Below are 57,671 nucleotides of genomic sequence, written 5' to 3'. Positions count from 1 at the left end.
ACGTCATAAAAAACTAACAAGCTTCGGAATTGATATTGCGCATATAGAAGAGTCTAAAATTTCATCAGAAATTAAAATGTTGAATTTCTCTGGGGAAAAATCATCAAAATTAATCAACGGATTAAAGATTGGTGTAGGAGCTATCGCAGGATATTTATTGATGATGTTTGTAATGATTTATGGAACATCGGTAATGCGTAGTGTTATTGAAGAAAAAACAAGTAGAATTATTGAGGTAATCGTTTCTTCTGTAAAACCTTTTCAATTAATGTTAGGAAAGATTATTGGAAATGCATCAGCTGGATTGTTACAGTTCTTTATTTGGGGAATTTTGTTTTTAGTGTTTAGCCTAGTAGCATCTTCTTTCTTTGGAGTTGATATGATGGAAATGCAGTCAGCAAAAGTATCACCAGAACAAATGGAAGCTATTCAACAAACAGCAGCCAATAAAGGAGAAATGATTGTGCAAGAAATTTTCAGATTGCCTTTAGTAAAAATGTTCTTCTTATTCATTTTCTACTTCTTAGGAGGGTATATGTTATATAGCTCGTTGTTTGCAGCAGTAGGTGCAGCGGTAGATAATGAAACGGATACACAACAATTTATGATGCCTATTATGCTACCGTTAATTTTGGCAGTTTATGTAGGTTTTGCAACGGTTATTAACGATCCTCATGGTCCGGTTTCAGTAATATTTTCTTATATACCTTTTACATCTCCAATAGTGATGTTAATGAGAATCCCGTTTGGAGTTGCTTGGTGGGAAATAGCCATTTCTATGTTGCTATTAATTCTTACTTTTATGGTAATTGTATGGATTGCCGCTAAAATTTATCGTGTAGGTATTTTAATGTACGGTAAAAAACCAACCTACAAAGATTTGTGGAAATGGATTCGTTATAATGGGTAATTAACACTTTTATGAAATTACTTAATATTGTTTAAAAGTGTTGATTATAAATTGTGTGTAACGATTATAACATAAACTAGGATGAAAGAAATAATAAAAGAAATAACGGATTTTCTAAACTATAGAATACCAATAGGAGGAAAAGATATCGAGTTTACAGTAAAAACAATTTTGTTTTTAATAGTAGGTTTACTTTTAGTGAAGCTTTTGTTGAAATATTTAAAAGTACTAGCAAAAAGTAAACTAGAACAGGAAGACAAAAATAAATTTGATACTATTTTCTCATTTACTAGTTGGTTAGTATATGTAATTGTTTTTTCAATAGGTTTAAGTTCAGCAGGAGTCGATTTAAGTGCGATTTTAGTAGCGTCTTCTGCTTTGTTAATAGGTATTGGTTTGGCGTTACAAACCTTTTTTCAAGATATAATCTCTGGAGTTTTTATTATTCTTGATAAAAGTGTTCATGTGGGAGATATTATTGAACTAGATGGAAAAGTTGGTAGGGTGGAAGAGATAAAACTGAGAACCACTAGAGCCGTAACAATCGATAATAAAGTATTGGTTATTCCTAATCACAAGTATTTATCTAACAGCCTATATAACTGGACGCAAAATGGTACTACAACTAGAGAAAGTGTAACAGTGGGTGTGGCCTATGGTAGTGATGTAGCTTTAGTGAAAAAATTATTGTTGCAAGCGGCCAGTGAACATCCAAAAGTATACCAGCATCCAGCTCCTTTAGTACTTTTTGAAAATTTCGGAGATAGTTCGTTAAATTTTAAATTAATTTTTACGTTAAATGATAGTTTTCAGGCAGCGATACCAAAAAGTGATATACGGTTTAAAATAGACGAGCTGTTTAGAGAGCATAATATAAGTATTCCGTTCCCTCAAAGAGATATACATATTGTAGATGCCAAAGGGTTGCATTTTGAACCTCCAAAAAAAGAGGTACTCCAAAACAATCAGAAAGAAATTGAAGGTAAAGAGGAAGGAAACTCTAAAGAAGAACTAAATAATTAAGCTGAAAAATGTTTGGCTTGCTTTTTGAGTTGTAACCACCAATGGTTCTTTCTTGTTGTAAAGAATGTGTTAATAAAGTAACGTTAATAGGTTCAGAAAACGAAGTAGGTGAGCTCCAAAAAATGATTTCTGATTTCAAGAATTTATTAAACTAGCCTTTTTAATATCTAAAAGACTAAAAAAAATATGAGTAAAATATTAATAATAGAAGATGAAGCTGCAATTCGCAGAGTATTAAAAAAAATTATTTCTGAAGAAAACGATTCCTATGAAGTAGAAGAAGCTGAAGACGGTTTGCAAGGAATTGAAATGATAAAGAAAACAGATTACGATTTGGTTTTGTGTGATATTAAAATGCCAAAAATGGATGGTGTTGAGGTGTTGGAAAAAGCTAGAAAGTTAAAACCTGAAATACCAATGGTAATGATTTCTGGTCATGGTGATTTAGATACTGCAGTAAACACCATGCGCTTAGGAGCCTTTGATTATATTTCTAAACCGCCAGATTTAAATCGATTATTGAATACTGTAAGAAATGCTCTAGATAAAAAGGAGTTGGTAGTAGAAAATAAGCGTTTAAAGAAGAAGGTGAGTAAGAATTATGAAATGATTGGAGAGAGCGATGCTATTACTCATATTAAAGATATTATTGAAAAAGTGTCTGCAACAGAGGCAAGAGTTTTAATTACCGGACCTAATGGAACAGGAAAAGAGTTAGTAGCGCATTGGTTACACGAAAAATCTGACCGTTCTAAAGGTTCTATGATTGAAGTAAACTGTGCAGCTATACCTTCTGAGTTAATAGAAAGTGAATTGTTTGGGCATGTAAAAGGGAGTTTTACAGGAGCTAACAAAGATAGAGCAGGAAAGTTTGAAGCAGCTAATGGAGGAACCATTTTCTTAGATGAAATTGGAGATATGAGTTTGTCGGCACAAGCGAAAGTATTACGAGCATTACAAGAAAATCGTATTCAACGAGTAGGTTCGGATAAAGATATAAAAGTAAATGTGCGTGTAGTTGCTGCAACAAATAAAGATTTAAAGAAGGAAATAGAAGAAGGACGTTTCCGCGAAGATTTATATCATCGTTTAGCAGTGATTTTAATTAAAGTTCCTGCATTAAACGATAGAAGAGAAGATATACCGTTATTAGTAGATTTCTTTGCAAAGAAAATTTCTGAAGAACAAGGGATGCCTAAGAAAGGTTTCTCGGAAGATGCTATTAAATTGTTACAAGAGTATGATTGGACAGGAAATATTAGAGAATTACGAAATGTAGTTGAACGTTTACTTATTTTAGGAGAAAAAGAAGTTTCTAAAAATGATGTAAAATTATTTGCTAGTAAATAATTAATAACGTTTTAAATTTTTGAGTTAATAATCACAGCAATAGAGTTAATTTATATAGATGCTTGTTTTTATTTTTATACAAAACAATAAAAATTATGAACATACAAGCATACTTAGCATTCAGAGGAGAATGTCAAAACGCATTAAATTTTTATGCAGACTTATTTAATGCAAAAATTGTAAACAAACAAACGTACAAAGACTCAAAGAGAGATATTCCAGAGGATTACAGGCATAAAATACAACATGCAGAATTGAAAGGGAAGGGGATTCACATTATGGCGTATGATGTTTCTCCAGATACTCCGCTAAATAGTGGTAATAATATTCAAATGAGTGTTGATTTAGATGATGAGGAAAAAGCTACTGTTGTATTTAATGAGTTGTCTAACGGAGGTATAGTTCATACTGAACTATTGGAAACGGAATGGAACGCACTGTATGGGGCTTGTACCGATAAATTTAATATACGTTGGATGGTAAACTGTAAGTTATAGTAAGTAGTTTACATAATTGTTATATAAATAAAGGTGGAATTGTATTAGAAAGAAGCTAATACAATTTCATCTTTGTTGTTTTGTAAAAGTTCATAAAAGCTAACAGAATTAAGGGGGTATGAAGCTTTTAAAAAAGCACAAAAAAAGAAAATAAATATGATAACAATATTGAGTACATAATGAGTAAAGCTTATAATTAAAAAACCATCTGAAGAAGATGGTTTTTTAATTATAAGAGGAAAGAAGTTATATGTCTTACACCTAGATTAAAGCTTTGTAGCTATTCAAGATTGAGTTGAAAAAAGGTTATTTTAAAAATTTCCTAGCTAAAGTATATACTCCAAACTTACCAACTGCTTCAAATATAGTTTGAAACCAATTCCCGACAGATAAATCTTCTTTAAATTGTTCTTTTACAAGTTTAATTTCTTCTAAAGAAATATCTCTTTTAAGCTTCAGTAATTTTAGTTCTTTAGTTATTTCTTTACTATTATTATAGGTTTTCTTCATCGTCAAAATACTTTTTAGATAAATTTTTAATTACAAAATTCTCTACATTTGTTCTCATACTATATGCTATTAAAGCGAAAATTATAAAAAGTAAAGCTACTAACAAGTATCCTAAAACAACATTGTTTAAATAATTACCTATGGTTGCCGATATTGTTACAGCCAAAAAAACAAAAGCAATAAGTAGGAATATACCTATAATAGCAAAATTGAAAATCATGCTTAAAGAAGAGGTTAGTATATAAAATATTTTTAATTTAAAGTATTCTTCAGAGTTCTTTATAAAGCTTTCGCCTTTTTCAATTGCTTTTTCAGAGTTGGTATGTATTGATTTGAATATCGACATTATTTAGTTTGTAATTTTTTGTTTTTAGCCTTTAATACTTTTAGTTTTTGTTCTAATTGGGTTATAACATCTTCAGCTTTATAGCTAGCATCAGTTACAATAGTTTCTAATTTTTCTTCTAATGAGTTTGTTTTGCTGCTAAGAGATTCAGCCACATTATTTTTTAAGCTTTCAGCTTTATGCTTAACTTCTTCTTTAAGGTGTGTTGCTTCTGAAGTAATGGTATCTCTTGCAGAGGCTGCTCCGTCTGCTATTTTTTTTCGTGTATTACTCCCTTTGTCAGGGGCGAATAATATACCTAATCCTGCTCCTACAGCTACTCCTGCTAATAAGCCTAAAATACTTTTATCGTTGCTCATAATATATTTGTTTTTTAATTATTAAATGATTTCTGTAACAAAAATACTTTGATAGCTGATGTTTCTTTAGCTCAATAAATTTAAATGTTAACTCAATTGCTATTAATGACTTATGAGGAAGAAAGAGGGAGTGGTGATTAGAGTGTAAAAAAATAAGCTAGATTCTTTAATTAAAAAAAATCTAGCTTAAAATATTATTATTTAGTTGTGATTTATACTACATCAAACCTGTCTGCATTCATTACTTTAGTCCAGGCAGTTACAAAATCTTTCACAAACTTTTTCTTGTTGTCGTCTTGTGCGTATACTTCTGCATACGAACGAAGAATAGAGTTAGAACCAAATATCAAATCCACTCGTGTAGCTGTCCACTTAGTGTTTCCTGTCTTACGATCAACAATATTGTATAAGTTTTCCCCTGAAGGCTTCCATGAGTATTTCATGTCGGTAAGATTAACAAAGAAGTCGTTACTTAATACACCTTCATTTTCTGTAAATACACCATGTTTAGTTCCTCCGTAGTTAGTTCCTAGCACACGCATTCCCCCAACTAGAACAGTCATTTCAGGAGCGGTTAACCCCATAAGTTGTGTTCTGTCTAATAACAATTCTTCAGGTTTTACTACATAATCTTTCTTTTGCCAATTTCTGTATCCGTCATGTAGAGGCTCTAAAACATCAAAAGATTCAGTATCTGTCATTTCAGCAGTTGCATCACCTCTTCCAGGGGTAAAAGGAACTTTAATGTCAACACCACCATCTTTAGCAGCTTTTTCAATAGCAGCACTACCTCCTAAAACAATCAAATCAGCAATACTAACTTTTTTACTTAAACTAGCTTGAATTTCAGCAAGCTTATCTAATACTCTTTTTAGTCTTGTAGGTTCATTTCCTTCCCAGTCTTTCTGAGGAGCTAAACGAATGCGTGCTCCATTAGCACCACCTCTAAAGTCTGATCCTCTATAAGTTCTAGCACTATCCCAAGCAGTATTGATAAGTTCAGTACGAGTAAGTCCACTGTTTAATAGTTTTTCTTTTAGTTCTTCAACTTCAGTATCGTTTAAAGTATAGTCTACAGTAGGAACAGGATCTTGCCATATAAGTGTTTCTGTTGGAGCATCAACCCCTAAATAACGTGTATTAGGGCCCAAATCACGATGTGTTAGTTTAAACCAAGCACGTGCAAAGGTGTCAGCAAAATAGGCTGGATCTTTATAGAATTTTTCAGATATTTTTCTGTATTCAGGGTCCATTTTCATTGCCATATCCGCATCAGTCATTATTGGGTTTCTTTTAATGTTCGGATTGTGAGCATCTACAGGTTTATCTGCCTCATCAATATTAACAGGTTCCCATTGCCAAGCACCAGCAGGACTCTTTGTTAATTCCCAATCATGATTTAACAACAAATGAAAGTACGTATGGTTCCATCTATCGGGGGTAGTTGTCCAAGCTCCTTCCAAACCACTAGTAACAGTATCTGCAGCATTTCCATTCCCTTTAGGGTTCATCCAGCCAAAGCCTTGATCTTGAACTTCTGCACCTTCAGGGCTTTCACCTAAGGCTCCAGCGTCACCATTACCGTGTGCTTTTCCTACAGTGTGTCCACCAGCAGTTAAAGCAACGGTTTCTTCATCATTCATTGCCATGCGCTTAAAGGTTTCTCTTACGTCTTTTGCGGTTTTTAAAGGATCGGGTTTTCCGTCAACCCCTTCAGGGTTTACATAAATTAATCCCATCATTACAGCAGCTAATGGGTTTTCTAAGTCTCTGTCTCCAGAATATCGAGAACCTTTACTCCCTGTTGGCGCTAACCATTCTTTTTCAGATCCCCAATAAATATCTTTTTCAGGATGCCAAATATCTTCACGTCCGCCGGCAAAACCAAAAGTTTTGAAGCCCATTGATTCATAAGCCATATTACCAGCTAAAATTATAAGATCTGCCCAAGATAGTTTGTTTCCGTATTTTTTCTTGATAGGCCATAACAATCGTCTTGCTTTATCTAAATTACCATTATCAGGCCAACTATTTAATGGAGCGAAGCGTTGATTGCCTGTATTACTACCACCTCTACCATCAGCAACTCTATAGGTACCAGCAGCATGCCACGCCATACGAATCATTAAACCACCATAATGTCCCCAGTCGGCAGGCCACCAATCTTGACTATCGGTCATTAAGTCTTTAAGGTCATTTTTAACTGCTTCTAAATCTAATTTTTTAAATTCTTCAGCATAATTAAAATTACTGTCTAAAGGATTGGTTTTGGTATCGTGTTGATGTAGTATATCTAAGTTTAATGATTTTGGCCACCACTCCATGATGTTATCATGTATTTCTGTGTTTGCACCTTGTGAAAAAGGGCATTTACCTTTCGAAGAATGTGAGTTTGTGTTTTTCATTTTATTATAATTTAATAGGTTAGAATAGGGCAAAGCTACTATAAAACAATGAATAATTTTTATCTATATTTTTTATTTTAAAATAATAAATAACTATAGTTTTTGTTTTTGTGTTTTATAATGTGTTGGAATATAAAGGTATATTTTTTTTAGTGATTTAAAAATATGTTAACTATTGGTTATAGTTATAGTGAAATAAAAAAATATTTTTAGATTCACACTTTAAATGAGAAGAAACAAAATACATTTGTGCCTGTAAAAAAATATTAATCAATAAAAAACTATAAAATGGCTACAGCAGTAGGAAAAAAATTTCCAAGTTTAAACGTAGATGCAATGAACGAAATGGGTGACACGTTTAAGTTAAATGTATTAGAAGAAGCAGTTAAAAACAAGAAAAAAGTGTTGTTGTTTTGGTATCCGAAAGACTTTACTTTCGTTTGTCCAACTGAGTTACATGCTTTTCAAGCTGCATTACCAGAATTTGAAAAAAGAAATACCATTGTAATTGGAGCTTCTTGTGATACTCCTGAAGTACACTTTGCTTGGTTAAACCAATCTAAGGATAATGGAGGTATTGAAGGTGTTACTTACCCATTATTAGCTGATAGTAATCGTAATTTATCATCTATTTTAGGTATCTTAGACATCTCTAACGAGGTTTATGATGAAGCTACAGGAACTGTACAGGTTGAAGGAGATAATGTAACTTATAGAGCTACATATTTAATAGATGAAGAAGGAACTGTTTTTCATGAAGGAATAAACCATATGCCAGTTGGTCGTAATGTAAATGAATATTTACGTTTAGTAGATGCTTATACTCACGTACAAGAAAAAGGTGAGGTATGTCCTGCAAACTGGGAAGAAGGTAAAGAAGCGATGCAAGCTAATGCAAAAGCAACAGCAGAATATTTAGCAGCAAACTAATTAGACATAATTAAAGAAAGGAAACAAGTTCGTGTGAGATAAGTGAAGGGGTCGAGCACGAGCTCCTTTCGAAATGGATAATAATTAAAGAAATGGTACAAGAATTAAGTCAAGACAATTTATCTGAAGTTGTTGCAGGTAATAAAAAAGTTGTAGTTCAGTTTTCAGCTTCATGGTGTGGTAACTGCCGTATTATGAAACCTAAATTTAAAAAGTTGTCTTCTGAGAATGAAGATATGGTTTTTGTAATAGCTGATGCCGAAAAATTTCCAGAGAGTAGAAAACTTGCTGATGTGAGTAACTTGCCTACTTTTGCTACTTATATTGATGGAAAATTAGTAAATCAAACTCAAACCAATAAGTTTGATGTATTGAAGGATTTAGTAAATGAAGTAGCTTAGTTATGAAATTACCAGTAATTAAACATTTAACTTCATTTATTGAAGAAAATGACCAAGATTATGTACTAGAAACTATTGAGACGCTTGAAGCTTTAACAGAGGTTCCATCGTTAAAAGATGAAGAGCTAGACGTTATAGGAGAGTTAATCTCTAATATGTACGGAGCAATTGAAGTTAATAAAATGATTAAAGATGGAACACCTAAAAAAGAAGCGTTAAATAATTTTATGAAACGTGTTTTAGGTTCGATTGATAAATAGTTACTTGTACGTATACAAATAAACAAAAACCTGAACATTTTCTAATGTTCAGGTTTTTGTTTTATACAAACTTTCGGTTGTAGTTTTTGCCTAATTTTACAGAATATTCAATAACACTTTTAATTACTTTTCTATGGTCGTTCTTGCGCCAATTGATATATAATTCTGTGCTTTCGGGTAGTGTAATAAACCGTATGTTCGTATTTAAAGAAAACTGATATGAGTAAGGTAAAATAGATATTCCTAAACCTCTACCAATTAAGTTTAATATCATACTCCCAAAATCAGATTCAATATGAGTTTGAGGTTCAAAACCATAAGTGTTAAAAATATTGCGTAGTAATGAGGAAAAATAAGTAGTATGATGTAAACCAGAAAGGATAAATTTTTCGTCTTTTACGTCTCTTAAATCAACAAAAGAATCTTCTGTTATCCAATGATCTTTTGGAACCACAAGGCAAACGGGTTCAGCATACAATCTTTCAGATAAAATAGAAGCATTTAGAACTTCATTTCTGCTAAAAGCAAAATCTATTTGATAACTAGAAAGTAATTTTTCAAGTGTAATATCAGTAGGCTCCATAAGTTCTACTTTTAAATCTGGTTTCTCTTCTGAAAATATTTTGAGTAATTCAGGTAAATAGTTGTAAGAGATAGAGCCAGGGTAGGCAATACTAACAAGTCCAGAAGAACCTTCATCAATTTTTTTAGCATGTTGATGTGTACGATCGAACTCGTCTAATAGAACATCCCATTTTTTTTTAAGGAATACACCAGCTTCAGTAAGTTTTACATTTCTTTTATCTCGCTCAAATAAAGTAATACCTAATTCTTCTTCTAAAGATTGAATTTGCCTACTTAATGACGATTGAGAGGTGTAAACTTTTTCTGCTGTTTTCCAAAAATGTAATTCTTCTGCTAGAATTAAAAAATATCGAATCTGTTGAATAGTCATTTTAATGCGTTTTTTGCATTAATCAGTCAAAAATAAGTATTTTTTAATAAAGAGAACTGCTGTTGCTTTGCATAAAAAACTTTGTAATCATTTTTAAAGAAGTAACGAAATGGGAATTGAGAATTTTATAGCATTTTTAGTAGCAACTATTCTTTTTGTTTTGACACCAGGAATAGAAACCGTCTTTTTAATTAATAAGTCAATTAGCCAAGGAAGAAGATCTGGTGTATATACTAGTTTTGGTTTAAACACTGGGGCTCTATTACATACTTTGTTTGGAGCATTAGGTTTGTCGATTATGGTAGCTAAATCAGCAATATTCTTTGCATTGATTAAATATTTAGGAGCAGCTTATTTAATTTATTTAGGTGTAACAAAAGTGATGTCAAAAAAAGGGCTGATTGCTAATACAAACGAAGAACAAAAGAAAAATTCAGCAAAAAGCAGTTTTACATCAGGGTTTGTAACAAATATATTAAATCCGAAAGTTGCATTATTCTTTATAGCGTTCTTTCCGCAGTTTATAAGCCCAACAGAGATAGAAAATCCAGTTCCTTTTATAATAATGGGAGTAATTTATGCGGTAATGACTACCATTTGGTACTTGGTTTTAACATCGTTTGCTGGGATATTTTCAACTAAGATTAAAGAGAATGAAAAAATAGGGGTAAGGTTAAATAAAATTTCAGGTGTAATATTTGTATTGATGGGCTTACAGATAGCGTTTATGTAAAATTATAAACCGATAGCGATTAGTGTTTCGCTATCGGTTAAAAAACTATACGGCTAAATCGTCAGATTTTATTTTTTCTAATTCGTTTTGTTTCTGTTGTAATAAAGCAAAACCAAAAGTTAAAACACCAACTCTTCCTATGAACATTAGAATAATTATGAGGAATTTGCCTAGGTTTGATAAGTCCCCAGTAATTCCAGTACTTAATCCAACGGTGCCAAGAGCAGAAGCAACTTCAAACAATATTTTGTCAAAAGAGAAGCTTTCACTATATGAAAGTAAAAAAGAGAATAAAAAAATTAAACTGGTATATAACATAAAAGTAGAGGTTGCTATGTAAATTCTATCAAAAGGTATAATCCTGTTTAAAAACGTAATCTTTTTTTGTCCTAATAATCTACTTTTTAATATAGAAATCATTGCTGTTAAAGTTGTGATTTTCATTCCTCCAGCTGTTCCAGATGGTGATGCACCTATGTACATTAAAAAAGTAAGTAGTAATAATATTGGTAAAGAAAAACCACCAATAGGTACAGTATTAAAACCAACTGTTGTCATTGCAGACATTGTTTGAAAAAAAGAAGTCATTAACGAATGGTTGGAGTTTAGGTTTAAAGAAGGTTCTGATAGGTACGTAAGTAATGTTCCTGAAAGTAATAAGAATATAAATCCGTAGACAATAATTTTTGTTGTGAAGGATATTTCTTTAGTCTTTCCAGAAAGACGATACCATAAATCGGTAACAACAATAAAACCTAAAGAACCTGCTATAGCTAAAATAGAGATTGTTGTATTTATAAAAACGTTATCGTGGTATTCTTCAAAGCCATTGTTGAATAAACCAAAACCCGCAGTGCAAAAAGATGAAACGCTATGGAAAATAGCAAACCAAATGGCTTTTAAGTTTTGCATACCAGAATTGGTAAAAGCAATATAAAACAGTATAACTCCAATAGTTTCCATAATTAAAGTAAAGACAATAACACTTTTAATAAAATCTTTTATTTTAATACTATTAGGTAACGTAAATTCTGTTCCTAATAATTTACTATGCCAATGCGTTATTTTTTTTGTGATAAATAACAAGTAGTAGGTTGTTAGTGTCATGTAGCCAATTCCACCAATTTGTATGAGCATCATTATAATAAACTGTCCGAAGAAATTATAGGAATCAAAAATACTGATAGTAACTAGCCCTGTAGTTGATATTGCTGATGTTGAGATAAATAGATTGTCTAAAAAAGATACATCTGCTTTATGAAACAGAGGAATTGATAGTAAAATAAAACCGATAAAGGTATATAAGAAGAATCCCCAAACTAAATTCATTTGAGGTGTTTTGCTAATTTGGAATTTTTTATACCAAATAGATAGCTTTTTGTATGTATTATTTTTCATTTTTTTTAAGTAAAATAACGGCTAAGTATTTCGTTACTTTTATAATTGAAGTTTTTTTAGTATCTGTAGATAGGTAATACTAAGTAACAAATTTAATCAATTAATAGATGAAAAGGAAATGTAAAAGAATCTTACTTCTTATACACTATATAGTAGATTTGTATATAGGTAGTGAGGAAGAATTATTTAAAAATGTGTTAGTTTAGTTATGATTTCTTTATGTTGTGGGAATAGTTGTATTAACTCTTCTCTTTTAGGTAAAACAAAATCGTTGAAGTCAAATCCAGGAGCAACAGTGCAACCAGTAAAAGCATATGAGTTTTCTTTACTAACTTCAGCAGCAAACCAGTAACCAGCCGGAACTACAAATTGTGGTTGCTCATCATTTTCTATATTATTTCCAATCAATACAAAAGAATAGTTTCCTTTGGGAGAAATCATATGTAGTTTTAAGGTACTTCCTTTATAAAAATGCCAAATTTCATCTTGATTGATTTTATGAAAGGCAGAAAATTTTTCAGAAGTTAATAAAAAATAAATACAAGTACTGTAATTTCTATCACCTACAAAGTTAGAATTTAAGTGTTTGTTTTTAATAATTCCGTTGCTTCTGTATGTTTCTTTATAAAAACCACCTTCAGGATGTTCCGTTAAGTCAAACTTTTTAATTATTTGTTGAGCTGTCATTTTCTTTTTGTTCGTTAACTTTTTTAATAATGGCTTTTAAACGTTCTTTGGTACGTTGTTTTTCCAAACGAAGTTTGTTTTCTTTCTGCTTCATTAAGCGTGTATGTTTCGCTTTGTTTACAGTATTTTTAGCTTTTCCTTTTTTAGGCATTATGCTTGCTTTTTAATCTAGAGATAATAATACTGAGCCAAGTAAAACCTAAAATTAGGAATAATATAGCTCTCCAGTCTTCAAATCCATTCAATATAGCTCTTAGAAAACCAAGAAGAGACATAATTATAGGCAGAATTGCTGATTTACTTTGTTTATTATTACTTATCAAAAGTAATCCTAAAAAAGTTAAGAATCCGTTTAATATCAATACAAAAAAACCAAAATCAAACCCAAACTTTTCCTTGCTGTAAAAGCTAATAATATAAGTTATAATAGGAGCCATTAAACAAATGATAGGAACTAACTTGTCTTTTATGTTTAATTTAGTAAACAGTCCGAAAGCATATAAACCTAGTAACGGCCCGTAAGTATAACCAGCAAATTGGAATATTTTAGCAATTACACTCTCATCAGCAATAAAATATTTAAAAATTAAGATAGTAGCCACTAAAATAAATGAAAACAGCACATGAATTTTCTTTCGTGTTTTTTCTCTTTCTTGCTCATTATCTTTTTTGTCAATTTCAAGAATATCAATACTAAAAGAAGTAGTTAATGAAGTTAAAGCACTATCAGCACTTGAGTATGCTGCTGCTATTAAACCGAGAAGGAAGAATAGGGAAGTAGCTATACCTAAATCACCACTCATAGCTATGGTAGGAAATAAGTTGTCTTTATGAGCGTTTAGTTCATTTACTGTAGCGTAATCAGTTAACAGGATTCCTAAAGCTAAGAAAAAGAAGTTAACAATAACGAGTACTATAGTAAACCAAAACATGTTTTTTTGAGCATCTTTTAAATTGCGGCAAGTCAAGTTTTTTTGCATCATGTCTTGATCTAAACCTGTCATCACAATTGAAATAAAAGCTCCTGAAAAGAATTGTTTCCAAAAATAGTTACCAGCCTTTACATCGTCAAAAAAGAAAGTTTTAGATAAGCTATTGTCTGTTACATACGAAAACAAATTATCAATTTGCATTTCATCTTTTATCATTACAATACAAACTCCAACAGCAATTAGCATAAACAACGTTTGTAAAGTGTCTGTCCATACAATAGTTTTTATGCCTCCTTTAAAAGTATATAGCCATATAAGTAAAATGGTAATTGTTACTGTTACCCAAAACGGAATTCCATAAGCATCAAACAAAATTAACTGTAATACATTTGCCACCAAAAACAAGCGAAAGGCAGCACCAATAGTTCTTGAAAGTAAGAAAAAAGAAGCCCCAGTTTTGTACGAATATCTACCAAAACGTCCTTCTAAATAGGTGTAAATTGAAGTTAAATTTAATCGGTAATAGAGTGGAAGTAGTACCAATCCAATAACGGCATAACCTAATACGTACCCTAGTACCATTTGCATATAACTCATTTTGTCACCTTCAACCCAACCAGGAACCGAAATAAAAGTAACTCCAGATAATGATGCTCCAATCATACCAAAGGCAACTAAATACCAAGGAGATGAGTTGTTTGCTTTAAAAAATGTTTGATTGTTTGCCGATTTACCTGTGATGTATGAGATAAGAATTAATACACCAAAATAGGCTAAAATAAGGAGTAGTATATGTAACGGTTGCATATAGTTAAATTATGAATTACGAATGTACTAAAATTATCAATCGTAATTCATAATTAGTGTTGTCTAAGAAAGCTCAATAACGACATTTTCTGTTTTTCTACGAACTTTTTTTAAGTCTTTCATGTAGTCATCTTCTGCTCTAAAACCAACAGGTAATACTAAAACTGATTGTAAGTTGTATTTATCTAATTCTAAAATTTCATCATATTTTTCAGGAACAAAACCTTCCATAGGGCAGCTGTCAATTTTTTCATTTGCAGCAACAGTCATTAAGTTTCCTAAAGCAATATATGCTTGGTTTTTCATCCAATGGAACAATACTTCAGGAGATTTATTCTCTATATCGTTAGTTAAAAACTCTTTGAAAGGATTTAAAATTTCATCGGGTGTGTTTCTTATGTCTTTTACTAATTTAAAATAGCTCTCAACATCTTTAGTAGTAAGTTCTTTTGGGGTACACAATACCAATAAATGAGAAGCCTGTGCAACTTGGTGTTGATTCCAAGAATGTGCCACCAATTGTTGTTGTAAATCTTTGTTTTTAACCACAACCATTTTTACAGGTTGTAATCCATAAGAAGTAGCAGTTAAATTAAATGCTTCTTTTAAAAGATTAATTTGTTCTTCGGAAAGAAATTTATGCTCGTCAAATTTTTTAACAGCGTAACGCCATTGTAAATTTTCTATACTATTCATGTGGTTTAATTTTTACTCGATAATTGAGAGTTAAAATACTTCAAGGTTTATCTCTAAATTAAAAACGTGCCCTTACATTGTTATCCTGTAAGTTTACCTATAGTAATTTATTTTGACAAAAATAGAAGAATAAAAAGTAGTCTAAAAATACTTCGAATAATTAATATTGATAGTATCATAAAAATATTTTGTACATTGAAAATAAAAAAATGTATGAAAGAAGAGTTCTTGCACTTTATTTGGCAGTATAAACTATTTAGCAAAGCAAATTTAATATCAGTAAAAGGAGAAATCGTTGAAGTATTAAACACAGGGAGTCATAATACGAATTCAGGACCTGATTTTTTGAATACAAAATTGAAGATTGATGGGCAGCTATGGGTTGGAAATGTTGAAATTCATATAAAGTCATCAGATTGGTATGCGCATCATCATGAAAAAGATGTGAATTATGATGCGGTTATTTTACATGTTGTGTGGGAACATGATTCTGATGTGTTTATGAAAAATAATCATCCATTACCAACGGTTGAATTACAAAAAATTGTTCAAGAAGATGTATTGGTAAATTATAGAAAATTGTTTTCAAAAGAACGACGATGGATTCCTTGTGAAAAGCAGATAGGAGAAATCAATTCTTTTTTATTAAATAACTGGTTAGAACGTTTGTATTTTGAACGATTAGAGAATAAATCGGTGGTAATAAAAGAGCTGCTACAAAAATCAAATAATGATTATGAAGCGGTGTTGTTTCAGTTATTAGCTAAGAATTTCGGATTGAAAGTTAATGGAACAGCTTTCCTAGAACTAGCACAATCGTTTGATTTTTCTGTGTTACGTAAAGTTCGATTTAACGAAGAGCAGCTATCTGCTTTATTGTTTGGACAGGCAGGTTTTTTAGCTGATGAAATAGAAGAGAGTTATTATAAGCAACTTAAAAATGAGTATGTTTATATAAAGCACAAATACAGGCTACAATCATTAATAAAACACCGTTTTCAATTTTTTAGAATGCGCCCCAATAACTTTCCTACGATTAGAATAGCGCAATTAGTGGCTTTATATAATAAATATGAAAGCTTATTTTCAAGGTTAATGGATGTAAATAAAATAGAGGTTTTTTATAATTTATTTACAGTTGAAGTAAATGAGTTTTGGAAAACTCATTATACGTTTGGTTCTGAGTCAAAAAAATCAGTTAAAATACTTACAAAATCATTTATTGACTTGTTGATTATTAATACAATTATTCCTTTAAAGTTTGTTTATGAACAAGCTAGAGGAGAGGTTAATGAAGAAAGTTTGTTAAAATTGATACAACAAATACACCCAGAAAAAAATTCAATTATAAATAAGTTTGATGAGTTAAAAATTAAAGCAAAAAATGCTTTTGAATCTCAGGCTTTATTAGAGTTGAAAAATAATTATTGCCAAAAAAAAAAATGTTTAAGCTGTAATGTTGGGAATTTTATTTTAAACAAATAATGTAAATAAAGCATGTTAAATTATTTAATTAATAAATGATATATTTGCGTAAAAAATTTATAATAATGAAAAAAATATTAATTGCTATTGCATTAGTGTCTACTATTTGTGTAAGTTGTAAAGACGACAAAAACTCAGAAAACAAAGAAGGTACTTCAACAACTGAAAAATCTATTAATGAAAAAGAAGAAAAGTCTACTTCAGCAATTTGTTTATTAGATAAATTATCTATTAGAGAAAGTGCTTCTACAAAAGGTAAATGGATAACTTCTATTAGTTTAGGAGAAAAAGTAACCTTAACAGGAGAAGAAACTATAGATTCTGTTTCTAAGAAAGAGTATTACAAAGTAAAGTTGATTGACGGAAAAGAAGGATGGACTAGATCTACCTTTTTAGCTGTTAATGGTAAAGTGGGAGCTATGTTAGAAGAGGCAGTAGTTTACAAAAGGCCAGATTTACTTACTAAAACAGAAAAAAAGTACAGCGTTATGGATATTATTGCTGTGACTGAAACTCAAGGCGATTGGATTAAAGTTAAAGGAAAAAGATCTGAAGGGAAGTATATAGAAGAAGGTTGGGTAAAAACTTCTAATATTACAAATGATCAAGTTGATATAGCAACAGCTAAATTTGCAGGAATAGCAAATACTCAACCAACAATGACAGAAAGAATAAAGGCATTGAAAGATGTTATAAATAATTCAGATCTATCTTCTTCTAAGTTTATCCCAGTTATAGAGAATAAAATAGAAGATTACGAGTCAAAAAATCAGCCTTTAGATACGCAGGAAGCAGAAGCAGCTACTGAGGCGGTAGCAGAAAAAGTAGCTGAATAATTATATAAAAAAGCGAATAAAAAAACGATTTTAGAATATTCTAAAATCGTTTTTTTTATTTTAATTATTTTAAAATTAATTATTAATACAAACTCTTGAATTTAGAAGGGTTTGCTTCGTTCATAATTTCGTATACTTTTTCAAAAATATCTTCTGCAGATGGTTTAGAGAAGTAATCTCCGTCGGTACCATAAGCAGGTCTATGTGCTTTTGCTGTTAATGTTTGTGGTTTACTATCTAAATGTCTATAACCATTTTGATTTTCAACAATTTCTTGTAATAAATAAGCTGAAGCTCCTCCAGGAACATCTTCGTCAACAACTAATAAACGATTTGTTTTAGCCACTGATTTAACTGTATCGTGATTAATATCAAAAGGTAATAAACTTTGAGCATCTACAATTTCTACATCTATACCTACTTGTGCTAAATCTTTAGCAGCTTCTTCAACAATTCGTAGGGTAGAACCATAAGAAACAATGGTGATATCGTTTCCTTCTTTGATAGTTTCAACAACACCAATTGGAGTTTTAAAATCTCCTAAGTTTGTTGGTAATTCTTCTTTTAAACGGTATCCGTTTAAACATTCTACGACTAAGGCAGGATCATCTCCTTCCAATAAAGTGTTATAGAACCCAGCGGCTTTAGTCATGTTACGAGGAACTAATACATGAATTCCTCTTACATTGTTTATTATTCCACCCATTGGTGAACCTGAATGCCAAATTCCTTCTAAACGATGTCCACGGGTACGGATAATTAACGGAGCTTTTTGCTTTCCAAAAGTACGGTAACGCAACGTAGCTAAATCGTCGCTCATAATTTGTAAAGCATACAGTAAATAATCTAAATATTGAATCTCAGCAATTGGGCGCAAACCACGCATTGCCATACCAATACCTTGACCTAAAATAGTCGCTTCACGAATACCTGTATCAGAAACACGTAACTCACCAAACTTTTCTTGTAAACCTTCTAACCCTTGATTAACATCACCTATATACCCAGCATCTTCCCCAAAAATTAACACTTCAGGGTGTTTTGCTAAAATAGCATCAAAGTTATCACGCATAATAATACGTGCATCTACCATATTTTTTTCAGAAGCATAGGTTGGAGCTTCGGCAGAAATTTTTTCAGTAGCTAATTCAGTTTCACTTAATAAATGAGCTGAATATTTTACAGCAGCTTTATCAATTGAAGTTTTAATAAAGTTTTGAAGTGCAGTTTTTTCAGTGAAATCTTCATCTCTTAAGTAACGTAACGTTTTACGTGCTGCTACTAAAATATCTTTTCTGATAGGTTCAGCAATTGCCGCTAAATCGTTTTTGTATTTTGAAATGAAAGAACCGTTGTTACTTTTTTGTGCAATGGTATCTAACAAAGCAATAGCTTCGGCTACTTCTGCTTTTATTTCGTTTGTATATGCGCTCCAAGCATCACGTTTAGCTTTACTAACTTCTTTTTTCGCTTCTTTTTCAATATTGATTAAATCTTCTTCAGAATCAATAAATTTTAAAGTCTCTCCATCTTCATTTTCTAGTTCAAATTCTAAAATCCACTTACGCATTTGAGCAATACAATCAAACTCTTGTTCCCATTGTAAACGTTCTTTCGATTTGTAACGTTCGTGAGAACCTGAAGTAGAGTGTCCTTGAGGTTGTGTTAATTCTTTTACATGAATTAATACAGGTATATGTTGCTCTCTAGCAATTTTAGAAGCTTTGTTGTAAGTGTCAATTAACTGAACATAATCCCAACCATTCACTACGAAAATTTCATACCCATTACTTTCATTTTCACGCTGGAATCCTTTTAATATTTCTGAAATACTTTCTTTAGTAGTTTGATGACGTGCATGAACTGAAATTCCGTACTCATCATCCCAAACATTCATTATCATTGGAACTTGTAAAACACCAGCAGCATTGATAGTTTCAAAAAACAATCCCTCACTTGTACTAGCATTACCAATAGTACCCCAAGCAACTTCGTTACCGTTGATTGAAAAGTTAGTATGCTTTTCTAAACCTTTAACATTTCTATAGATTTTAGATGCTTGTGCTAATCCTAATAAACGAGGCATTTGTCCTGCAGTAGGAGAGATATCTGATGATGAATTTTTTTGAGCGGTTAAATTTTTCCAGTTACCGTTTTCATCTAAAGAATGTGTTGCAAAATGTCCTCCCATTTGACGACCGGCAGACATAGGCTCAATATCAATATCAGTATGTGCGTATAATCCTGCAAAAAATTGTTGTGGAGTTAATTCTCCAATAGCCATCATAAAGGTTTGGTCACGATAATAACCTGATCTGAAATCTCCATTTTGAAAAGCTTTAGCCATAGCTAACTGTGGTACTTCTTTACCATCTCCAAAAATTCCAAATTTAGCTTTACCTGTTAAAACTTCTCTTCTTCCTAATAAACTACATTCTCGACTAATACGAGCAATTCTATAGTCCTTTAAAACTTCATTTTTAAAATCTTGAAAAGAAAGCTGTTGAGTATTAGCTATTTCGGTATTTTGCGTCATAATCATCTAATTTAGGTATGGTTACAAAGATAGGTTTTTTAGTTGATATTTAAAAATTTCTATTTTCGTTGAATATTCTTCAAAAAAACAACTAAAATAAAGTAATTATTGAGATATTTATAATACACCTCTTCTAATAAAATTATAAATTCTATCAATATCTGTTGTAATGATGAATCTAATTTTTGAAGGATAGGCTCTTTTATTGATTTCAAAACCTTCATTGGTGTAAATAGGAAGATAAAATTCAAATATTTCAGGAAGGAAGTTTAATCGAATACCGTTTTCATAAAAAAACTTTGGAGAGGTATTTTTGTTTTTTAACATGGCAACGTCATTATAAATTTCTGCCCACTTCCATACGCTTACACTGGTATTAATAGATGTTATAAGCTGATTAGCAAAGTATGGTTCTTTAAATTTAGATTTAAAACCTCCTTGACCAACGACAAACTGCTGACTAAAGATACCTTCACTTTCTGAGCGACCAAATAAATTTTGCTCAAACAAGTAATCATTTCCGCGATTTAATCCAAAGCTAAAGTAATTTCCTTCTGTTTTGTTTGATAAGAAGAGTCCGCCAAAAAATCGAACTTCAAAACTTTCATTAGCAGTAAAGAATTTTCTATAACGAAAATCGGTTGAAATTTTACTGAAATTAGAGTTTATTTCAAGGTTAGCAGCATACTGTATTCTGCGTATAGCATCAAATTTGTTGTTGATATAGCGAAGGTTAAAAATATTATACTTGTCTTGATCACTCTGAGTATTGTTAGGTGCAACTTCTTTATTAATACTAACCATTCGAGCTATTAAGAATTTTGAACCTATATCGCGGAGTGTATTTCTTCTAAATTGAAAATTAATAAATGGACTTAAAGTATTATACCCTAATTCAGGTGCGTAATGAAAGTTACTTCCTGAAATTCCATATCGTATTTTATAAATCTTAGAGTCTCTTAAAAAATGATTATATGCTACAGAAAAAGATCCTGTAAAGTTTCTACTTTTTAGACTATAGTTTGGGGTTAAACTAAATTGAAAATTATGATTAACCAGTGATTTATTATTTATATTTACTCCAAGTATTAAACCATCATACAAATTATACTTAATATCAGGATAATAAAATAACTGATTATAATAGGGGTTTTCAAAATCTTTAAAAAAACGAAATTGGAGAGGCTTGCTTATAAAGCTATTATTTACATTTCTAAAATTGTTAAGAGAGTTAAATTCAGGATAGTTGTTTTCATAGTTTAAAGCTAGTTTATTGAAGTCGCCTCTTTTAATTTTAACTGTTTTGGTAGAGTCTATATTAGTAATCCAAGTTTTAAATTTTATATCTTTATTTTGGATGCCATATAGTGCAACAGGAGCTTTAAACGTTCTTTTATTTTTAATTGTAACAATTAGAGAGTCTTTATTTTTGGTATAAGCTACCTTTTTTATTTTGTAATCAATTTTTTTATCGGTAGTAAGATAATCTCCAAAGAACCATTGCAAATCTTTTGAAGTGTTTTTTTGAAGTATATGAGCAAAGTATTTACTACTTGAGGGCTTTAATTGATTTTGAATATAAAATTCTTTTACTGATTTTTTTAAAATACTATCGCCTACAAAATCGTGTAAATACTTAATACCTAAACCTGCTTTGTATTTACTAACAACTTTTCTGTTAAAATTAGAAAGAGAATCACTAGAGGTTATTAAAGATTGATCGTAAAATTTTCGAGAGCTAAACTGATATACTAGAGGGTATTTGTCATTCTGCTTTAATTGAGCAATGTTATATGTTTTTATTGGCCAATACTTAGAGTATTTTCCTAGAAAAGTAATTTCAGGATAGTATTTTTTTACATACTCCATCATTAAAAAAGTTTGCAAGCCATCAGTAAGCCAATAATCTTTTCTTGGGTTTTGAATAATAATATCGTCGAAATATTTCTGAGTAAGAGCTTTAAAGAACCCAGTTTCCCATCTAAAGTTTTTAGGAAAAGGTTTCAACCAGCTTGGAAGCCCATAAATTTCATGTAATGAATTTTTATTAATAGTTCGAGAATCTACAAAAATTTCAGGGTGAGGGTGTTTACCTATAAAGTTTTCTATAAATTGTATTTGTTTATTTATAATTTTGGTAGTCTCTTCATTCGTGATTTTTTTAAGGTAGGCATCAGTTTTAATTTCTTTATCCTTTAGCTTAAAAGATTTAAAAGTTTTAACAGTGTCAATATGGAGTATAATATCCTTTTTTTGGGCGCCAACTAAATAATAGTTTGTATAGTTATTGTGTTCAGTTTTATATTGATACAAATTACTTTCAATATGATAATTCTTAGGAATATCTATAGAAATAGAGTAATTAGAGAGCTCCTCGTATAGATCGTCTAAATTTAAGTTACTCATCAGTTGCCATTTTTTATCATATACGGCAGGAGTTAGATACCAAAAACGTAAATGGTATCCAGTTTTTGTTTTTCCATATCCTGTATATTTTGCATTTGGAATTTTTACAGAATATGAGGTACGTATTATTAAGCTGTCTTTTGGTTTTAAAGGTTTGTTGAGTAGTACTTTAATAATATCTTGTTGATTTTTATTCTCTTTGAATGAAACTTGTTTAAAGTTAACAGTTAAGTTTTTTATTTTACTGTAACCTCTATCTTTTTCTTTTGAAAAGTAAAAGTTTTTTTTGTAATCTTCAATAAACCGTTTTGCTAAGGGAGTATCATCGTTTTTATAACCATTTGCCCAGTTATGTAAAAAAATATAATCTAGATTAGAAGAAGAGTGATTGTAAAAAGTTGTTTTTTGTAGAATATGAATAACATCGTTGCCTATATCTAATTTAGCTTTTATTTCAACAGAGTTTTCTTGTGCTACTATTTTAAAGCAATACAAGATGGAAGTACATACTAAAAGGAGTATTTTCTGTTTCAATATTATATAATGCGAGTTTAAAAGTTTTACAGAAAACATTAAGTTTCATAAACTTTGTGAAAATAAAAAAGCTCGTTGTAAATACAACGAGCTTTAAAGATAAAAATTTTTAGAAATTTGGTTTTAGCTGATATTTAGCATAAAACTTATTAAAGTGTTCAACTGCTTCATCAGCAGTGTCAACAACTCTAAATAAATTCAAATCTTTTTCACTAATATTTCCTTCCTCTAATAATGTGTTCTTAATCCAATCAAGTAGGCCTCCCCAAAACTTTTTACCCATAAGTACAATAGGGAAACGTCCAATTTTGTTAGTTTGTATTAGTGTTATAGCTTCAAAAAGTTCATCCATAGTACCAAATCCACCAGGCATAACAACAAAACCTTGTGAGTATTTAACAAACATAACTTTACGAACAAAAAAGTAATCGAAGTTTAAGTTTTTGTCATGGTCAATCCATGGATTGTCATGTTGTTCAAAAGGAAGTTCAATATTTAAACCAACAGAGGTTCCTTTTCCTCGGTGCGCTCCTTTATTACCAGCTTCCATAATACCAGGACCTCCTCCTGTAATAACACCAAATCCGCTTTGAGTTAGTTTAAAAGCAACTTCTTCAGCTAATTTATAATAAGGATCGTCTGTTTTTGTACGGGCAGAACCAAAAATAGATACACAAGGACCAATTTTACTTAGTTTTTCATATCCATCAACAAACTCAGACATAATTTTAAATATAGCCCAAGAATCGTTGGTTTTTATTTCATTCCAAGTTTTTTGTTGTAGTTTTTCTCTAATTTTTCTGTCATCATTCGGACTCATAATTCTTCTACTTTTATATTAAATAACAAATTAAATAGCTAAAATTTAATTTTTAGCAAGCTTGCTAATTTAGTGGTTTTTTATGGATAGATACAAGATAAAAATAAAAAACTACCTTGAAATCAAGGTAGCTTTTTATACGTAAAACTTTAATCAAGTTTGAGCTTTATAAGATTCATTAGCATAAACACGAGGTTTTAGAAGTAATAAAAAGAAAATTTCTCACATAAAAACAGTTAGTTACACAACTGAACCAAGAAAATTACTGTTTTATTTACCTCGACTTTTTCGCTTTCTCTAATCCTATAATTGATTTTTTATGATAATAAGTTAAAATTGATTAGTTGTTAAATTCTTTAAAGACACTCAAGGTTTTGTGTTTATTCTTTGTAAAAGAAATTTTACTAGTATTATGCTTTTTAACAAGACTATATTTTTTTAATAAGCAAACAGCTAGAAGTTATGATTCTAGCTGTTTGTAATTAATATAGCTTTAATTAAAAAGCTTATAAACAGTTTGGCTGCCATTTGTAGCAGTGGCGTTGAATTGGATCCCAGTCTAAACAGCATCTAGGAACTCTTCCTCCAAAGGTATTCTTTTGAGTAGTTTTATTTAAAACTTTTCCTAAGTTTAAGATTGATTTTTTCATAACTTAAAAGTTTTAAATTTAATACCAAATACATCCAAATCTGTCACATCTACCAGCATCACATATAGTATGTCCTCCTGGACTAGTTTGACAACATTTTCTACCATCTTGATAACAACTATTGGCAGCACCTCCATTAATTTGTTTTTGATTGGCTTTTTCTAAAGCTTTACCTAATTTTAAGATTGATTTTTTCATGATTAAAAAATTTAAATATTTAATAATCCTTGAATTATTTAAAGACACTCAAGGTTTTGTGTCTATTCTTCGCGAGTAAATATTATTAATAATGAGTTGTTCTATTAGGGTAAATTTATAATCTATATTGGCTTGATAGTCTACTTGTGTATAATCTAAATTTATCCTAGGTTTAAACCTACTTTATTCTTAATTGGTTTAAACCTAGGAATGATTCAATTAAAATAATAGTAAATGAACTCTCTTATTGAGGAACATCTTCTCCTAAACAAGCATGTGTTTCATACGATCCTAAGCAACATCCGTTAGGTAAAGAGAAACCACCACAAGCAAAGCACTCTGCTGGTGTATAAATTACACAACCAGTACCTCCGTTAACTTGTTTTTGATCAGCTTTAGTTAAAGCTTTTCCTAGATTTAAAATTGATTTTTTCATAATAGAAAAATTTCGAGGGTTAATAAATTCCTTGAACATTTATAGACACTCAAGGTTTATGTCTGTTTTTTATTATTTGATAATATTTTTTAATTGATAAAAGAAACGTTCTATTAAACGTAAATCTTCCGTTACTATATCCGCAGCACCTTTCATTTCTTGTCTAAAAGGAATAGTTTTATTGTATGTTGTTATTAATTTTTGTGGTAACTCTACATTAATTAAGTAATTACCTTCCTCATCAGGAGTTAAAGAAATTGATTTAACTCTTCCATTTAATTCGCCAAATTCATCAGATGGATAATTTAAAAGTTTAATCTGAACTTTTTGACCTTTCTTTATTTTACCAGAATTAGCAGCAGGAGCTTCAATTTTACCGATAAATGAATTCCCTTTATTAGGAATAATGGTGAATATTAAATCACCCGTATTAACCGTTTGATTTTTATTCCAAAAAGATAAGAAGGATACTTTACCATTTATTGAAGAAGTTAGAGCATATTGTTTTTCCCAGTCTTTAATAGCCTTTTTTAAGTATAAAAAAGATTGAATAGCTTTCTTTTTTAAACGAGTATCTTGTTGTGTTTTTTTTATAGAAGTGCCTTCTAGGTTTTTAGCAGAGTTATTGATTAATTCTCTTATTTGAGAAATTGATGATTCAAGGGTTTTATATGAGCGTTTTGCTTGTAAGTATTCAATTTCTTTTTGATCTTTTTCTTTAGCAGATATAACCCCTTGGTTAAACATTTTTCTACTACGATCAAGATCTTTCTCTTTAAATTCTAGTTCTTTAAGATTTAAATCTTTTTGAGAAAGTAAAATTTGTAGTCTGCCTCTAGCTTCTATAACAGACATTTGGTTAGCGAAATTTTCCGATTTAAACGGAGTTAGTTTTTCGTTTAAGGTATATTCAGAATAATCATTTTCAAATTGAGAGTAGCTAGAGGTTATATCTCCTAAAATTAGTGGAGGAACTTTATCAATAGGGAAAAAGAATTTTTGTTGGTTTATTTCAATTGTATCAATTATACTTTTTAATAGTAAAACATCTTTAAAAGAAGCACTATTTTCAATAACTGCTAAAACATCACCTTCAGAAACTTTTTTGCCTTCAGTAGTTAAGAAAGTTTCAAATTGTCCTGTTGATTTTGCATAAATTTTCTCAGGTGGAGTAGAGGTCGTAACCATTACTTCTGTAGAAATTATATCAGGATATTTTACAAACCATGAAATGAATAATAACATTAATATAAGTGCAAGTAGTAAAGTATTACCCCAACGAATCATCCAGTTAGGCACATGGGTTAAAATTTCTTGAACTTCTTCACTTCGAATTTCTATATTTTGAGAATTATCGGGCATATTTAGAGTGTATAAAGGTACCCTTGTAGTAGAAGAGCACCGATGAAATAAATATTAATTATGTTAAGACACAGTTTCCTGCATGACATCTCTATTAATTATCCTTAAAAGGTTTTACTAATGGTTGATCATAACAATCAATTTCAGAGCCACAATGGATACTTACTTTAATTTGTTGTTCTATTTACTTAATTTCACTTTTTTTTTTAGATTAAACACCAGAGCAATAAACCCCAACTCTAACTCTGTTTTTACAGATACTAGGGAGGTTAGTGTAGTCGCTACAACTACCGCAATAAACTGCACTACCATAAAGTTGTGTATCGATATTTCCGTAGTAACAATTAATTGAGGGACAAGGTTGATTACTACTCCCATTAATTAACTGTTGCTTAGATTTGTTTAAAGGTGTTCCTAAATTTAAAATTGATTTTTTCATTTTAAAATAATTTAAGTTTGATAAAACCCTTGAATAGTTTAAAGACACTCAAGAGTTATGTCTATTCTTCGCGAGTGAATATTTTATTTACCTAAATCTAGTTGGTTTTTGACTAAATGGTAATAACTTCCTTTTAATTTGATTAATTCTTCATGATTTCCTTTTTCAATAATTTTTCCTTTTTCAAGGACAACTATTTGATGCGCGTTTTTTACAGTACTTAGTCGGTGTGCTATTACAACAGCTGTTTTGTCAGCAAAGAATTGATTAAGCTTACCCATAATAATTTTTTCATTATTTGCATCAAGTGCACTAGTAGCTTCATCAAAGAACAAGAATTTTGGGTTTTTATATACCGACCTAGCAATAAGTAATCGTTGTTTTTGACCTGTACTTAAGCCACTACCTTCACTACCAATTTTGGTATTATATCCTAGCGGTAATCCCTCAATATAATCGTTGATATTTGCTACGTCTATTGCGTGAGCTAGCTTTTCCTTGTCAACATAATCTTCACCCACAGCAATGTTTTTAGCTATAGAATCATTAAAGATATATCCTTCTTGCATAACAACACCGCAGTTTCTTCTCCATTCTTTTTGAGAAATGTTTTTTAAGTTAAAGTTGTTTATCATAATATCTCCTTGGTCAACTTGATAAAAACCAAGAAGTAATTTCATTAATGTGGTTTTTCCACTTCCACTAACCCCTACAATTGCGGTTGTTTTATTTGCAGGAATTTCAAGAGATAAATCTTTCAAAACAGGCTCTAAACCACCAGTGTACCTGAATGAAATATTATTTAGTTTTATAGATGCGTTATCTGGAATGATGGTTACTTTTTCATCACTAGGTTTTTCTTCATCTTCCATGTTGTGTATTTCACCTAATCTATCTAAGGAGATTTGTGCATCTTGTATATCTCTCATAAAGTTTATTAGTTGTGTAATTGGTCCGTTTAGTTGTCCGACGATGTAGCTAATAGCCATCATCATACCTAAGGTAATTTGTCCATCTATTACTAGTTTAGCAGAAAGTATAGTAATGAACATATTTTTAAGTTCATTGATAAAGTTAGAACCTACACTTTGTGTTTGTTCAAGAGCAAGGCTTTTAGTAGCTACTTTAAATAAACGAGCTTGTACATATTCCCAATTCCATCGCATGCGTCTTTCAGCATTGTGAAGCTTTATCTCTTGCATTCCATTAATAAGTTCAATTACTTTACTTTGTTCTTGACTTACTTGAGAAAAACGTTTATAATCAAGCTCTTTTCTCTTTTTGAAGAAGAATAATACCCAACCAAAATATAAAACACTTCCTAACACAAAAACACCAAAAATTTGCATGCTATAATATCCTAAAACTAAACTAAAAATTATGAGATTGAAAAAAGAGAATAAAACAGTTAAAGAAGAAGTGGTTAAAATTCGTTCAATACGCTTATGATCGTTGATTCTTTGTAATAAATCTCCTGTCATTCTTACATCGAAGTAGGAGATAGGTAATTTCATTAATTTGATAAAAAAATCTGAAATTAAAGATATGTTGATTCGAGTACTAAGATGAAGTAAAATCCAACTTCTAATAATTTCTAAAGAAGCTTTTCCTATGAATAAAAATAATTGAGCAAATAAGATTAAGTATACAAAGTTTAAATCTTGGTTTTTAATACCAACATCAACAACACTTTGAGTTAAAAAAGGTAAGATTAATTGTAATAAACTACCAGCTAGGAGCCCAATTATTAATTGAACTATAAACTTTTTGTATTTATATAAGTATTTGAAAATAAATGAAAAACCAAATTTTTCATCTTCTTCAAACTCTTCTTGATAGAATTTGGGAGTTGGTTCTATTAATAAGGCAATACCTTCTTCTGTATTTTCATCGGCATTATTACCAATCCAATGTTGGATAAACTCCTCTTTAGTAAAAGAGATGAGCCCATGAGCTGGGTCAGAAATATAAACAACATCTTTTTTTATTTTGTAAAGAACCACATAATGATTTTTATTCCAATGAATAATACAAGGAAATGGGGCTTCTTTAAGTTTGTTAAAGGCTAATTTTATACCTAAAGACTTAAAGCCTATAGACTCGACAGCTTCACTAAGACCTAATAAGCTACTGCCTTCACGTGTTGTTTCGCTTAGGTTTCTTAATTGTTGAGTATTGATAGTTTTACCATAGTGTTTGGCTATGATTTTAATACAAGTAGGTCCGCAATCTTTTGCTTCTGTCTGTTTATAGTTTGGGAATTTTTTCAAGTTCAGTTTAGATATGAAATAAGTTAGAGAGTTAACCCTCTAACTTATTTGAAGTTATTAATTATTACATAATCTTCTATAGGCTTCTCCTTCCATACATACTCCAATATAAGGAGGGTTTTTACAACATCCCATTTTTTGGGGACACTCGGCATGACTATAGCAGGCAATAATAACAGAACCGTTAATTGATTTTAGTTCTTTCTTGTTTAGAGTTTTACCTAAGTTTAAAATTGATTTCTTCATAAGAAATATTTTTAGTAGATACAACAAGTGTCGAATTCGTCAATACAAAACCTGTGAGGGTTTCTACAGTCTTTATTAGGGTCGCTTCCCCCATTACCAGAACCGTTATCTATACATAAATGACCATCGCAATAACTACCCATAGGACAGTTGCCATTTGCGTCACAGAAAATGGCATTACCACCATTAATTGTTTTTTGTTCTGTTTTATTTAAAGTCTTACCTAAGTTTAAAATTAGCTTCTTCATGATTAAAATTTTATTATGAAACAAAACTACAATAAAACTCTGCGCAGTGTCTTCCATGGTCTTCACAGATACCATCTCTATTTTTATCACATTGTTTTCTGCCTCCGTTAATTTGAGCTTGTTCTGTTTTTTTTAAAGCCTTGCCTAAGTTTGAAATTTTCTTTTTCATAATTATAAAGGCATTAATATGCGACAATATGTTTCTGCACATTTCCAACCGAAGTCTTCACAAACACGGTCTCTATTGACATCACATTGCATTCTACCTCCGTTAATTTGAGCTTGTTCCGCTTTTTTTAAAGCTTTACCTAAATTTAGAATTTGTTTTTTCATAATTAAAATATTAAGGTTACTTTTGCGGCGAACATTTAAAGACACTCACCAATGTGTCTATTCTTCGCGAGAGAATTTTGTTCAAAATGCAAAGCCCTTTTTGGGGCTTTGTCTTTTTATACTGTTTTTAATGAAACATCAGAAGCTTCTATATTTTCTTCTAAATCTTCAATAAATAAAATTAAATCAGTTCTGTTATATTCCTTAGGAAATGATTTACCGTTTACTAAAATTTCAGGAGTAAAGTTGATGCCATTTTGATTACACCAATTCTTTTCTTTTTCTAGCTCCAATGTATAAGTTTCTTTATTAGAACATTCACCCCATTTTTTTAACCAAGCAGCTGGTTTCTGCCCTTCATAAATAGCATCCATGGCTTGAAGACATTCTTTTTCTCCTTGTGTATTATATATTTCTATGAGTCTACTGGTAATTTTAACGACATCACTATCTTTTTTTTCTACACTTACATTAAAGCGTACTTTAATTTTTACATTGTTATGGTATCTTTTAATAATTTCATCAACATGAGCGTGAACAGGTTTACAGTGTCCACAGAAAGGATTGGTGATTATTGTAATTTCAAGGCTGGAGTTAGGGTTTCCAAAAACAATTTCTTTACTATCAGTTAATTGAGTGTCAAGTTGAGGTGATTTTTGTAATAAACTATCAAACAATGCATAGTTTCTCTTAAATTTAACACTTGCTATCTTTTCTTTTTTGAGTTCTTGAACTTCAGTAAATAAAGGTTTAATATAATTCCAAGCTAACCACGTAAAAGAAGCAACGATACCCAAGGTGACAAAATCTTTAATTATAAAGGTGTTAATGTAATTATTTGTCAATACTGGAGCCAGTGCTTGTAGCCAAAGAACTCCAACTATACTTAAGCATAAAAGACACCACTTTTTTACTACTGCATATTGATAATATAGCGAGTATAGAGTAATAGGTATAGCAAGTAAACTAATAGTATATGAAATTACAGGATTAGAAATTTGAGTAAAAGTTAAAAGAGATAACCCAATAAAATAAAGCAAGCTAAAGTCACTTAATTTATATCCTTTTAAAATTTCCGCTCCTTTTGAGGTTAATACAGCGTCACAATCTTTTTTATCATCAGCTCCTGAACAAAAAGCATCACCAATAGCGGTTTTCAATCCAAGTTCTTGTTTTACAATTGCGATACTGATAATTAATCCTGTTACTGATAGTAAGAAATAAAAAGTATTGTACCATGAAGTTGAACTATAAAAAACAAAAAATAACGTAAAAATACTAAGAAGAGAAAAACCGATAGTTTTAACTAATTTGGAGTTATTTTTAGTTGTTTGATAACCCTCAGTTTCTTCAACAGCAACAATAATTCCTGTAAATTTACTTAGAAACTCATTTTCAGATAACTTCGTTTTTTTGTTTTCAGAATCATAAATTATATAATCTGATTTTTTTCTTTCTACTACAATTAAGTCTTGACCATGTTCACTGTTTATTTGAGCAATAAAACAGTCGGGGAGTTGCAAAAGTGTTTCTGAATTAACAGGAACGTCAGCTGCCACATTTTCAATGTTAAAATGGTCTAATACTCCAGTAATTGCGTGTAAACTAGGGTAAGAAGGGTGACTTTGAATTTGAAAAGCCAATTCTTCCTTATCAAAAGAAATACTATTTTTCTTAAGTAAATTTTGTACTAAATTGATTAATGTGTCTTTCAAAAGTAAAAAGGTTTTAAGGATAGTTATTTTCTGTTTCCCCAAAGCTATATTTTGATAGTTGTTTTTTTATAGAAAAAGCCATAAAAAAAGTAAGGGAAAACCGTAATCGTTTTTTTTTTAAATAAAGCCCTTTTCTTTGGCTGTTAATATTAACTCTCGGTCTCCTTTAGCTTTAACATTGAATATTTTTTTTAGATGTCGTTTTCTTTTTTCAATACTAGCTGCGGAAAGAGGTATGTAATTCGGCATATCTTTCATTTTAGAGCCTAATGAAAGTTCGTATAGTATTTGTCTGTCTATTGCGTCAATGGAAAAATTATTAGAAACTTCTTTTCTTAAGAGGCTTAAGACAGTTTTACTATAATAAGGTATATTGTTTGTTACATTTTTTATTGCATTTTTTAACTCTTTTGAAGTTAAATCGTTCTTAATAAGAAAACCTTCAGGATTTAAGCTTTTAAAAATGTTATAAATTCTGTAATTATCATTACAATCAGTAGAAACAATCAGTCTTGTGTTTGGAAGTAATTTTCTTATTAAAAGCCCTAAATCTTCACCAGATAAGATTTTTCTATTCTTAGCAGGAGAAAGTTTTAAGTCTAAAACAACAAAGCTAAGTGAAGTTTCTTTTTCAATTGTTTTTTTTATAATGTCGTAAGCTCCATTACAATTATAGGTAATGTCTGTGTTAAAATTAAAACTTGGGTTTAACCTAGCTATTTTAGATATTATGTTCTTGTACGTTTCACAAATAAGCGGGCAATTATCTGCTAACAAAGCAGATTGTTTTTCTTTTCTCATGTTTAAATAATTTCGGGGGGAAATACTATTTAACTGATTTCTTTTTTTAAAATCAGTTCATAAATTTATATAAATTAATTTGAAATCAAAAAAAAATATATAAAAAACAAATTATCTACTTATGAAAAATGTAGTTGTATTACTTTTTTAACTCTTTTTTTAAGAATTTTGCTGTATGGCTTTTTTTGTGGATGGAAACTTCTTCAGGAGTTCCAAATGTTAAAACTTTACCGCCTTTTTTACCACCTTCCATGCCAATGTCAATAATGTAATCGGCGAGTTTGATAACATCTAAGTTGTGCTCAATAATTAAAACGGTGTTTCCTTTATCTGCTAACTTGTTTAATACTTCCATTAATACACGGATATCTTCAAAATGAAGCCCAGTTGTTGGTTCGTCTAATATATAAAAGGTATTTCCAGTATCTCTTTTTGATAATTCAGAAGCTAATTTAATGCGTTGGGCTTCTCCTCCGGAAAGAGTAGTGGATTGCTGTCCGAGTGTAATGTATCCTAAACCAACATCTTTAATTGTTTTTAACTTTCTATAGATTTTAGGAATATGTTCAAAAAAAGCTGTAGCTTCGTTAATTGTCATTTCTAAAATATCAGAAATTGACTTTCCTTTATAACGAATTTCTAAAGTTTCTCGGTTAAAACGTTTTCCTTGGCAAGTTTCACACTCTACGTGAACATCTGGTAAGAAATTCATTTCTATTACACGAACACCACCACCCTGGCAGGTTTCACAACGTCCACCTTTTACATTAAAACTAAAACGACCGGGTTTATACCCTCTGATAGAGGCTTCTGGAGTTTTTGCAAATAAACTACGTATTTCGCTAAACACCCCTGTATAAGTAGCAGGGTTTGAACGTGGAGTTCTACCAATAGGAGACTGGTCAATATCAATAACTTTATCAATATGTTCTAAGCCTTCAATTTTTTTGTAAGGCATTGGTTTTTTTACTGCTCGGTAAATGTGCGCGTTTAAAATAGGGTATAGGGTCTCATTAATTAAGGTAGATTTCCCACTACCAGAAACACCTGTGACACAAATCATTTTACCTAAAGGAAATTCAACGGAAACATTTTTTAAGTTGTTTCCAGAAGCGCCTTTTAATGAGATTGTTTTTCCGTTTCCTTCACGACGTTTTTTAGGAACCTCAATTTCTTTTCTTCTCGATAAATAGTCAGCAGTAAGGGTATCGTGACTTTTTAAATCGTCAAAGTTGCCTTCGCTAACAATTTCTCCTCCATGTCTACCTGCACCTGGACCAATGTCTAAAACAAAATCAGCATTCTTAATCATATCTTCATCATGTTCAACCACTAAAACAGAGTTTCCAACATCACGAAGTTTAATTAAAGAGTCAATTAATTTTTGATTATCACGTTGATGTAAACCAATACTAGGCTCATCTAAAATATATAAAACACCTACAAGTTGTGAACCTATTTGTGTTGCAAGTCGAATACGTTGGGCTTCTCCACCAGAAAGAGATTTTGAAGTTCTGTCTAATGTTAAATAATCTAACCCAACATCCAATAAAAATTGAATGCGTGTGCGAATTTCTTTTAAAATTTCAGAAGCAATAGTTAATTGTTTTTCTGATAATTTTGTGTCAACTTCCTGAAACCAATTAGCCAACTCTAGCACATCCATTTGGGCTAAATCACTAATATTTTTATCAGTGATTCTAAAATGAAGCGCTTCTTTTTTTAAACGCTTTCCATCACAAACCGAACAAGTAACTTCATCCATAAAACCTTTTGCCCAACGTTTGATTGATGTGCTTTCTGAGTTTTTATATTGATTCTCAATAAAGGCAATGATACCTTCGAAATCAATCTCATAATTTCTGGTAACTCCCGCAGTTTTTGATTGAATTTCAAATTTTTCTTTTCCTCCATGAAGAATAATCTCCATGGCTTCTTTAGAAATATTTTTTATAGGGTCGGTTAGTTTAAAGTTATAACGCTCAGCAATAGTTTGAAGTTGTTTAAAAATCCAACTGTTTTTTTGTTCACCCAAAGGTGCAATTCCTCCATTTTTGATAGAAATGCTATCGTCTGGAATTACTTTTTGATGATTTATCTCGTTGGTAATCCCTAGTCCGTTACAGTGAGAACAAGCTCCTTTTGGTGAGTTGAACGAAAAAGTGTTAGGTTCAGGATTAGGGTAAGCGATTCCCGTAGTAGGACACATGAGTTCACGACTAAAATAACGAGGCTTTTCATCATCAACATCAATTACCATTAAAATATTATCACCCGTGTACAAGGCAGTTTTAATAGTCTCTTCTAGACGTTTTTCAGCAGCATCATTCACGGCTAATCGATCGATAACGACTTCTATATCGTGCGTTTTGTAACGATCGAGTTTCATGCCCTTTTCAATTTCTCTAATTTCTCCATCCACACGAACACGAACAAAACCTTGTTTAGAAATTTGTTCGAATAGTTCACGATAATGCCCTTTTCTTGATTTAATTAATGGTGCAAGAATGGCAATACGTTTGCCATCAAAATCTTTTAAAATTAATTTTCTAATTTGTTCGTCAGAATAACTTACCATTTTTTCACCTGTATTGTATGAATAAGCATCTGCTGCACGAGAAAACAGTAAACGAAGAAAATCGTAAATTTCAGTAATGGTTCCTACAGTAGAACGAGGGCTTTTGTTTGTTGTTTTTTGTTCAATAGAAATTACAGGAGAAAGTCCGTCAATTTTATCAACATCAGGTCTTTCTAATCCGCCCAAAAATTGACGTGCATATGCAGAGAAAGTTTCAATATAACGACGTTGTCCTTCAGCATAAATGGTGTCGAAAGCTAAAGAAGATTTCCCGCTACCACTTAAGCCAGTAATTACAACTAGCTTTTCACGAGGAATTTTAACATCAATATTCTTTAAATTATGAGCTCGAGCTCCGTAAACTTCTATGTATTCTTGTTCTTTCAAAGTGAGGATTTTACCAAAAACAGCAAAGTTACCAAAACCAAATTTATTTTGAAGTAGCGATTATCAACAAATAAACTGAAAATAGTATATTGCGAATAAAACTTAATTAATAAATGAAATTTATAGATTTTGTAAGGCTTTTTTTTGAGCGCCATGGTTTTAACGTGTCTTCCAGGTTTGCTGATAGATTGGGTATGCGAGCCACTAATGTACGTTTGTTTTTTATTTATATATCATTTGTAACAGTAGGTTTGTCTTTTGGATTATATTTAACAATGGCTTTTTTACTAAGATTAAAAGATATGATTTATACTAAAAGAACATCTGTTTTTGATTTATGATAAACACAGTGTTTCAATCAAGGTTATATAGAGCTATAATTTATTCTGTCTTAATAGTCATGCTAGGAGTAACAGGTTATATGTTACTTTTTGATTATTCCTTTATTAACGCTTTGTACATGACGATTATAACCATTAGTACCATTGGTTTTGGAGAAGTACATCCTTTTGGTACGGGGGAAAAACTATTTACTATCGGATTGATAATATCTAGTTTGTTTGTTTTTGGTTATGCAGTTTCTTCATTCTCAGAGTATTTAATTAGTGGGCAATTTTTTCATCAGTTAAAAATAAAAAAAGTGCAAAAACAAATAGAGCAGTTACAAGGTCATACCATAGTTTGTGGTTATGGTAGAAATGGTAAACAAGCTATTTCGAAATTGAAAAACTACAAGAAACAAGTTGTAGTGGTTGAAAAATTTAATGATGTAGTGAGGCAGTTAGATGAAAAAGGAGTGTTAACTGTTCAAGGAGATGCAACGCTTGATGAGACTCTATTAAGAGCAGGTATTATGAATGCAGAAAATCTAATAACAGCGTTGCCTTCTGATGCCGATAATTTATTTGTAGTGCTAACAGCAAAACAATTAAATAAAAATTGTAAAGTAATTAGTAGAGCATCTAAAGAAACATCATATAGTAAGTTAAAAATAGCAGGAGCAGATAATGTAATTATGCCAGATAAATTAGGAGGTTCTCACATGGCATCTTTAGTGGTAACTCCTGATGTTATTGAGTTTGTAGATAGGCTAACTATTGAAGGAGAGACAACTGCTAACTTAGAAGAAGTAGCAATTAATGACTTGCCAGAAAAATACATTGATAAAACAATATTAGATTTAGATTTACGAAAAAAAACAGGTTGTACAATTATAGGATACCGTACTCCAAATAAAGATTACATTATCAACCCAGAAGCTTCGGTGAAATTAGAAATAGGAGGAAATTTGATTGTTTTAGGACGTCCTGAACAGATAGAAACACTTAGAAAAGTTTTTTAATGAAGAAAGTTGTAATAACTGGAAGTAATGGTTTACTTGGGCAAACTTTAGTAAGCCTTTTATTAGAAGCAAAAGAAAGATATCAGGTAATAGGTTTTTCAAGAGGAGAAAATAGAAGTGGTAGAGGTGACTTTAATTATGTTTCAATTGATATTACAGATGAAGATTTGCTTTACAAAAAACTGTCTGAATATAAGCCAGATGTTATTGTGAATACAGCAGCAATGACAAATGTTGATGCTTGTGAAACAAATAAACAAGCTTGTGATAATCTAAATATAGATGTAGTTCAATATCTTAAAAACTATTCAGAAGAAAATAAAACTCATTTAATACATATTTCAACTGATTTTATTTTTGATGGGAAAAATGGACCATACAAAGAGAGTGATAAGCCAAACCCATTGAATTATTATGGGCTCTCCAAATTAAAATCAGAAGAATTATTAATAAAGTCTAAGGTAAATTATGCTATTTTACGTACCATATTAGTATATGGAAAAGTATATGATATGTCGCGCACTAATATAGTATTGTGGGTGAAGAAAATGTTGGAAGACAGGAAAGAAATAACTATAGTAGATGACCAATTTCGTATGCCAACTTATGTAGAAGATTTGGCATTAGCGTGTAAATTATCAATAGATAAAAAAGCACTAGGAATTTTCAATATTTCCTCAAAAAGAATGATGAGTATTTATGAAATTGCACAACAAATAGCAGAAGCTTTTAGGTTAGATAAAAGCTTAATAAAACCAATTTCTACAGATGTTTTAAATCAAACAGCCTTACGGCCTGCTATTACGGGTTTTGATTTAACAAAAGCCCAAACAGAATTAGGATTGCGACCAAAATCTTTTAAAGAAGATTTACATAAATTTAAAGAAAAGCTAATGTAAAAACCATATTTAACAACGAAAACTTGTTGTAAGTGCATTTTTTTATGATATTGCGGGCTACTAATTCAAAAATCTAATACATATTATGAATAAAAAACTACTTGCATTGCTGTTTTCAATAACACCAATGTTAACATTTGCACAGGAAAAAGGAATTGATCAAATGATTGATGAAGCGTTTAAACCTTTTTCTGATTTTTTTAGTAGTGTGATTTTTTTTCCAGTATTTGGTACCCCTTTTGTATTGATTTTGTTAGTGGCTAGTGCCGCTTTTTTTACGCTCTATTTTGGATTTCCAAATATCCGTCACTTCTTTACTGCAATAAATGTTGTAAGAGGGAAATATGAAGATATTGAAAAACATGGTGCGCAATTATTGTATGGTGAAGATGGTATAGCTCAAGGAGTAGATATGAATGAAGTTGACGATATTGAGGAGCATATTGAAAATATAGAGAGCTTACATAGTGACTTAGAAATTGATGGAGATATTAAAGATACTATTCGCGATGAAAGTCATGAAGGTGAAGTTTCTCACTTTCAGGCATTAGCAACAGCGGTTTCTGGTACAGTTGGAAATGGTAATATTGCAGGAGTTGCATTAGCAATTGCTTTAGGAGGTCCGGGAGCAACTTTCTGGATGATTATTTGCGGTTTGTTAGGGATGTCAACAAAATTTGTAGAATGTACATTAGGAGTACATTATCGTGATGTAGGAGAAGACGGAACAGTGTATGGAGGTCCTATGTATTATTTATCTAAAGGATTAAAAGAAAAAGGTTTTGCAACACTAGGAAAAATAGCAGCAGGAGCATTTGCAGTTTTCTGTATTGGAGGTTCTTTTGGAGGTGGTAATGCAGCTCAATCTAACCAAGCAACAATAGTTATTAAAGAGTTGTTAGGTTTAGAGAGTACAGCAGCTGGAGCTATCATAGGTATTGTACTAGCCATTTTAGTAGGTATTATAATTATTGGAGGTATCAAAAGAATCGCTTCTGTAACAGAAAAAGTAGTTCCTTTTATGGCATTGCTATACCTATTGGCTTGTTTGTATATTTTAGGGGTTAATTTCTCTTTAATAGATGATGCTATTTCTTTAATTATAACAGAAGCTTTCAATCCTACAGCGATAGGTGTTGGTGGTGTTATAGGTGTTTTATTAGTAGGGTTTAAAAGAGCAGCTTTTTCTAATGAAGCAGGAGCAGGTTCGGCTTCAATTGCACACTCTGCAGTGAAAACAAAATATTCTGCATCAGAAGGTTTAGTGGCATTATTAGAGCCGTTTATTGATACTGTATTAATTTGTACAATGACAGCTTTAGTAATTATTATCTTTAATTTTGGAGGAGCTTTTGAATATGGAGGAGATGGTACAGGATCTGTATTTATTGACGGTGTGGCTTATGAGGGAGCAGGAATTACTTCAAGAGCATTTGCAGCTTACATTCCATACTCAAATGTATTTTTAACTGTAGCAGTTGTTTTATTTGCAGTTTCTACAATGATTTCTTGGTCGTATTACGGATTACAATCTTGGAAATTTTTATTTGGTAGAGGAAAAAAAGCGGATTTAACATATAAAATTTTGTTCTTAACTTTCGTAGTAATTGGAGCAGCAGCGAGTATGAAGTCTATTTGGGATTTTTCAGATGCAATGATTTTTGCAATGGTGTTCCCTAACATGGTAGGTTTATACTTATTGATGCCAGTGGTTAAAAAGCAACTAAAAAGATATTTAGATGCTATTAACCTTAAAAAAGAAGCAGTAGAAGAATAAAAAACAAAACGAATGAAAATATTTAAACCTCATTTCTGGTATAATAAACGCCAAAGAAATGGGGTTTTCTTTTTATTATTTTTAATAGTTGTTTTACAATTTATATATGTGTACATAGATTTTTCTTCAGAAAAAATAGAGGGTATAAATAAGAAAGAGCTAGTAGCTCTTCAAAATACTATTGATAGTTTGAAAAGAATTGAATTGATTAAAAGAAAACCTAAACGATATCCATTCAATCCAAATTATATAACAGACTTTAAAGGTTATCAACTAGGAATGTCTGTAGAGGAAATAGATAGATTACACAATTACAGAAAACAAAATAAATGGATTAACTCGGCTAAAGATTTTAAACAAGTAACAAAAATATCTGATAGTCTTTTGAACAGAATAGCTCCTTATTTTAAATTTCCAGATTGGGTTGTAAAAGAAGAAAACCAAAAGAAGAAAAGTAAAATAGAGTTAGGTTTAAGTGAAAGGCATACATATAATAAGGTATATAAAATTTCTACTAATGATATTAATAAAGCCACTCAACAAGATTTTGAAACTATTAGTGGTGTTGGAGAAGTATTATCTTCTCGAATTATAAAGTATAGAAAGAAGTTACAAGGGTATTCATTCTCAAAACAATTATATGAAGTTTGGGGAATAAATAAAGCTGCAGCAAACAAAGTCATGCAAACTTTTACTGTAATTAAAAAACCAACTATTAAAAAAGTAAATGTAAATACAGCCAAATTCAAAGAAGTGTTAAAAAATCCATATATTGATTATGAGTTATGTAAAAAGATATTTGAATATCGAGATGAAGTAGCTGAACTACAAGATATATCAGAATTAAGAAATATTAAAGATTTTCCACTAAATAAATACGATAGAATAATCTTATATTTGAAAGCAGAATAAACAAGCAACAAAATTTAATAAACAAACCACTATGAATAGTATGTACTTTACCGAAGAGCATGAAGCCTTTCGTCAGAGTTTTAGAGATTTTTTACAAAAAGAGGTAGTTCCTCACATAGATAAATGGGAGAAAGAAGGTACGGTAGAGCGTTTTATCTGGAAGAAGTTCGGTGAAATGGGATACTTTGGTTTAAACCAACCTGAAGAATATGGAGGATTAGGTTTAGATCTTTTTTATACAGTTATTTTTTTAGAAGAACTACAAAAAATAAACTCAGGAGGTTTTGCAGCTAATATGTGGGCACATGCTTATTTAGCAATGACACATGTAAATAAAGAAGGAGATGATCGAATTAAGAATGAATATTTAACACCAAGTATAGAAGGAGATAAAATAGGGTGTTTATGTATTACAGAACCTTTTGGAGGAAGTGATGTAGCAGGAATGCGTACTACAGCAATAAAAAAAGGAGATTCATATGTGATTAATGGATCTAAAACGTTTATCACAAATGGAGTATATTCTGATTACTTAGTAGTAGCAGCTAAAACTAACCCTGATGATAAACATAAAGGAATGAGTATTTTTATAGTTGATAGAGATACTCCAGGAATATCGTCAACTAAGTTAGATAAATTAGGATGGAGAGCTTCAGACACTGCTGAAATAGCTTTTGATAATGTGGTAATACCTGTTGAAAACTTAATGGGAGAAGAAGGAAAAGGATTTCCATATATAATGCAACACTTTGCTTTAGAAAGATTAGTAATGGGAATCAATGCTCATGCGCGTGCGGAATATGCTGTTGATTATGTAGTACAATATATGAGTGAACGTGAAGCTTTTGGAAAAACATTAGATAAATTTCAAGCTTTACGTCATAAAGTAGCAGAAATGGCCAGTAGAGTAGATATGTGTAGAGAATATAACTATTCTATAGCAAAACGATTAAATGATGGTATTTATGTCGTAAAAGAAGCAAGTATGAGTAAGCTATTGTCTACTAAAATGGCAGATGAGGTTATATACGATGCTTTACAGTTACTAGGAGGTTATGGTTATATGGAAGAGTATCCAATGGCACGTTTATTACGTGACAGTCGATTAGGACCGATAGGGGGAGGTACTTCAGAAATATTGAAAGAAATTATTGCAAAAATGGTAATAGATAAGAAAGAATATAGACCAGCTACCTAATGCCTCCTATTTTGTAAAAATGATTCTTGATAAATATTTAAGTAAAAATCCTGTGAAAGCAGGATTTTTATTTGCCTCATTTTTAAACTAAAAAGAAATAAAATAGTGTGTTTTTAAAGAATACTTTGTATCTTTGCCGTCCAAAAATGAAATAAAATAATATAATTAATTGATATACTGAACGTTGTCAAATTTTAAAGATATAGAAACTACGATGAAAGGAGGTGCAAAAATATGTTAATCATTCCAGTTAAAGAAGGAGAGAATATCGATAGAGCGTTAAAACGTTATAAACGTAAATTTGATCGTACAAAAACGATGAAGCAATTACGTAACAGAAAGCAGTTTACTAAGCCATCTGTGGCAAAACGAGCTCAAATGATTAAAGCATCTTATGTTCAGAGATTAAGAACTCAAGAAGAAGTAGGATAGTAATCATCCTAAAAAGTGAAAAACCTGTATTGATATCAATACAGGTTTTTTTTGTATCTTCAATTAATAAATAAGATAGATAATGCTAATAAAAGCTTTTTTAGAGTATTTAGAGTTTGAGAAAAAGTATTCAAAAAACACAATTCAAGCATATAAAACGGATTTAATAGCGTTTAAAGATTTTTGTGAGGTTGAGTTTGATCAAGAGGATTTAGAGGGTATTCATTATAACCAAATTAGAACATGGATTGTTAGTTTGGTAAATGATAATATATCAAATAGAAGCGTAAATAGAAAAGTAAGCTCTTTAAAGACCTTTTATAAGTTTCTGCAAAAAATAGGGGAAGTAACAGTGAATCCGCTTTCAAATCATAAGGCGCTAAAAGTTCAAAAAAAAATACAAACTCCCTTTGATCAAAATGAAGTAGAAGAAGTTTTAAAACTAATAAAAGAGAGATCAGATTTTGAATCAGTAAGAGATAGATTGATTGTGGAAATGTTGTATTCAACTGGAATGAGAAGGATTGAGTTAATAAATGTTAAAGAAAAAGATATAGATCATACTAGTAGAACAATAAAAGTATTAGGAAAAAGAAATAAAGAAAGGTATGTAACGATCTTGCCGTCAGTGTATAAAACTTTACAAGAATATTTAAGACAAAAAAGAGAAATTGAGGATGTAGATTTAGAGGTGCTTTTAGTGACTAAAAAAGGCGTTAAAATTTATGAAACCCTTGTTTACCGAATAATAAATTTGTACTTTAGTAGAGTGTCAACAAAAGCAAAAAAAAGTCCACATATATTAAGGCATGCTTTTGCTACACATTTACTTAATAACGGTGCGTCGTTAAATTCGGTTAAAGAATTACTAGGGCATTCAAGTTTAGCCTCTACCCAAGTTTATACGCACAATAGCTTGGAGCAAATAAAAAAAGTGTATAACAAGACTCACCCTAGAGGGTCAAATTAAAAGATCGAAGAATTATGAAGGTATTCACACAATCAGTAAATTTCTCAGCAGACCAAAAATTAATAGACTTCATTGAGAAAAAAATAGGAGGATTAGAGAAGTTTCATGATAAGATCGTTGATGCAGAAGTGTTTTTAAAAGTGCAAAAAACGAGTGAAAAGGAGAATAAAATAACTGAAGTAAAAATTAATATACCAGGAAGCGAATTAATGGTGAAAAAGCAAACTAAGACCTTTGAGGAAGGTATTAGTGTGTCTGTAGAATCTTTAAAAAGACAGTTGCAAAAATCAAAAGAAAAATCAAAGGATGCCTTAGTCTCATAAAAACGATAAAAAATAATTAAAAAAGTTTTAAAAATTAAAAATTACTTTTTACATTTGCAGTCCGTTAGAAATAGCGGATTGTTTTTTTATAACAAAAGCCGATGTAGCTCAGCTGGCTAGAGCAGCTGATTTGTAATCAGCAGGTCGTGGGTTCGAGTCCCTCCATCGGCTCTAAAAAATAAAAGTTCATTAAAATATTATTTAAGGTTTAGGGGAGATTCCAGAGCGGCCAAATGGGACGGACTGTAACTCCGTTGTCTTACGACTTCGCAGGTTCGAATCCTGCTCTCCCCACTATCTTAATGAAATTTTATTGCGGGAGTAGCTCAGTTGGTAGAGCGTCAGCCTTCCAAGCTGAATGTCGCCAGTTCGAACCTGGTCTCCCGCTCTAAATTCGTTGCCGACATAGCTCAGTTGGTAGAGCGCATCCTTGGTAGGGATGAGGTCACGGGTTCAAATCCCGTTGTTGGCTCTATTTTAGAGTTTATTTGACAAGAGTTTAAAAATAACACTAAATATATTTAACTAAGAATTAAAATTAATAATCATGGCAAAAGGAACTTATGATCGTTCGAAACCGCACTTAAACGTAGGTACTATTGGTCACGTAGATCACGGTAAAACTACTTTAACTGCTGCAATTACTAAAGTATTAGCAGATGCTGGATTTTCTGAGCAGAGAGCTTTTGATCAAATCGATAACGCTCCAGAAGAAAAAGAAAGAGGTATCACAATTAACTCTTCTCACGTAGAGTATGCAACAGCTAACCGTCACTACGCGCACGTTGACTGTCCAGGTCACGCCGATTACGTAAAGAACATGGTAACTGGTGCTGCGCAAATGGATGGAGCTATCTTAGTAGTAGCTGCTACTGATGGTCCAATGCCACAAACTCGTGAGCACATCTTATTAGGTCGTCAGGTAGGTATTCCACGTATCGTTGTTTTCTTAAACAAAGTTGATATGGTTGATGACGAAGAGTTATTAGAGTTAGTAGAAATGGAAGTGAGAGATTTATTATCTTTCTATGAGTATGATGGAGATAATGGTCCTGTAGTTTCTGGTTCTGCTTTAGGTGCATTAAACGGAGAGCAAAAGTGGGTTGATACGGTATTAGAGTTAATGGAAGCTGTTGATACTTGGATCGAAGAGCCACCAAGAGATACTGAAAAAGATTTCTTAATGCCAATCGAGGATGTATTTTCTATTACTGGTCGTGGTACAGTAGCAACTGGACGTATCGAAACTGGTATCATTAATACAGGAGATCCTGTTGAGATTATCGGTATGGGAGATGAAAAATTAACATCTACTGTAACTGGTATCGAGATGTTCCGTCAAATCTTAGATAGAGGTGAGGCAGGAGATAACGCAGGTATCTTATTAAGAGGTATTGAAAAAACTCAAATTAAGAGAGGAATGGTAATCTGTAAGCCAGGTTCTATTACTCCACACGCTAAGTTTAAAGCTGAGGTGTATATCTTAAAGAAAGAAGAAGGTGGACGTCACACTCCATTTCACAACAACTACCGTCCACAGTTCTACGTACGTACAACTGACGTAACAGGTAACATTAACTTACCAGAAGGAGTTGAAATGGTAATGCCAGGTGATAACTTAACTATTACTGTTGACTTAATCCAACCTATCGCATTAAACACAGGTTTACAGTTCGCAATCCGTGAGGGAGGTAGAACAGTAGGAGCTGGTCAGGTAACTGAAATCTTAGACTAATTATAGTTTAATAATAAAGTATAAGGAGTCTCTTTTTAAAGAGAGGCTCCTTTAAAATACGGGTTTAGCTCAGTTGGTAGAGCACTGGTCTCCAAAACCAGGTGTCGGGAGTTCGAGCCTCTCAACCCGTGCAAAACTAAAACGAGTTGTGGTGAAAACTGCAACTCGTTAAAAGGATAAAATATGAGTAACTTTATACAATACATTAAAGATTCTTTTGAAGAATTAAATACCAACATGACTTGGATTTCTCGTGAAGAAGCTCAAAAGTCTACTGTAGTAGTTGCAGCATTTACAATTGTATTTGCTTTAGCTGTAGCGGGGATAGATAAGGTTTTTCAAACAGGGTTAGATAACTTCTTTAAAATGTTTTAATGATGGCTGATTCGGTGATGAAGTGGTATGTGGTAAGAGCTATTGGAGGTCAAGAAAATAAAGTGAAAACTTACATTGAGACTGAAATTGCTCGTCATGGGTTGTCTGATTTTGTGAACCAAGTAATTGTTCCTACAGAAAAAGTTATTCAAGTAAGAAACGGAAAGAAAATAAACAGAGAAAGAGTTTACTTTCCTGGTTATGTAATGGTTGAGGCTAATTTAGCAGGGGAAGTTCCTCACGTAATTAAATCAGTAACAGGTGTTATTGGTTTCTTAGGAGAAACAAAAGGAGGTGACCCTGTACCAATGCGTAAATCAGAAGTAAACAGAATGTTAGGTAAAGTTGATGAACTTTCTGTTAAAGATGAAAATATTGCAATTCCTTATTCAGTTGGAGAAACTGTAAAAGTAATTGATGGTCCTTTCAATGGGTTTGATGGAACTGTTGAAAAGGTAAATGAAGAAAAGCGTAAGTTAGAAGTAATGGTAAAGATTTTCGGAAGAAAAACTCCATTAGAGTTAAACTATATGCAAGTAGAGAAAATATAATTGTTACACCTATATTTTGATGGGTTTAAGCTTCCAATTTAAACACATCGTTAAATCTTAAACAATGGCAAAAGAAGTAAGTAAATTAGTTAAACTACAAGTTAGGGGAGGTGCAGCGAATCCGTCGCCACCAGTTGGACCCGCTTTAGGTGCTGCCGGTGTTAACATCATGGAGTTCTGTAAGCAGTTTAATGCTCGTACACAGGACAAACAAGGTAAAGTATTACCTGTTGTTATTACAGTTTATACAGACAAATCATTTGAGTTTGTTGTAAAAACTCCACCAGCTGCAGTACAATTATTAGAAGCGGCCAAAATTAAGAAAGGTTCAGGAGAACCTAATAGGAAAAAAGTAGCAAGCGTTTCTTGGGATCAAATTCGTGGAATTGCAGAAGACAAAATGGTAGATATGAATGCCTTTGAAGTAGAGTCTGCAATGAGAATGATTGCTGGAACAGCTCGTTCTATGGGATTAACAGTAACAGGTGATGCACCTGCTTAAACTTTAAAAGATATTTAGAAATGGCAATTACTAGAAAGCAAAAAGAAGCTCGTGCTAAAGTAGATAGCTCTAAAGTTTATAGCTTACAAGATGCATCAGCATTAGTTAAAGAGATTACAAATGTAAAGTTTGACGCATCTGTAGATTTAGCAGTACGTTTAGGAGTAGATCCTCGTAAAGCTAATCAAATGGTTCGTGGTGTTGTAACATTACCTCACGGAACTGGTAAAGATGTAAAAGTTTTAGCATTAGTTACTCCAGATAAAGAAGCAGAAGCTAAAGAAGCTGGTGCTGATTACGTTGGATTAGATGAGTACCTTCAAAAAATTAAAGGAGGTTGGACTGATGTTGACGTTATTATTACTATGCCAAGCGTAATGGGTAAATTAGGTCCTTTAGGACGTGTATTAGGTCCTCGTGGTTTAATGCCTAACCCTAAAACTGGTACAGTAACTATGGATGTTGCAAAAGCAGTACAAGAAGTAAAAGCTGGTAAAATCGACTTTAAAGTAGATAAAACTGGTATTGTACACGCTGCAATCGGAAAAGCATCTTTCGATGCTGCAAAGATTGAAGAAAATGCAAACGAGTTAATTCAAACATTAATTAAATTAAAGCCAACAGCGGCTAAAGGAACTTATATTAAAAGTATTTTTATGTCTTCTACTATGAGTCCTAGTGTAGCTGTAGATGTTAAAACAGTATCGTAAGGCAGTTAAAACTTTTTAATTATGACTAGAGAGGAAAAATCACAAGTAATACAAGATTTAACAGCACAATTAGCAGATACTAGCACGATCTATTTAGCAGATATTTCTGGTTTAGATGCAGCTACTACATCTAACTTACGTAGAGCATGTTTTAAAGCGAACGTACAATTGGCTGTTGTTAAAAACACATTGCTTTCAAAAGCAATGGAAGCTTCTGATAAAGATTTCGGAGAATTACCAGAGGTATTAAAAGGTAACACTTCAATGTTAATTGCTGAAGCAGCAAATGCACCAGCAAAAGTTATCAAAGAGTTCAGAAAAAAATCAAAAGACCGTCCTTTATTAAAAGGAGCGTATGTAGAAGAGGCAGTTTATATTGGAGATGACCAATTAGATGCTCTTGTAAACATCAAATCTAGAGAAGAACTTATTGGAGATATTATTACCTTATTACAATCTCCTGCTAAGAATGTTGTTTCAGCATTACAGTCAGGTGGAGGTAAATTATCAGGTATCTTAAAGACATTATCAGAAAAATAATTTCGCGCACTAATAAACTAAATAAATAAAATTTTTAAAAAACAATTAAAATGGCAGATTTAAAAGATTTCGCAGAACAATTAGTTAACTTAACAGTAAAAGAAGTTAATGAATTAGCTGATATTTTAAAAGAAGAGTATGGTATTGAGCCAGCAGCAGCAGCAGTAGCAGTAGCAGGACCAGCAGCAGGTGGTGGAGATGCAGCAGAAGAGAAAACTGAGTTTGATGTAATCTTAAAAGCAGCTGGAGGATCTAAATTAGCAGTTGTAAAATTAGTTAAAGAATTAACTGGATTAGGATTAAAAGAAGCTAAAGGTATTGTAGATAGCGCACCAGCACCAATCAAAGAAGGTGTATCTAAAGATGAGGCTGAAGGTCTTAAAAAGTCTTTAGAAGAAGCAGGAGCTGAGGTAGAGCTTAAGTAAGCTATACTCCCGAATTATAGAAAAACGGGAAAAAACAATAAAGGTTTAGGTACTAAAGACTCATGTTTTTAGGCCTAAACCATTTTGTGTATATATTCGTTCTTTATTTTTCACATTTTTTGTATTTGTGAATTTACGATTATAAAGTGCTGATTTTTAATCAGTAAGAGCAATTAAAATTGCAGTATTGAAACAATTAAGTTTCAAAAATAATATTTTTAATTAAAAATAGCATCTCTTTTGGCAACGATAAATACTACTGAAAGAATTAACTTCGCGTCATCGCAGTTAGGAGCTGATTATCCAGACTTTTTAGATATTCAGGTGAAGTCTTTTCAAGATTTCTTCCAATTGCAAACTAAAGCTGAAGAGCGAGGAGAAGAAGGTTTGTATAAAACTTTCATGGATAACTTCCCGATTACAGATACACGTAATCAATTTGTATTAGAATTTTTAGACTACTTTGTAGATCCTCCAAGGTATAGCATTCAAGAATGTATCGAGCGTGGATTAACTCACAGTGTACCTCTAAAAGCACGTTTAAAATTATATTGTACTGACCCAGAACACGAAGATTTCGAAACAATCGTTCAAGATGTGTATTTAGGTACAATTCCTTATATGACAAACTCTGGTACCTTTATTATTAATGGTGCAGAAAGAGTTGTAGTGTCACAATTACACCGTTCACCAGGTGTATTCTTTGGGCAATCTTTCCACGCTAATGGAACCAAGTTATACTCTGCAAGAGTAATTCCATTCAAAGGTTCTTGGATTGAATTTGCTACCGATATCAATCAAGTAATGTATGCTTATATTGATAGAAAGAAAAAATTACCAGTAACAACGTTATTCAGAGCCATAGGTTTTGAAAGAGATAAAGATATTTTAGAGATTTTTGATTTAGCTGAAGAAGTAAAAGTTTCTAAAGCTGGATTAAAGAAAGTATTAGGGCGTAAATTAGCAGCAAGAGTATTAAAAACTTGGCATGAAGATTTCGTAGATGAAGATACAGGAGAAGTTGTCTCTATTGAGCGTAACGAAATCATTTTCGACCGTGATACTATTATAGAAAAAGAACATATTGATGAAATAATTGAAGCAGGTGCAAAAACAGTCTTGTTACATAAAGAAGACAATCAGCAAGCTGATTATGCCATCATTCACAATACATTACAAAAAGACCCTACAAACTCTGAAAAGGAAGCTGTAGAGCATGTATATAGACAATTACGTAATGCTGAACCGCCAGATGAGGAAACTGCAAGAGGTATTATTGAAAAATTATTCTTCTCAGAGCAACGTTATAGTTTAGGTGAAGTAGGACGTTTTAGAATGAATACTAAACTTCAGTTAAATGAAGATTTAGATCAAAAAGTATTAACTAAGAATGATATCATTACAATCATTAAGTACTTAATTGAATTAATCAATTCAAAGGCTGAAGTAGATGATATCGATCACTTATCTAATCGTCGTGTTAGAACTGTTGGTGAGCAATTAGCAGGTCAATTTGGTGTAGGTTTAGCTCGTATGGCACGTACTATTCGTGAGAGAATGAATGTTCGTGATAATGAGGTCTTTACTCCAATCGACTTAATTAACGCTAAGACGTTATCTTCAGTAATTAACTCCTTCTTTGGTACCAACCAGTTATCTCAATTTATGGATCAAACAAATCCATTAGCAGAGATTACTCATAAGCGTCGTTTATCAGCTTTAGGACCTGGAGGTTTATCACGTGAAAGAGCAGGTTTCGAGGTTCGTGACGTTCACTATACGCATTATGGTCGTTTATGTCCGATTGAAACACCTGAAGGACCAAACATTGGACTTATTTCTTCTTTAGCGGTTTATGCTAAAGTAAATAATATGGGATTCATTGAAACTCCATACAAAAAGGTAGATAATGGTTCAGTCTCTTCTGAAGAACCAATTTATTTATCAGCAGAAGAAGAAGAAGGAATGAAAATTGCTCAATCTAATTTACCAGTAGCAAATGATGGTAAAATAGAGAGCGAAAGAGTTATTGCACGTGAAGAAGGAGATTTTCCAGTGGAAAACCCTGAAGCAATTAATTATATGGACGTTGCTCCTAATCAAATTGCTTCGATTTCGGCATCATTAATTCCTTTCTTAGAGCATGATGATGCGAACCGTGCACTGATGGGATCGAACATGATGCGTCAAGCAGTTCCATTATTACGTCCAGAGTCTCCAATTGTTGGTACTGGTTTAGAACGTAGAGTAGCAAAAGATTCTCGTATCTTAATCAATGCTGAAGGAGCAGGAGTTGTAGAATATGTAGACGCCAATAAAATAACAATTAAGTACGATAGGACAGAAGAAGAGCGCATGGTTAGCTTTGATTCTGATGAAGTGTCGTACGACTTAATTAAGTTTAGAAAAACAAACCAAGGTACTAATATCAACTTAAAACCGATTGTAAAAGTAGGTGATAGAGTAGAAGAAGGTCAAGTACTTTGTGAAGGATATGCAACACAAAAAGGAGAATTAGCTTTAGGTAGAAACATGAAAGTAGCCTTTATGCCTTGGAAAGGGTATAACTTTGAGGATGCGATTGTGATTTCTGAAAAAGTAGTTCGTGAAGATATCTTTACTTCTATTCATATTGATGAATATTCATTAGATGTTCGTGATACTAAATTAGGAGCTGAAGAATTAACAAACGATATTCCTAATGTTTCTGAAGAGGCTACAAAAGACTTAGATGAAAATGGAATGATTCGTATTGGAGCAGAAGTAAATCCTGGTGATATTTTAATTGGTAAAATTACACCAAAAGGAGAATCTGACCCTACCCCAGAAGAAAAGTTATTACGTGCTATCTTTGGTGATAAAGCAGGAGATGTAAAAGATGCATCATTAAAAGCGTCTCCATCATTAAGAGGAGTTGTAATTAACAAAAAATTATTCAAACGCGCAGTAAAAGATAAGAATAAGCGTGCTCGTGATAAAGAAGCAATAGCAGCTTTAGAAGCATCTTATGTGTCTAAGTTTGAAGAATTAAAAGATGTTTTAGTTGAAAAGTTATTCAACTTAGTATCAGGAAAAACTTCTCAAGGAGTGTATAACGACTTAGGAGAAGAAGTATTGCCAAAAGGTAAAAAGTTTACACAAAAAATGTTAAACTCTGTAGAAGACTTTACACATTTAAGTGGAACTTGGACTACTGATAAAGACTTAAATCAATTAGTTGTAGAATTAGTTCACAATTACAAGATTAAAGTAAACGACCTACAAGGAGTTTTACGTCGTGAGAAATTTACAATCTCTGTAGGAGACGAATTACCAGCAGGTATCTTAAAACTTGCTAAAATTTATGTAGCTAAGAAACGTAAATTAAAAGTAGGAGATAAGATGGCAGGACGTCACGGAAATAAAGGTATTGTTGCACGTATTGTACGTCAAGAAGATATGCCTTTCTTAGAAGACGGAACACCAGTAGATATCGTATTAAACCCATTAGGGGTACCATCTCGTATGAACATTGGTCAGATTTATGAAACTGTTCTTGGATGGGCAGGTCAAAAATTAGGTCAAAAGTATGCAACACCAATTTTTGATGGTGCAAAAATTGATCAAATCAATGCTTTAACTGATGAAGCAGGAATACCACGTTACGGACACACATATTTATATGATGGAGGTACAGGTAAACGTTTCGATCAGCCTGCAACGGTAGGAGTAATTTATATGATTAAGTTAGGTCACATGATTGAAGATAAGATGCACGCGCGTTCTATTGGACCTTACTCATTAATTACTCAGCAACCATTAGGAGGTAAAGCACAGTTTGGAGGTCAGCGTTTTGGTGAGATGGAGGTATGGGCACTTGAAGCATATGGTGCATCAAGTATCTTACGAGAAATCTTAACTGTTAAGTCTGATGATGTATTAGGTAGAGCAAAAACTTACGAGTCTATCGTTAAAGGAGAAGCAATGCCAGAACCAGGTTTACCAGAATCATTTAACGTATTAATGCACGAACTTAAAGGTTTAGGATTAGACGTTAAATTAGAAGAATAATCACAGTGAAATGTCTCAGAGTGTAAGCTCTGAGGCAAATCATTTTTTCAATATCAGTCTTATTATAAGACATTTATTTTTAATTCGAATCCATTATCATGGCAAGAAAAAACGAAAAATACACTGTTAAGAAGTTTAACAAAATTTCAATAGGTTTAGCATCACCTGAGTCTATTTTAGAGGCTTCTAAAGGAGAGGTGTTAAAACCAGAAACTATAAACTACCGTACACACAAACCAGAAAGAGATGGATTGTTTTGTGAGCGTATCTTTGGTCCTGTAAAAGACTATGAGTGTGCGTGTGGTAAATATAAAAGAATTCGATATAAAGGTATCGTTTGTGACCGTTGTGGTGTTGAAGTTACTGAGAAAAAAGTACGTAGAGATAGAGTAGGTCATATTAACTTAGTAGTACCAGTTGCACATATTTGGTACTTTAGATCATTACCTAACAAAATGGGATACCTTTTAGGGTTACCATCTAAGAAGTTAGATATGATTATTTACTACGAACGTTACGTAGTAATTCAACCAGGTATTGCTAAGAATGCCGAAGGAGAACCATTACAAAAAATGGACTTCTTAACTGAGGAAGAATACTTAGATATCGTAGATGAGCTTCCACAAGAAAATATGTATTTAGAAGATTCTGACCCTAATAAGTTTATCGCTAAAATGGGTGCAGAGTGTTTAATTGATTTATTAGAAAGAATCGATTTAGACGAGTTATCATATCAATTGCGTCATAAAGCAAACACTGAAACTTCTAAGCAACGTAAAAATGAAGCATTAAAGCGTCTAAATGTTGTAGAAGCATTCAGAGATTCTCAAAAAAATAGAGAAAACAATCCAGAATGGATGATTATGAAGGTAATTCCGGTTATTCCACCAGAATTACGTCCATTAGTACCATTAGATGGAGGTCGTTTTGCTACTTCTGACTTAAATGATTTATATCGTCGTGTAATTATCCGTAACAATCGTTTAAAACGATTAATGGAAATTAAAGCACCAGAAGTAATTTTACGTAATGAAAAACGTATGTTACAAGAATCAGTAGATTCATTATTTGATAACACACGTAAATCATCAGCTGTAAAAACAGAGTCTAACAGACCATTAAAATCATTATCTGATAGTTTAAAAGGTAAGCAAGGACGTTTCCGTCAAAACTTATTAGGTAAGCGTGTTGATTACTCTGCACGTTCGGTAATTGTTGTTGGACCAGAATTAAAATTATACGAATGTGGATTGCCAAAAGATATGGCAGCTGAATTATACAAACCTTTCGTTATTCGTAAGTTAATCGAAAGAGGAATTGTTAAGACAGTTAAATCTGCAAAGAAAATAATTGACAGAAAAGAACCAGTTGTTTGGGATATCTTAGAAAATGTAATTAAAGGACACCCTGTTTTATTAAACCGTGCCCCTACCTTACACCGTTTAGGTATTCAAGCTTTCCAACCAAAATTAATTGAAGGAAAGGCAATTCGTTTACACCCATTAGTATGTACGGCATTTAATGCCGATTTTGATGGGGATCAAATGGCGGTTCACTTACCATTAGGACCAGAAGCAATTTTAGAAGCACAGTTATTAATGTTAGCTTCTCATAATGTTTTAAACCCTGCAAATGGAGCACCAATTACGGTACCATCTCAGGATATGGTTTTAGGGTTATATTATATGACAAAAGAAAGAAAGTCAACTCCAGAAGTACCTATTAAAGGTGAAGGATTAACTTTCTATTCTCCAGAAGAAGTAACTATTGCTTATAATGAGGAGCAAGTAGACTTAAATGCTGGAATAAAAGTAAGAACTAAAGACTTTAACGAGAATGGTGAGTTAGTAACTCAATTAATAGAAACTACTGTTGGTAGAGTATTATTTAACGAAGTGGTACCTGAACAAGCAGGGTATATTAATGAGGTATTAACAAAGAAATCATTACGTGGAATTATTGGTAATATCCTAAAAGTAACAGATATTCCATCAATAGGTAAGTTCTTAGATGATATCAAAGGAATGGGGTATAAATTTGCCTTCCAAGGTGGTTTATCTTTCTCATTAGGAGATATCATTATTCCGGAAGAAAAACATACCATGATTGCTGAAGCGAACGAAGAAGTGGATGGAATTGTTATGAATTATAACATGGGTATGTTAACGCAAAAAGAACGTTATAATCAGGTAATTGATGTTTGGGGATCTACCAACAACCGATTAACTGAATTATCTATGAAGCGTTTACGTGAAGACCAGCAAGGATTTAACTCAGTGTTTATGATGTTAGATTCTGGAGCACGTGGATCGAAAGAGCAGATTCGTCAGTTAACTGGTATGCGTGGATTAATGGCAAAACCTAAAAAATCGACCGCAGGAGGTGGAGAAATTATTGAAAACCCAATTTTATCGAACTTTAAAGAAGGGTTATCAATTTTAGAATACTTTATCTCTACGCACGGTGCACGTAAAGGACTTGCCGATACCGCATTAAAAACAGCCGATGCAGGATATTTAACACGTCGTTTAGTAGACGTATCTCAAGATGTTATCGTAAACGAAGAAGATTGTGGTACATTAAGAGGATTAGAAGTTTCTGCCTTAAAGAAAAACGATGAAATCGTTGAACCTTTAAGTGAAAGAATTTCAGGACGTACAGCATTATATGATGTTTATGCTCCAACTACAGATGAATTATTAGTTGAAGCAGGAGAGTTGATTACTCCAATTTTAGCTGACAAAATTGAAGCATCAGGCGTAGATAAAGTTGAAGTTCGTTCAGCATTAACATGTGAATCTGAAAGAGGAATTTGTGAGAAATGTTACGGACAAAGTTTATCAACAGGTCAAAAAGTTCAAAGAGGTGAAGCAGTTGGTGTAATTGCTGCACAGTCTATTGGAGAACCAGGTACACAGTTAACATTACGTACATTCCACGTTGGAGGGGTAGCAGGAAACATTTCTGAAGACAATAAGTTAATCGCAAAATTCGACGGTTCTGTAACTATTGATGACTTACGTACTGTAAAAGGTAAAGATTCAGCAGGCGAAGAAGTAGATATCGTAATTTCTCGTACTGCAGAAATTAAAATTACTGATAAGAAAACAGGCATCGTATTAAGTACTAACATAATTCCTTACGGTTCTATTATCTTTGATAAAGAAAGAAAGACGATCAAGAAAGGAGATGCAGTATGTCAATGGGATCCATTTAACGGAGTTATTGTTTCTGAATTTGGAGGTAAAGTTAAGTTCGATAATTTAGAACAAGGAATTAACTATTCTGTAGAAGTCGATGAACAAACAGGATTCCAAGAAAAAGTAATAACAGATTCTAAGAATAAAAAAATCATTCCTTCATTAATTATTGAAGATGCTGATGGTAATGCTTTACGTTCGTATAGTTTACCTGTAGGAGCTCATTTAATGGTAAATGATGGAGATAAAGTAGAAACTGGTAAAACATTAGTTAAGATTCCTCGTAAGTCTGGTAAAGCAGGAGATATTACAGGAGGTTTACCACGTGTAACTGAGTTATTCGAAGCGCGTAACCCTTCTAACCCAGCTGTAGTAGCACAAATTGATGGAGTTGTGTCATTTGGTAAGATTAAGCGTGGTAACCGTGAAATTATTATCGAATCTAAAACAGGAGAGATTAAGAAATACTTAATTAAGTTATCTAATCAAATCTTAGTTCAAGAAAACGACTTTATCAAAGCAGGAATGCCATTATCTGATGGAGCAATTACTCCTATTGATATCTTAAATATCAAAGGACCTTCAGCAGTTCAAGAATACTTAGTAAACGAGATCCAAGAAGTATACCGTTTACAAGGGGTAAAAATTAACGACAAGCACTTTGAAGTAGTAGTACGTCAAATGATGCGTAAAGTTAGAATTATTGATTCAGGAGATACTTTATTCTTAGAAAATCAATTAGTTCATAAAACGGATTTCATCAAAGAAAATGACGCTATTTATGGAATGAAAGTTGTTGAAGACTCAGGAGATTCTGCTAACTTGAAACCAGGACAAATAGTTTCAGCTCGTCAATTAAGAGATGAAAACTCTTTATTACGTAGAGAAGATAAAAACTTAGTAGTAGCACGTGATGCTCAACCAGCAACAGCTGAGCAAGTATTACAAGGTATTACAAGAGCATCGTTACAAACGAAGTCATTTATCTCAGCTGCATCATTCCAGGAAACAACTAAAGTATTAAATGAAGCCGCTGTAAATGGTAAAATTGATACCTTAGAAGGATTAAAAGAAAACGTAATTGTTGGTAAACGTATACCAGCAGGTACAGGAATGAGAGCTTACGAAGATATCGTAGTTGGACCTAAGGATGAGATTGAACAAAGTTTATAAAAACTTAAATTTATAAATAATATCAAGGGTTTAGAGTTCTTAGAACTCTAAACCCTTATTTTTTTAACTAAAACATATTAAGAGACTTAATTATGGAAGATAATAAGAAAGAGCCGCAATTAAATATAGAGCTAGACCAAGAAATAGCAGAAGGAACGTATAGTAATTTAGCTATTATAAACCATTCAGTTTCTGAGTTTATAGTAGATTTTATTAATATTATGCCAGGAGTTCCTAAGGCAAAAGTAAAATCAAGAATTATTTTAACTCCACAACACGCTAAACGTTTGTCAAAAGCGTTAGCAGACAATATTCGTAAGTTTGAACAAGCACATGGAGAAATAAAAGATTATGAGCAACCACCAATTCCAATGAACTTTGGTGGAACCACAGGGGAAGCTTAAAAAAAAATCGTCTATATAGACGATTTTTTTGTTTTAAAAACCTTCCGAAAGCTCTTTTAAAGCTTTTATATCAGTTATATAGATTTCTTTACCTTTTAAATCAATTAGTTTTTTCTTTTTAAACTCTGAAAGTAAACGAATAGCACTTTCCGTTGCTGTTCCAATAATATTAGCCATATCTTCTCGAGATAAATTAATATTTATAGAGCCATTTTCGTTCTTATCAAACTTAGAGTCTAAAAGTAAAAGAGTAGCAGCTAAACGTTGTTTTACGGTTTTTTGAGCCATATCTACTATAATATCATCTGCTTTCTTTAAAGAATTGGCCATTTTTTTCAAAATGTCCATAGAAAAGTTAGAATTGTTTTCTAAATCTCTAATAATTTCTTCTTTAGGAATAAAACATACTTCCATATCATTAACGGCAATAGCTTTTAAATTGGAAGCCTCATTGTTAATCAAACTTCGCTCTCCTAAAATATCTCCTTTTTTTATTAAATGAATAATTTGGTCTCTACCATTATCACTCATTTTAGACACTTTACAAACACCGTCTTTAACACAAAAAACACCATTTATGTATTCGCCTTCATCAAAGAGAACTTCTCCTTTTTTTATTTTTTTAGACGTTTTACATCCTGTTATTCTTATCAATTCATCTTTTGTTAAAGCCT

The 57,671-nt window shown here is 31.8% G+C and carries 56 protein-coding genes and 5 tRNA genes (2 of these 61 only partly in view); 34 read left to right on the top strand and 27 right to left on the bottom strand.

Annotated elements, in window-relative coordinates:
• The 4 genes from D6200_RS07280 to D6200_RS07265 all read left to right on the top strand — a co-directional run.
• Positions 1 to 910, top strand: the 3' portion of a protein-coding gene (locus D6200_RS07280) for an ABC transporter permease (RefSeq protein WP_073184570.1). It extends 413 nt beyond the left edge of the window; only the last 910 of its 1,323 coding nucleotides appear in the window; the start codon falls outside the window, past its left edge; the stop codon is at positions 908 to 910.
• An 81-nt stretch (positions 911 to 991) separates the two neighbouring features.
• Entirely contained in the window at positions 992 to 1,933 is a 942-nt protein-coding gene (locus tag D6200_RS07275; RefSeq protein WP_073184568.1) for a mechanosensitive ion channel family protein, read from the top strand.
• A gap of 186 nt (positions 1,934 to 2,119) precedes the next feature.
• Positions 2,120 to 3,283 (top strand): sigma-54-dependent transcriptional regulator, encoded by a 1,164-nt coding sequence (locus D6200_RS07270; RefSeq protein WP_047790067.1) that lies wholly within the window; start codon positions 2,120 to 2,122, stop codon positions 3,281 to 3,283.
• Positions 3,284 to 3,378: 95 nt separating this feature from the next.
• Positions 3,379 to 3,780: a VOC family protein gene (locus D6200_RS07265; protein ID WP_047790068.1), complete on the top strand. Its 402-nt coding sequence runs from the start codon at positions 3,379 to 3,381 to the stop codon at positions 3,778 to 3,780.
• 306 nt (positions 3,781 to 4,086) lie between these two features.
• Here D6200_RS07265 and D6200_RS07260 read toward each other — a convergent pair whose 3' ends face one another.
• From D6200_RS07260 to katG, 4 genes are all read right to left on the bottom strand, one after another.
• On the bottom strand, positions 4,087 to 4,290 hold the full coding sequence (locus D6200_RS07260; protein ID WP_073184566.1) for a hypothetical protein: 204 nt from the start codon (positions 4,288 to 4,290) through the stop codon (positions 4,087 to 4,089).
• Complete coding sequence (locus D6200_RS07255) at positions 4,274 to 4,636, bottom strand: phage holin family protein (RefSeq protein WP_073184564.1); 363 nt, start codon at positions 4,634 to 4,636, stop codon at positions 4,274 to 4,276. The genes D6200_RS07260 and D6200_RS07255 overlap by 17 nt, the downstream gene beginning before the upstream one ends.
• Positions 4,636 to 4,995, bottom strand: coding sequence for a YtxH domain-containing protein (locus D6200_RS07250; RefSeq protein WP_047790071.1), 360 nt, complete (start codon positions 4,993 to 4,995; stop codon positions 4,636 to 4,638). The genes D6200_RS07255 and D6200_RS07250 overlap by 1 nt, the downstream gene beginning before the upstream one ends.
• Positions 4,996 to 5,207: 212 nt before the next feature.
• Positions 5,208 to 7,400, bottom strand: a complete 2,193-nt coding sequence (gene katG, locus D6200_RS07245; protein ID WP_073184562.1) for a catalase/peroxidase HPI — start codon at positions 7,398 to 7,400, stop codon at positions 5,208 to 5,210.
• Positions 7,401 to 7,688: 288 nt separating this feature from the next.
• Here katG and D6200_RS07240 point away from each other — a divergent pair, with 288 nt between their 5' ends.
• The 3 genes from D6200_RS07240 to D6200_RS07230 all read left to right on the top strand — a co-directional run bounded on the left by D6200_RS07240 (position 7,689) and on the right by D6200_RS07230 (position 8,991).
• Positions 7,689 to 8,330: a peroxiredoxin gene (locus tag D6200_RS07240; protein ID WP_047790073.1), complete on the top strand. Its 642-nt coding sequence runs from the start codon at positions 7,689 to 7,691 to the stop codon at positions 8,328 to 8,330.
• Between the two features lie 92 nt (positions 8,331 to 8,422).
• A complete protein-coding gene (locus D6200_RS07235; RefSeq protein ID WP_047790074.1) occupies positions 8,423 to 8,731 on the top strand; it encodes a thioredoxin family protein in 309 nt (102 codons plus the stop codon).
• 2 nt (positions 8,732 to 8,733) lie between these two features.
• Positions 8,734 to 8,991, top strand: coding sequence for a DUF6952 family protein (locus D6200_RS07230; RefSeq protein ID WP_047790075.1), 258 nt, complete (start codon positions 8,734 to 8,736; stop codon positions 8,989 to 8,991).
• A gap of 61 nt (positions 8,992 to 9,052) precedes the next feature.
• Here the strand turns inward: D6200_RS07230 and D6200_RS07225 are convergent, their stop codons facing one another.
• On the bottom strand, positions 9,053 to 9,946 hold the full coding sequence (locus D6200_RS07225; protein WP_047790076.1) for a LysR family transcriptional regulator: 894 nt from the start codon (positions 9,944 to 9,946) through the stop codon (positions 9,053 to 9,055).
• A 109-nt stretch (positions 9,947 to 10,055) separates the two neighbouring features.
• Between D6200_RS07225 and D6200_RS07220 the strand changes: the two genes are divergently transcribed.
• Positions 10,056 to 10,679 (top strand): LysE family translocator, encoded by a 624-nt coding sequence (locus D6200_RS07220; RefSeq protein ID WP_073184560.1) that lies wholly within the window; start codon positions 10,056 to 10,058, stop codon positions 10,677 to 10,679.
• A gap of 45 nt (positions 10,680 to 10,724) precedes the next feature.
• Here the strand turns inward: D6200_RS07220 and D6200_RS07215 are convergent, their stop codons facing one another.
• The 5 genes from D6200_RS07215 to D6200_RS07200 all read right to left on the bottom strand — a co-directional run bounded on the left by D6200_RS07215 (position 10,725) and on the right by D6200_RS07200 (position 15,199).
• Positions 10,725 to 12,077 (bottom strand): TrkH family potassium uptake protein, encoded by a 1,353-nt coding sequence (locus D6200_RS07215; protein WP_073184557.1) that lies wholly within the window; start codon positions 12,075 to 12,077, stop codon positions 10,725 to 10,727.
• Between the two features lie 186 nt (positions 12,078 to 12,263).
• Positions 12,264 to 12,764 carry a cupin domain-containing protein gene (locus D6200_RS07210; RefSeq protein WP_047790079.1) on the bottom strand — a complete coding sequence of 167 codons (501 nt, stop codon included), beginning with the start codon at positions 12,762 to 12,764 and terminating at the stop codon, positions 12,264 to 12,266.
• Entirely contained in the window at positions 12,742 to 12,915 is a 174-nt protein-coding gene (locus D6200_RS15290; RefSeq protein WP_164505159.1) for a hypothetical protein, read from the bottom strand. The genes D6200_RS07210 and D6200_RS15290 overlap by 23 nt, the downstream gene beginning before the upstream one ends.
• Positions 12,908 to 14,503: a sodium:solute symporter gene (locus D6200_RS07205; protein ID WP_083574845.1), complete on the bottom strand. Its 1,596-nt coding sequence runs from the start codon at positions 14,501 to 14,503 to the stop codon at positions 12,908 to 12,910. Before D6200_RS07205 ends, D6200_RS15290 begins: the two co-directional genes overlap by 8 nt.
• 63 nt (positions 14,504 to 14,566) lie before the next feature.
• Positions 14,567 to 15,199 carry an NAD(P)H-dependent oxidoreductase gene (locus tag D6200_RS07200; protein ID WP_073184555.1) on the bottom strand — a complete coding sequence of 211 codons (633 nt, stop codon included), beginning with the start codon at positions 15,197 to 15,199 and terminating at the stop codon, positions 14,567 to 14,569.
• 213 nt (positions 15,200 to 15,412) lie between these two features.
• On the opposite strand from D6200_RS07200, the gene D6200_RS07195 reads away from it, so the two are divergent.
• Together D6200_RS07195 and D6200_RS07190 are read left to right on the top strand one after the other, a co-directional pair.
• The gene (locus D6200_RS07195) at positions 15,413 to 16,684 is read left to right on the top strand and encodes a DUF2851 family protein (protein WP_073184554.1); all 1,272 of its coding nucleotides are present in this window, start codon (positions 15,413 to 15,415) and stop codon (positions 16,682 to 16,684) included.
• 65 nt (positions 16,685 to 16,749) lie between these two features.
• A complete protein-coding gene (locus D6200_RS07190) occupies positions 16,750 to 17,520 on the top strand; it encodes an SH3 domain-containing protein (protein WP_073184552.1) in 771 nt (256 codons plus the stop codon).
• 82 nt (positions 17,521 to 17,602) lie between these two features.
• Here D6200_RS07190 and D6200_RS07185 read toward each other — a convergent pair whose 3' ends face one another.
• The 16 genes from D6200_RS07185 to uvrA form a co-directional block, all read right to left on the bottom strand.
• Complete coding sequence (locus D6200_RS07185) at positions 17,603 to 20,056, bottom strand: alpha-ketoacid dehydrogenase subunit alpha/beta (RefSeq protein ID WP_073184549.1); 2,454 nt, start codon at positions 20,054 to 20,056, stop codon at positions 17,603 to 17,605.
• A gap of 117 nt (positions 20,057 to 20,173) precedes the next feature.
• Entirely contained in the window at positions 20,174 to 22,996 is a 2,823-nt protein-coding gene (locus D6200_RS07180; protein WP_240627211.1) for a gluzincin family metallopeptidase, read from the bottom strand.
• A gap of 109 nt (positions 22,997 to 23,105) precedes the next feature.
• Positions 23,106 to 23,816 (bottom strand): LOG family protein, encoded by a 711-nt coding sequence (locus D6200_RS07175; RefSeq protein WP_047790084.1) that lies wholly within the window; start codon positions 23,814 to 23,816, stop codon positions 23,106 to 23,108.
• A 506-nt stretch (positions 23,817 to 24,322) separates the two neighbouring features.
• The gene (locus tag D6200_RS15285; protein WP_159432124.1) at positions 24,323 to 24,466 is read right to left on the bottom strand and encodes a hypothetical protein; all 144 of its coding nucleotides are present in this window, start codon (positions 24,464 to 24,466) and stop codon (positions 24,323 to 24,325) included.
• 18 nt (positions 24,467 to 24,484) lie between these two features.
• Positions 24,485 to 24,664, bottom strand: coding sequence for a hypothetical protein (locus D6200_RS07170; protein ID WP_073184533.1), 180 nt, complete (start codon positions 24,662 to 24,664; stop codon positions 24,485 to 24,487).
• 244 nt (positions 24,665 to 24,908) lie between these two features.
• The gene (locus D6200_RS07165) at positions 24,909 to 25,100 is read right to left on the bottom strand and encodes a hypothetical protein (protein ID WP_047790086.1); all 192 of its coding nucleotides are present in this window, start codon (positions 25,098 to 25,100) and stop codon (positions 24,909 to 24,911) included.
• A gap of 72 nt (positions 25,101 to 25,172) precedes the next feature.
• A complete protein-coding gene (locus D6200_RS07160) occupies positions 25,173 to 26,462 on the bottom strand; it encodes an HlyD family secretion protein (RefSeq protein WP_047790087.1) in 1,290 nt (429 codons plus the stop codon).
• Between the two features lie 211 nt (positions 26,463 to 26,673).
• Positions 26,674 to 26,901, bottom strand: a complete 228-nt coding sequence (locus D6200_RS07155) for a hypothetical protein (protein ID WP_125064392.1) — start codon at positions 26,899 to 26,901, stop codon at positions 26,674 to 26,676.
• A gap of 83 nt (positions 26,902 to 26,984) precedes the next feature.
• Positions 26,985 to 29,171 (bottom strand): peptidase domain-containing ABC transporter, encoded by a 2,187-nt coding sequence (locus D6200_RS07150; protein WP_047790089.1) that lies wholly within the window; start codon positions 29,169 to 29,171, stop codon positions 26,985 to 26,987.
• A gap of 57 nt (positions 29,172 to 29,228) precedes the next feature.
• Positions 29,229 to 29,417: a hypothetical protein gene (locus D6200_RS07145; protein WP_125064391.1), complete on the bottom strand. Its 189-nt coding sequence runs from the start codon at positions 29,415 to 29,417 to the stop codon at positions 29,229 to 29,231.
• A gap of 11 nt (positions 29,418 to 29,428) precedes the next feature.
• The gene (locus D6200_RS07140) at positions 29,429 to 29,665 is read right to left on the bottom strand and encodes a hypothetical protein (protein WP_073184527.1); all 237 of its coding nucleotides are present in this window, start codon (positions 29,663 to 29,665) and stop codon (positions 29,429 to 29,431) included.
• A 13-nt stretch (positions 29,666 to 29,678) separates the two neighbouring features.
• Positions 29,679 to 29,834: a hypothetical protein gene (locus D6200_RS15280; protein ID WP_156167085.1), complete on the bottom strand. Its 156-nt coding sequence runs from the start codon at positions 29,832 to 29,834 to the stop codon at positions 29,679 to 29,681.
• A gap of 2 nt (positions 29,835 to 29,836) precedes the next feature.
• Positions 29,837 to 29,998, bottom strand: coding sequence for a hypothetical protein (locus tag D6200_RS15275; RefSeq protein WP_159432123.1), 162 nt, complete (start codon positions 29,996 to 29,998; stop codon positions 29,837 to 29,839).
• A 116-nt stretch (positions 29,999 to 30,114) separates the two neighbouring features.
• Positions 30,115 to 31,713, bottom strand: a complete 1,599-nt coding sequence (locus tag D6200_RS07135; protein ID WP_125064390.1) for a vitamin K epoxide reductase family protein — start codon at positions 31,711 to 31,713, stop codon at positions 30,115 to 30,117.
• Between the two features lie 117 nt (positions 31,714 to 31,830).
• On the bottom strand, positions 31,831 to 32,514 hold the full coding sequence (locus D6200_RS07130) for a response regulator transcription factor (protein WP_047790093.1): 684 nt from the start codon (positions 32,512 to 32,514) through the stop codon (positions 31,831 to 31,833).
• A gap of 139 nt (positions 32,515 to 32,653) precedes the next feature.
• A complete protein-coding gene (uvrA, locus tag D6200_RS07125) occupies positions 32,654 to 35,479 on the bottom strand; it encodes an excinuclease ABC subunit UvrA (protein WP_073184525.1) in 2,826 nt (941 codons plus the stop codon).
• 113 nt (positions 35,480 to 35,592) lie between these two features.
• Here uvrA and D6200_RS07120 point away from each other — a divergent pair, with 113 nt between their 5' ends.
• From D6200_RS07120 to D6200_RS07005, 24 genes are all read left to right on the top strand, one after another.
• Positions 35,593 to 35,820 (top strand): hypothetical protein, encoded by a 228-nt coding sequence (locus tag D6200_RS07120; RefSeq protein WP_047790095.1) that lies wholly within the window; start codon positions 35,593 to 35,595, stop codon positions 35,818 to 35,820.
• Positions 35,817 to 36,821: a potassium channel family protein gene (locus D6200_RS07115; RefSeq protein WP_073184523.1), complete on the top strand. Its 1,005-nt coding sequence runs from the start codon at positions 35,817 to 35,819 to the stop codon at positions 36,819 to 36,821. Before D6200_RS07120 ends, D6200_RS07115 begins: the two co-directional genes overlap by 4 nt.
• On the top strand, positions 36,821 to 37,720 hold the full coding sequence (locus D6200_RS07110; RefSeq protein WP_073184520.1) for an SDR family oxidoreductase: 900 nt from the start codon (positions 36,821 to 36,823) through the stop codon (positions 37,718 to 37,720). The genes D6200_RS07115 and D6200_RS07110 overlap by 1 nt, the downstream gene beginning before the upstream one ends.
• An 85-nt stretch (positions 37,721 to 37,805) precedes the next feature.
• Positions 37,806 to 39,497: an alanine/glycine:cation symporter family protein gene (locus D6200_RS07105; protein ID WP_047790098.1), complete on the top strand. Its 1,692-nt coding sequence runs from the start codon at positions 37,806 to 37,808 to the stop codon at positions 39,495 to 39,497.
• 12 nt (positions 39,498 to 39,509) lie between these two features.
• Positions 39,510 to 40,409 (top strand): helix-hairpin-helix domain-containing protein, encoded by a 900-nt coding sequence (locus D6200_RS07100; protein WP_073184518.1) that lies wholly within the window; start codon positions 39,510 to 39,512, stop codon positions 40,407 to 40,409.
• Positions 40,410 to 40,440: 31 nt separating this feature from the next.
• Positions 40,441 to 41,607, top strand: a complete 1,167-nt coding sequence (locus D6200_RS07095; protein WP_073184516.1) for an acyl-CoA dehydrogenase family protein — start codon at positions 40,441 to 40,443, stop codon at positions 41,605 to 41,607.
• 234 nt (positions 41,608 to 41,841) lie between these two features.
• Positions 41,842 to 42,039 carry a 30S ribosomal protein S21 gene (gene rpsU / locus D6200_RS07090; protein WP_028892869.1) on the top strand — a complete coding sequence of 66 codons (198 nt, stop codon included), beginning with the start codon at positions 41,842 to 41,844 and terminating at the stop codon, positions 42,037 to 42,039.
• An 82-nt stretch (positions 42,040 to 42,121) separates the two neighbouring features.
• Positions 42,122 to 43,009, top strand: coding sequence for a tyrosine-type recombinase/integrase (locus D6200_RS07085; RefSeq protein WP_073184514.1), 888 nt, complete (start codon positions 42,122 to 42,124; stop codon positions 43,007 to 43,009).
• Positions 43,010 to 43,023: 14 nt separating this feature from the next.
• A complete protein-coding gene (hpf, locus tag D6200_RS07080; protein WP_047790102.1) occupies positions 43,024 to 43,332 on the top strand; it encodes a ribosome hibernation-promoting factor, HPF/YfiA family in 309 nt (102 codons plus the stop codon).
• A 97-nt stretch (positions 43,333 to 43,429) separates the two neighbouring features.
• Positions 43,430 to 43,503, top strand: a tRNA-Thr gene (locus D6200_RS07075).
• Positions 43,504 to 43,543: 40 nt separating this feature from the next.
• Positions 43,544 to 43,626 (top strand) — tRNA-Tyr (locus D6200_RS07070).
• 21 nt (positions 43,627 to 43,647) lie between these two features.
• Positions 43,648 to 43,720: transfer RNA gene (locus tag D6200_RS07065), tRNA-Gly, on the top strand.
• A gap of 11 nt (positions 43,721 to 43,731) precedes the next feature.
• Positions 43,732 to 43,804, top strand: a tRNA-Thr gene (locus tag D6200_RS07060).
• 75 nt (positions 43,805 to 43,879) lie between these two features.
• On the top strand, positions 43,880 to 45,067 hold the full coding sequence (gene tuf / locus D6200_RS07055; RefSeq protein ID WP_047790103.1) for an elongation factor Tu: 1,188 nt from the start codon (positions 43,880 to 43,882) through the stop codon (positions 45,065 to 45,067).
• Positions 45,068 to 45,125: 58 nt separating this feature from the next.
• A tRNA-Trp gene (locus D6200_RS07050) sits at positions 45,126 to 45,198 on the top strand.
• A 52-nt stretch (positions 45,199 to 45,250) separates the two neighbouring features.
• The gene (gene secE / locus D6200_RS07045) at positions 45,251 to 45,442 is read left to right on the top strand and encodes a preprotein translocase subunit SecE (RefSeq protein WP_073184511.1); all 192 of its coding nucleotides are present in this window, start codon (positions 45,251 to 45,253) and stop codon (positions 45,440 to 45,442) included.
• A gap of 2 nt (positions 45,443 to 45,444) precedes the next feature.
• Positions 45,445 to 45,993: a transcription termination/antitermination protein NusG gene (gene nusG, locus D6200_RS07040; RefSeq protein ID WP_047790161.1), complete on the top strand. Its 549-nt coding sequence runs from the start codon at positions 45,445 to 45,447 to the stop codon at positions 45,991 to 45,993.
• Between the two features lie 64 nt (positions 45,994 to 46,057).
• Complete coding sequence (gene rplK, locus D6200_RS07035) at positions 46,058 to 46,495, top strand: 50S ribosomal protein L11 (protein ID WP_047790105.1); 438 nt, start codon at positions 46,058 to 46,060, stop codon at positions 46,493 to 46,495.
• Between the two features lie 20 nt (positions 46,496 to 46,515).
• Positions 46,516 to 47,205, top strand: coding sequence for a 50S ribosomal protein L1 (gene rplA, locus D6200_RS07030; RefSeq protein ID WP_047790106.1), 690 nt, complete (start codon positions 46,516 to 46,518; stop codon positions 47,203 to 47,205).
• A gap of 21 nt (positions 47,206 to 47,226) precedes the next feature.
• Positions 47,227 to 47,745, top strand: a complete 519-nt coding sequence (rplJ, locus tag D6200_RS07025) for a 50S ribosomal protein L10 (protein ID WP_047790107.1) — start codon at positions 47,227 to 47,229, stop codon at positions 47,743 to 47,745.
• A gap of 50 nt (positions 47,746 to 47,795) precedes the next feature.
• A complete protein-coding gene (rplL, locus tag D6200_RS07020; RefSeq protein ID WP_047790108.1) occupies positions 47,796 to 48,170 on the top strand; it encodes a 50S ribosomal protein L7/L12 in 375 nt (124 codons plus the stop codon).
• Between the two features lie 240 nt (positions 48,171 to 48,410).
• Positions 48,411 to 52,220: a DNA-directed RNA polymerase subunit beta gene (gene rpoB / locus D6200_RS07015; protein WP_047790109.1), complete on the top strand. Its 3,810-nt coding sequence runs from the start codon at positions 48,411 to 48,413 to the stop codon at positions 52,218 to 52,220.
• A gap of 98 nt (positions 52,221 to 52,318) precedes the next feature.
• Positions 52,319 to 56,593 carry a DNA-directed RNA polymerase subunit beta' gene (rpoC, locus tag D6200_RS07010; RefSeq protein ID WP_047790110.1) on the top strand — a complete coding sequence of 1,425 codons (4,275 nt, stop codon included), beginning with the start codon at positions 52,319 to 52,321 and terminating at the stop codon, positions 56,591 to 56,593.
• A gap of 92 nt (positions 56,594 to 56,685) precedes the next feature.
• On the top strand, positions 56,686 to 56,997 hold the full coding sequence (locus D6200_RS07005; protein ID WP_047790111.1) for a DUF3467 domain-containing protein: 312 nt from the start codon (positions 56,686 to 56,688) through the stop codon (positions 56,995 to 56,997).
• 33 nt (positions 56,998 to 57,030) lie between these two features.
• On the opposite strand, the gene D6200_RS07000 is transcribed toward D6200_RS07005, so the two are convergent.
• A protein-coding gene (locus D6200_RS07000; RefSeq protein ID WP_073184509.1) for a Crp/Fnr family transcriptional regulator crosses the window boundary here: on the bottom strand, positions 57,031 to 57,671 show its 3' portion. The gene runs 46 nt beyond the window's last position; 641 of the gene's 687 nt are visible here — the last part of the coding sequence; its start codon lies off the right edge, out of view; the stop codon is at positions 57,031 to 57,033.

Origin of the sequence: Tenacibaculum mesophilum, from assembly GCF_003867075.1 — a bacterium.
GTDB lineage: Bacteria > Bacteroidota > Bacteroidia > Flavobacteriales > Flavobacteriaceae > Polaribacter > Polaribacter mesophilus.
The sequence above is the reverse complement of the archived record's forward strand: the minus strand, read 5'-3'. Positions and strand labels throughout refer to the sequence as shown.

Bases quoted from the DNA above. Each gene is read 5' to 3' on its own strand.
- D6200_RS07275 (WP_073184568.1), top strand. From the start codon at position 992: ATGAAAGAAATAATAAAAGAAATAACGGATTTTCTAAACTATAGAATA.
- D6200_RS07270 (WP_047790067.1), top strand. From the start codon at position 2,120: ATGAGTAAAATATTAATAATAGAAGATGAAGCTGCAATTCGCAGAGTA.
- D6200_RS07265 (WP_047790068.1), top strand. From the start codon at position 3,379: ATGAACATACAAGCATACTTAGCATTCAGAGGAGAATGTCAAAACGCA.
- D6200_RS07260 (WP_073184566.1), bottom strand. From the start codon at position 4,290: ATGAAGAAAACCTATAATAATAGTAAAGAAATAACTAAAGAACTAAAA.
- D6200_RS07255 (WP_073184564.1), bottom strand. From the start codon at position 4,636: ATGTCGATATTCAAATCAATACATACCAACTCTGAAAAAGCAATTGAA.
- D6200_RS07250 (WP_047790071.1), bottom strand. From the start codon at position 4,995: ATGAGCAACGATAAAAGTATTTTAGGCTTATTAGCAGGAGTAGCTGTA.
- katG (WP_073184562.1), bottom strand. From the start codon at position 7,400: ATGAAAAACACAAACTCACATTCTTCGAAAGGTAAATGCCCTTTTTCA.
- D6200_RS07240 (WP_047790073.1), top strand. From the start codon at position 7,689: ATGGCTACAGCAGTAGGAAAAAAATTTCCAAGTTTAAACGTAGATGCA.
- D6200_RS07235 (WP_047790074.1), top strand. From the start codon at position 8,423: ATGGTACAAGAATTAAGTCAAGACAATTTATCTGAAGTTGTTGCAGGT.
- D6200_RS07230 (WP_047790075.1), top strand. From the start codon at position 8,734: ATGAAATTACCAGTAATTAAACATTTAACTTCATTTATTGAAGAAAAT.
- D6200_RS07225 (WP_047790076.1), bottom strand. From the start codon at position 9,946: ATGACTATTCAACAGATTCGATATTTTTTAATTCTAGCAGAAGAATTA.
- D6200_RS07220 (WP_073184560.1), top strand. From the start codon at position 10,056: ATGGGAATTGAGAATTTTATAGCATTTTTAGTAGCAACTATTCTTTTT.
- D6200_RS07215 (WP_073184557.1), bottom strand. From the start codon at position 12,077: ATGAAAAATAATACATACAAAAAGCTATCTATTTGGTATAAAAAATTC.
- D6200_RS07210 (WP_047790079.1), bottom strand. From the start codon at position 12,764: ATGACAGCTCAACAAATAATTAAAAAGTTTGACTTAACGGAACATCCT.
- D6200_RS15290 (WP_164505159.1), bottom strand. From the start codon at position 12,915: ATGCCTAAAAAAGGAAAAGCTAAAAATACTGTAAACAAAGCGAAACAT.
- D6200_RS07205 (WP_083574845.1), bottom strand. From the start codon at position 14,503: ATGCAACCGTTACATATACTACTCCTTATTTTAGCCTATTTTGGTGTA.
- D6200_RS07200 (WP_073184555.1), bottom strand. From the start codon at position 15,199: ATGAATAGTATAGAAAATTTACAATGGCGTTACGCTGTTAAAAAATTT.
- D6200_RS07195 (WP_073184554.1), top strand. From the start codon at position 15,413: ATGAAAGAAGAGTTCTTGCACTTTATTTGGCAGTATAAACTATTTAGC.
- D6200_RS07190 (WP_073184552.1), top strand. From the start codon at position 16,750: ATGAAAAAAATATTAATTGCTATTGCATTAGTGTCTACTATTTGTGTA.
- D6200_RS07185 (WP_073184549.1), bottom strand. From the start codon at position 20,056: ATGACGCAAAATACCGAAATAGCTAATACTCAACAGCTTTCTTTTCAA.
- D6200_RS07175 (WP_047790084.1), bottom strand. From the start codon at position 23,816: ATGAGTCCGAATGATGACAGAAAAATTAGAGAAAAACTACAACAAAAA.
- D6200_RS15285 (WP_159432124.1), bottom strand. From the start codon at position 24,466: ATGAAAAAATCAATCTTAAACTTAGGAAAAGTTTTAAATAAAACTACT.
- D6200_RS07170 (WP_073184533.1), bottom strand. From the start codon at position 24,664: ATGAAAAAATCAATCTTAAAATTAGGTAAAGCTTTAGAAAAAGCCAAT.
- D6200_RS07165 (WP_047790086.1), bottom strand. From the start codon at position 25,100: ATGAAAAAATCAATTTTAAATCTAGGAAAAGCTTTAACTAAAGCTGAT.
- D6200_RS07160 (WP_047790087.1), bottom strand. From the start codon at position 26,462: ATGCCCGATAATTCTCAAAATATAGAAATTCGAAGTGAAGAAGTTCAA.
- D6200_RS07155 (WP_125064392.1), bottom strand. From the start codon at position 26,901: ATGAAAAAATCAATTTTAAATTTAGGAACACCTTTAAACAAATCTAAG.
- D6200_RS07145 (WP_125064391.1), bottom strand. From the start codon at position 29,417: ATGAAGAAATCAATTTTAAACTTAGGTAAAACTCTAAACAAGAAAGAA.
- D6200_RS07140 (WP_073184527.1), bottom strand. From the start codon at position 29,665: ATGAAGAAGCTAATTTTAAACTTAGGTAAGACTTTAAATAAAACAGAA.
- D6200_RS15280 (WP_156167085.1), bottom strand. From the start codon at position 29,834: ATGAAAAAGAAAATTTCAAACTTAGGCAAGGCTTTAAAAAAAACAGAA.
- D6200_RS15275 (WP_159432123.1), bottom strand. From the start codon at position 29,998: ATGAAAAAACAAATTCTAAATTTAGGTAAAGCTTTAAAAAAAGCGGAA.
- D6200_RS07130 (WP_047790093.1), bottom strand. From the start codon at position 32,514: ATGAGAAAAGAAAAACAATCTGCTTTGTTAGCAGATAATTGCCCGCTT.
- D6200_RS07120 (WP_047790095.1), top strand. From the start codon at position 35,593: ATGAAATTTATAGATTTTGTAAGGCTTTTTTTTGAGCGCCATGGTTTT.
- D6200_RS07115 (WP_073184523.1), top strand. From the start codon at position 35,817: ATGATAAACACAGTGTTTCAATCAAGGTTATATAGAGCTATAATTTAT.
- D6200_RS07110 (WP_073184520.1), top strand. From the start codon at position 36,821: ATGAAGAAAGTTGTAATAACTGGAAGTAATGGTTTACTTGGGCAAACT.
- D6200_RS07105 (WP_047790098.1), top strand. From the start codon at position 37,806: ATGAATAAAAAACTACTTGCATTGCTGTTTTCAATAACACCAATGTTA.
- D6200_RS07100 (WP_073184518.1), top strand. From the start codon at position 39,510: ATGAAAATATTTAAACCTCATTTCTGGTATAATAAACGCCAAAGAAAT.
- D6200_RS07095 (WP_073184516.1), top strand. From the start codon at position 40,441: ATGAATAGTATGTACTTTACCGAAGAGCATGAAGCCTTTCGTCAGAGT.
- rpsU (WP_028892869.1), top strand. From the start codon at position 41,842: ATGTTAATCATTCCAGTTAAAGAAGGAGAGAATATCGATAGAGCGTTA.
- D6200_RS07085 (WP_073184514.1), top strand. From the start codon at position 42,122: ATGCTAATAAAAGCTTTTTTAGAGTATTTAGAGTTTGAGAAAAAGTAT.
- hpf (WP_047790102.1), top strand. From the start codon at position 43,024: ATGAAGGTATTCACACAATCAGTAAATTTCTCAGCAGACCAAAAATTA.
- tuf (WP_047790103.1), top strand. From the start codon at position 43,880: ATGGCAAAAGGAACTTATGATCGTTCGAAACCGCACTTAAACGTAGGT.
- secE (WP_073184511.1), top strand. From the start codon at position 45,251: ATGAGTAACTTTATACAATACATTAAAGATTCTTTTGAAGAATTAAAT.
- nusG (WP_047790161.1), top strand. From the start codon at position 45,445: ATGGCTGATTCGGTGATGAAGTGGTATGTGGTAAGAGCTATTGGAGGT.
- rplK (WP_047790105.1), top strand. From the start codon at position 46,058: ATGGCAAAAGAAGTAAGTAAATTAGTTAAACTACAAGTTAGGGGAGGT.
- rplA (WP_047790106.1), top strand. From the start codon at position 46,516: ATGGCAATTACTAGAAAGCAAAAAGAAGCTCGTGCTAAAGTAGATAGC.
- rplJ (WP_047790107.1), top strand. From the start codon at position 47,227: ATGACTAGAGAGGAAAAATCACAAGTAATACAAGATTTAACAGCACAA.
- rplL (WP_047790108.1), top strand. From the start codon at position 47,796: ATGGCAGATTTAAAAGATTTCGCAGAACAATTAGTTAACTTAACAGTA.
- rpoC (WP_047790110.1), top strand. From the start codon at position 52,319: ATGGCAAGAAAAAACGAAAAATACACTGTTAAGAAGTTTAACAAAATT.
- D6200_RS07005 (WP_047790111.1), top strand. From the start codon at position 56,686: ATGGAAGATAATAAGAAAGAGCCGCAATTAAATATAGAGCTAGACCAA.